At 50.0% G+C, this 57671-nt stretch carries 54 protein-coding genes, 1 pseudogene and 1 riboswitch (1 of these 56 running past the window's edge); of the genes and pseudogenes, 5 read left to right on the forward strand and 50 right to left on the reverse strand.

The genetic code is table 11. The features are described from left to right. Positions 1-114: 114 nt before the first annotated feature. The 24 genes and pseudogenes from B5D20_RS14085 to B5D20_RS06340 all read right to left on the reverse strand — a co-directional run. A pseudogene (locus B5D20_RS14085) lies at positions 115-306 on the reverse strand (group II intron reverse transcriptase/maturase); the annotation flags it as partial. A 475-nt stretch (positions 307-781) separates the two neighbouring features. Then, the gene (locus B5D20_RS13840) at positions 782-1021 is read right to left on the reverse strand and encodes a hypothetical protein (RefSeq protein ID WP_078665372.1); all 240 of its coding nucleotides are present in this window, start codon (positions 1019-1021) and stop codon (positions 782-784) included. Between the two features lie 178 nt (positions 1022-1199). Beyond that, positions 1200-2546: a sigma-54-dependent transcriptional regulator gene (locus tag B5D20_RS06235; RefSeq protein ID WP_078665373.1), complete on the reverse strand. Its 1347-nt coding sequence runs from the start codon at positions 2544-2546 to the stop codon at positions 1200-1202. A 547-nt stretch (positions 2547-3093) separates the two neighbouring features. Continuing rightward, the gene (locus B5D20_RS06240; RefSeq protein WP_078665374.1) at positions 3094-4968 is read right to left on the reverse strand and encodes an ATP-binding protein; all 1875 of its coding nucleotides are present in this window, start codon (positions 4966-4968) and stop codon (positions 3094-3096) included. Positions 4969-5321: 353 nt separating this feature from the next. Then, positions 5322-5969 carry a fructose-6-phosphate aldolase gene (gene fsa / locus B5D20_RS06245; protein ID WP_078665375.1) on the reverse strand — a complete coding sequence of 216 codons (648 nt, stop codon included), beginning with the start codon at positions 5967-5969 and terminating at the stop codon, positions 5322-5324. Next, on the reverse strand, positions 5966-6820 hold the full coding sequence (locus tag B5D20_RS06250; RefSeq protein WP_078665376.1) for a class II fructose-1,6-bisphosphate aldolase: 855 nt from the start codon (positions 6818-6820) through the stop codon (positions 5966-5968). Before B5D20_RS06250 ends, fsa begins: the two co-directional genes overlap by 4 nt. A 99-nt stretch (positions 6821-6919) precedes the next feature. Beyond that, positions 6920-7591: a hypothetical protein gene (locus B5D20_RS06255; RefSeq protein ID WP_078665377.1), complete on the reverse strand. Its 672-nt coding sequence runs from the start codon at positions 7589-7591 to the stop codon at positions 6920-6922. A gap of 94 nt (positions 7592-7685) precedes the next feature. Beyond that, on the reverse strand, positions 7686-8045 hold the full coding sequence (locus tag B5D20_RS06260) for a response regulator (RefSeq protein WP_078665378.1): 360 nt from the start codon (positions 8043-8045) through the stop codon (positions 7686-7688). 150 nt (positions 8046-8195) lie between these two features. Next, the gene (locus tag B5D20_RS06265) at positions 8196-8840 is read right to left on the reverse strand and encodes a YIP1 family protein (protein ID WP_159071783.1); all 645 of its coding nucleotides are present in this window, start codon (positions 8838-8840) and stop codon (positions 8196-8198) included. Position 8841: 1 nt separating this feature from the next. After that, complete coding sequence (sppA, locus tag B5D20_RS06270) at positions 8842-9792, reverse strand: signal peptide peptidase SppA (protein WP_078665380.1); 951 nt, start codon at positions 9790-9792, stop codon at positions 8842-8844. A 46-nt stretch (positions 9793-9838) separates the two neighbouring features. Next, a complete protein-coding gene (locus B5D20_RS06275) occupies positions 9839-11434 on the reverse strand; it encodes a CTP synthase (RefSeq protein ID WP_078665381.1) in 1596 nt (531 codons plus the stop codon). Between the two features lie 105 nt (positions 11435-11539). After that, positions 11540-11806, reverse strand: coding sequence for a DNA-directed RNA polymerase subunit delta (gene rpoE, locus B5D20_RS06280; protein ID WP_159071782.1), 267 nt, complete (start codon positions 11804-11806; stop codon positions 11540-11542). A gap of 110 nt (positions 11807-11916) precedes the next feature. Continuing rightward, positions 11917-12072 carry a XapX domain-containing protein gene (locus B5D20_RS06285; protein ID WP_078665383.1) on the reverse strand — a complete coding sequence of 52 codons (156 nt, stop codon included), beginning with the start codon at positions 12070-12072 and terminating at the stop codon, positions 11917-11919. Positions 12073-12177: 105 nt separating this feature from the next. Further along, positions 12178-13866 (reverse strand): arginine--tRNA ligase, encoded by a 1689-nt coding sequence (gene argS / locus B5D20_RS06290; RefSeq protein ID WP_078665384.1) that lies wholly within the window; start codon positions 13864-13866, stop codon positions 12178-12180. Between the two features lie 20 nt (positions 13867-13886). After that, on the reverse strand, positions 13887-14303 hold the full coding sequence (locus B5D20_RS06295) for a YwiB family protein (protein ID WP_159071781.1): 417 nt from the start codon (positions 14301-14303) through the stop codon (positions 13887-13889). Positions 14304-14445: 142 nt separating this feature from the next. Further along, positions 14446-15027, reverse strand: coding sequence for an indolepyruvate oxidoreductase subunit beta (locus B5D20_RS06300; protein WP_078665386.1), 582 nt, complete (start codon positions 15025-15027; stop codon positions 14446-14448). Continuing rightward, positions 15027-16787 carry an indolepyruvate ferredoxin oxidoreductase subunit alpha gene (gene iorA, locus B5D20_RS06305; RefSeq protein WP_078665387.1) on the reverse strand — a complete coding sequence of 587 codons (1761 nt, stop codon included), beginning with the start codon at positions 16785-16787 and terminating at the stop codon, positions 15027-15029. The genes B5D20_RS06300 and iorA overlap by 1 nt, the downstream gene beginning before the upstream one ends. Further along, positions 16762-18093: a phenylacetate--CoA ligase family protein gene (locus B5D20_RS06310; RefSeq protein ID WP_078665388.1), complete on the reverse strand. Its 1332-nt coding sequence runs from the start codon at positions 18091-18093 to the stop codon at positions 16762-16764. The genes iorA and B5D20_RS06310 overlap by 26 nt, the downstream gene beginning before the upstream one ends. After that, complete coding sequence (locus tag B5D20_RS06315) at positions 18083-19603, reverse strand: sodium:solute symporter family protein (protein WP_200803476.1); 1521 nt, start codon at positions 19601-19603, stop codon at positions 18083-18085. Before B5D20_RS06315 ends, B5D20_RS06310 begins: the two co-directional genes overlap by 11 nt. Positions 19604-19657: 54 nt before the next feature. Beyond that, positions 19658-20824: an aminotransferase class I/II-fold pyridoxal phosphate-dependent enzyme gene (locus B5D20_RS06320; protein WP_078665389.1), complete on the reverse strand. Its 1167-nt coding sequence runs from the start codon at positions 20822-20824 to the stop codon at positions 19658-19660. Next, positions 20821-21318 (reverse strand): Lrp/AsnC family transcriptional regulator, encoded by a 498-nt coding sequence (locus B5D20_RS06325; protein ID WP_078665390.1) that lies wholly within the window; start codon positions 21316-21318, stop codon positions 20821-20823. The genes B5D20_RS06320 and B5D20_RS06325 overlap by 4 nt, the downstream gene beginning before the upstream one ends. Positions 21319-21394: 76 nt before the next feature. Continuing rightward, on the reverse strand, positions 21395-22981 hold the full coding sequence (locus B5D20_RS06330; protein WP_078665391.1) for an ABC1 kinase family protein: 1587 nt from the start codon (positions 22979-22981) through the stop codon (positions 21395-21397). Positions 22982-23055: 74 nt separating this feature from the next. Then, positions 23056-23265, reverse strand: coding sequence for a cation transporter (locus B5D20_RS06335; protein ID WP_078665392.1), 210 nt, complete (start codon positions 23263-23265; stop codon positions 23056-23058). Continuing rightward, a complete protein-coding gene (locus B5D20_RS06340; RefSeq protein ID WP_159071780.1) occupies positions 23216-25612 on the reverse strand; it encodes a diguanylate cyclase in 2397 nt (798 codons plus the stop codon). The genes B5D20_RS06335 and B5D20_RS06340 overlap by 50 nt, the downstream gene beginning before the upstream one ends. A 166-nt stretch (positions 25613-25778) precedes the next feature. Here B5D20_RS06340 and B5D20_RS06345 point away from each other — a divergent pair, with 166 nt between their 5' ends. Next, on the forward strand, positions 25779-26222 hold the full coding sequence (locus B5D20_RS06345) for a DMT family transporter (RefSeq protein ID WP_078665394.1): 444 nt from the start codon (positions 25779-25781) through the stop codon (positions 26220-26222). Positions 26223-26231: 9 nt separating this feature from the next. Here the strand turns inward: B5D20_RS06345 and B5D20_RS06350 are convergent, their stop codons facing one another. The 5 genes from B5D20_RS06350 to B5D20_RS06370 all read right to left on the reverse strand — a co-directional run bounded on the left by B5D20_RS06350 (position 26232) and on the right by B5D20_RS06370 (position 30987). Continuing rightward, the gene (locus tag B5D20_RS06350) at positions 26232-27518 is read right to left on the reverse strand and encodes a homocysteine synthase (RefSeq protein WP_078665395.1); all 1287 of its coding nucleotides are present in this window, start codon (positions 27516-27518) and stop codon (positions 26232-26234) included. Between the two features lie 65 nt (positions 27519-27583). Continuing rightward, a riboswitch (SAM riboswitch) is annotated at positions 27584-27688 on the reverse strand. Positions 27689-27762: 74 nt separating this feature from the next. Next, positions 27763-28326, reverse strand: coding sequence for a SurA N-terminal domain-containing protein (locus B5D20_RS06355; RefSeq protein ID WP_078665396.1), 564 nt, complete (start codon positions 28324-28326; stop codon positions 27763-27765). Between the two features lie 55 nt (positions 28327-28381). Continuing rightward, complete coding sequence (gene rd, locus B5D20_RS06360; protein WP_078665397.1) at positions 28382-28540, reverse strand: rubredoxin; 159 nt, start codon at positions 28538-28540, stop codon at positions 28382-28384. A gap of 19 nt (positions 28541-28559) precedes the next feature. Beyond that, a complete protein-coding gene (locus B5D20_RS06365) occupies positions 28560-29747 on the reverse strand; it encodes an NAD(P)/FAD-dependent oxidoreductase (RefSeq protein ID WP_159071779.1) in 1188 nt (395 codons plus the stop codon). A gap of 25 nt (positions 29748-29772) precedes the next feature. Then, positions 29773-30987: an FprA family A-type flavoprotein gene (locus B5D20_RS06370; RefSeq protein ID WP_078665399.1), complete on the reverse strand. Its 1215-nt coding sequence runs from the start codon at positions 30985-30987 to the stop codon at positions 29773-29775. 140 nt (positions 30988-31127) lie between these two features. Here B5D20_RS06370 and B5D20_RS06375 point away from each other — a divergent pair, with 140 nt between their 5' ends. Further along, positions 31128-32285 carry an HD-GYP domain-containing protein gene (locus B5D20_RS06375; protein WP_159071778.1) on the forward strand — a complete coding sequence of 386 codons (1158 nt, stop codon included), beginning with the start codon at positions 31128-31130 and terminating at the stop codon, positions 32283-32285. Here the strand turns inward: B5D20_RS06375 and B5D20_RS06380 are convergent. The 5 genes from B5D20_RS06380 to B5D20_RS06400 form a co-directional block, all read right to left on the reverse strand. Further along, the gene (locus B5D20_RS06380; protein ID WP_078665401.1) at positions 32282-33415 is read right to left on the reverse strand and encodes an ABC transporter permease; all 1134 of its coding nucleotides are present in this window, start codon (positions 33413-33415) and stop codon (positions 32282-32284) included. The genes B5D20_RS06375 and B5D20_RS06380 overlap by 4 nt on opposite strands. Beyond that, positions 33412-34158 (reverse strand): ABC transporter ATP-binding protein, encoded by a 747-nt coding sequence (locus B5D20_RS06385; RefSeq protein ID WP_078665402.1) that lies wholly within the window; start codon positions 34156-34158, stop codon positions 33412-33414. The genes B5D20_RS06380 and B5D20_RS06385 overlap by 4 nt, the downstream gene beginning before the upstream one ends. Positions 34159-34170: 12 nt before the next feature. Further along, positions 34171-35184, reverse strand: a complete 1014-nt coding sequence (locus B5D20_RS06390; RefSeq protein ID WP_159071777.1) for an HlyD family secretion protein — start codon at positions 35182-35184, stop codon at positions 34171-34173. Beyond that, on the reverse strand, positions 35171-35779 hold the full coding sequence (locus tag B5D20_RS06395; protein WP_159071776.1) for a TetR/AcrR family transcriptional regulator: 609 nt from the start codon (positions 35777-35779) through the stop codon (positions 35171-35173). Before B5D20_RS06395 ends, B5D20_RS06390 begins: the two co-directional genes overlap by 14 nt. Positions 35780-35898: 119 nt before the next feature. After that, positions 35899-37299, reverse strand: a complete 1401-nt coding sequence (locus B5D20_RS06400) for an RsmB/NOP family class I SAM-dependent RNA methyltransferase (RefSeq protein ID WP_242952049.1) — start codon at positions 37297-37299, stop codon at positions 35899-35901. 65 nt (positions 37300-37364) lie between these two features. On the opposite strand from B5D20_RS06400, the gene B5D20_RS06405 reads away from it, so the two are divergent. Next, complete coding sequence (locus tag B5D20_RS06405) at positions 37365-37628, forward strand: aldo/keto reductase (protein ID WP_078665406.1); 264 nt, start codon at positions 37365-37367, stop codon at positions 37626-37628. On the opposite strand, the gene B5D20_RS06410 is transcribed toward B5D20_RS06405, so the two are convergent. Both B5D20_RS06410 and B5D20_RS06415 read right to left on the reverse strand, forming a co-directional pair. Further along, entirely contained in the window at positions 37559-38671 is a 1113-nt protein-coding gene (locus B5D20_RS06410) for an SGNH/GDSL hydrolase family protein (protein ID WP_078665407.1), read from the reverse strand. The two genes, B5D20_RS06405 and B5D20_RS06410, sit on opposite strands and share 70 nt — an antisense overlap. 122 nt (positions 38672-38793) lie before the next feature. Continuing rightward, the gene (locus B5D20_RS06415; protein WP_159071775.1) at positions 38794-39987 is read right to left on the reverse strand and encodes an MBOAT family O-acyltransferase; all 1194 of its coding nucleotides are present in this window, start codon (positions 39985-39987) and stop codon (positions 38794-38796) included. Positions 39988-40236: 249 nt separating this feature from the next. Here B5D20_RS06415 and B5D20_RS06420 point away from each other — a divergent pair, with 249 nt between their 5' ends. Beyond that, positions 40237-42129 (forward strand): AMP-dependent synthetase/ligase, encoded by a 1893-nt coding sequence (locus B5D20_RS06420; protein WP_159071774.1) that lies wholly within the window; start codon positions 40237-40239, stop codon positions 42127-42129. A 42-nt stretch (positions 42130-42171) separates the two neighbouring features. Here B5D20_RS06420 and B5D20_RS06425 read toward each other — a convergent pair whose 3' ends face one another. The 3 genes from B5D20_RS06425 to gltB all read right to left on the reverse strand — a co-directional run bounded on the left by B5D20_RS06425 (position 42172) and on the right by gltB (position 49158). Beyond that, on the reverse strand, positions 42172-42930 hold the full coding sequence (locus B5D20_RS06425; RefSeq protein ID WP_078665410.1) for a carbonic anhydrase: 759 nt from the start codon (positions 42928-42930) through the stop codon (positions 42172-42174). A gap of 141 nt (positions 42931-43071) precedes the next feature. Beyond that, positions 43072-44556, reverse strand: coding sequence for a glutamate synthase subunit beta (locus tag B5D20_RS06430; protein WP_078665411.1), 1485 nt, complete (start codon positions 44554-44556; stop codon positions 43072-43074). A 21-nt stretch (positions 44557-44577) separates the two neighbouring features. After that, positions 44578-49158: a glutamate synthase large subunit gene (gltB, locus tag B5D20_RS06435; RefSeq protein ID WP_078665412.1), complete on the reverse strand. Its 4581-nt coding sequence runs from the start codon at positions 49156-49158 to the stop codon at positions 44578-44580. A gap of 138 nt (positions 49159-49296) precedes the next feature. Between gltB and B5D20_RS06440 the strand changes: the two genes are divergently transcribed. Continuing rightward, positions 49297-49713, forward strand: coding sequence for a secondary thiamine-phosphate synthase enzyme YjbQ (locus B5D20_RS06440; protein WP_078665413.1), 417 nt, complete (start codon positions 49297-49299; stop codon positions 49711-49713). A gap of 116 nt (positions 49714-49829) precedes the next feature. Here B5D20_RS06440 and hepT read toward each other — a convergent pair whose 3' ends face one another. From hepT to B5D20_RS06495, 11 genes are all read right to left on the reverse strand, one after another. Beyond that, entirely contained in the window at positions 49830-50258 is a 429-nt protein-coding gene (gene hepT / locus B5D20_RS06445) for a type VII toxin-antitoxin system HepT family RNase toxin (RefSeq protein ID WP_078665414.1), read from the reverse strand. A 1-nt stretch (position 50259) separates the two neighbouring features. Then, complete coding sequence (gene mntA, locus B5D20_RS06450; RefSeq protein ID WP_078665415.1) at positions 50260-50706, reverse strand: type VII toxin-antitoxin system MntA family adenylyltransferase antitoxin; 447 nt, start codon at positions 50704-50706, stop codon at positions 50260-50262. 13 nt (positions 50707-50719) lie between these two features. Continuing rightward, complete coding sequence (gene rlmH, locus B5D20_RS06455; protein ID WP_078665416.1) at positions 50720-51199, reverse strand: 23S rRNA (pseudouridine(1915)-N(3))-methyltransferase RlmH; 480 nt, start codon at positions 51197-51199, stop codon at positions 50720-50722. A gap of 2 nt (positions 51200-51201) precedes the next feature. Further along, entirely contained in the window at positions 51202-51387 is a 186-nt protein-coding gene (locus B5D20_RS06460; protein ID WP_242947920.1) for a CxxH/CxxC protein, read from the reverse strand. Then, on the reverse strand, positions 51388-52548 hold the full coding sequence (locus B5D20_RS06465; RefSeq protein ID WP_078665418.1) for a S1C family serine protease: 1161 nt from the start codon (positions 52546-52548) through the stop codon (positions 51388-51390). It lies immediately after the preceding gene. A 38-nt stretch (positions 52549-52586) separates the two neighbouring features. Then, entirely contained in the window at positions 52587-53378 is a 792-nt protein-coding gene (locus B5D20_RS06470; RefSeq protein WP_078665419.1) for an MBL fold metallo-hydrolase, read from the reverse strand. Continuing rightward, positions 53353-53979, reverse strand: coding sequence for a class I SAM-dependent methyltransferase (locus B5D20_RS06475; protein ID WP_078665420.1), 627 nt, complete (start codon positions 53977-53979; stop codon positions 53353-53355). The genes B5D20_RS06470 and B5D20_RS06475 overlap by 26 nt, the downstream gene beginning before the upstream one ends. A 74-nt stretch (positions 53980-54053) precedes the next feature. Further along, positions 54054-55334, reverse strand: a complete 1281-nt coding sequence (locus tag B5D20_RS13845; RefSeq protein WP_078665421.1) for a methyl-accepting chemotaxis protein — start codon at positions 55332-55334, stop codon at positions 54054-54056. 42 nt (positions 55335-55376) lie between these two features. Continuing rightward, a complete protein-coding gene (gene murA, locus B5D20_RS06485; RefSeq protein ID WP_078665422.1) occupies positions 55377-56639 on the reverse strand; it encodes a UDP-N-acetylglucosamine 1-carboxyvinyltransferase in 1263 nt (420 codons plus the stop codon). A 118-nt stretch (positions 56640-56757) separates the two neighbouring features. After that, positions 56758-57621, reverse strand: coding sequence for a BON domain-containing protein (locus tag B5D20_RS06490; RefSeq protein ID WP_078665423.1), 864 nt, complete (start codon positions 57619-57621; stop codon positions 56758-56760). 26 nt (positions 57622-57647) lie between these two features. Beyond that, on the reverse strand, positions 57648-57671 hold the 3' portion of the coding sequence (locus B5D20_RS06495; RefSeq protein ID WP_078665424.1) for a peptidase MA family metallohydrolase. The gene runs 828 nt beyond the window's last position; 24 of the gene's 852 nt are visible here — the last part of the coding sequence; its start codon lies off the right edge, out of view; its stop codon occupies positions 57648-57650.

Genomic DNA, 57671 nt, shown 5'->3' on the forward strand with positions numbered 1-57671 from the left:
ATTGTTTGTCTTTCAACTTCAATTTTACCACAGGTGGATGCCTGTTGCTTATTTTTTACAACATTTGAGGCTGGGGTGAATTTTTCCCTCAGCCTCTTGTTTTGCGCTAAAAACCAGGTCATCCAGTAGAATATTGGCTAACAGAGGCCTTAAAGGTCCTCCTTGTGGCGTTCCTTCCTCCGTTTCCCGGACGACCCCGTTCACTATCACTCCGGCATTCAGATAAGCGCGTATCAGCCTTAGCACAAATTTATCTCTCACCTTGCGGACCACTCGAGCCATGAGTATATTATGGTTGACGCTGTCGTGCTCGTCGTACGAACGCATCGGTTCCTTTTCACCTTTCGGTTCGGCCCTTCCGCTTTCCGGCGTCCCATACTGGCGTACTATAGCCTCTGCTGACTCCTGCGGATTCAGTAGAATCTTTCGACTCTGGTTACCAAATCGCTTGGCGTATTCCACAGGCCTCCTCAGATAAGAACATCATCTTTCCTCCTGCGCTTGCCCAAGTTTACCGCTACAGCCTTTGGCGGCTTTGGATTTTGTTGTGCGTTGGCAACTCATCCGACTATAACGGCCTCAAATTGGGTTCGTGTACCTCAAGCCGTGCGTTTGCCTACGGCTTCCTTCAGATTCCGCCTCGCGAAGCACACCCTTGCCTTTGGCTAACGGTAGGCGCTCGCCAGCCCCAGTTCAAGACTTTTACTCTATAGATGACGCCCATGCTGGGCGTACAGCACAAAAGAAAGGAGTCTGGCAGTCAGACTCCTTTCTTTTATGTTTATTTTTTCTTATTCACTTGTTTTTTTGCTCCTTTTTTAGTTGCCTTTATTTTTTTTGCTTTTTTTACCGCTTTTTTAGTGGATTTTTTAACAGGTTTTTTAACAGTTAATTCAACTTTTTTAGTAGGAGTTGTAGGAGTTGCCGGAGTTGCCGGTGTTGCAGCTGCAAATGCCATACTAGAACCTATAAAGCTGGCTAAGGTGCCTACTAAGATAATTTTTTTGGTTGTTTTTAACATAAAAATACGCCTCCTTTAAATTTAAATTTATTTAGCATGCATATATTTTTTTAAGCAAATTCTATGCCAAAACAAATTGTCGCCGAATTATTCATTTAACAGGACTTGCTTGTAATACTTTTGAAAAAAATGGGTAATTTTCGCCCATACCTTTGGGCAAAAATTACCCACGATCTTTTTAATCCTGTAATTTATGCTCTTTCATCTTAGCATATAAAGAACGTCTATTAAGCCCAAGTTTTTTTGCCGCTAAAGTTCTATTCCAATTAGTTTCCTCTAAAACCTTTAATATTATCTTTTTTTCAATATCAGCAATTATCTCTTTAAGAGGCAAATGCTTAAAATCGTTTTCAATTTCAAAATCTGTTAAATTTATAGGTAAATGTTCTGGCAAAATTATATTTGATTGTGTCATAATTACCGCTCTTTCACAAATGTTTTCTAATTCCCTTATATTTCCAGGCCAATCATAATTTTGCAAAATCCTCAGCGCATCATTAGATATACCCTTAATTTTTTTGTTAAATTCAATGCTATATTTATTCAAAAAATATTGTACCAATTGTGGTATATCTTCCTTGCGTTCTCTTAACGGAGGTAAAAAGATAGGAATAACATTTAATCTAAAATATAAATCTTCTCGGAAACTACCCTCTTTTATCATTCTCTCCAAATTTTTATTTGTTGCAGCAATAATCCTTACATCTATTTTAATTGATTCAGTTCCACCCACTCGTTGAATTTCTTTTTCCTGTAAAACTCTCAATAATTTAGCCTGAATAGGTAAACTTATCTCCCCAATTTCATCCAAAAAAATACTTCCATTATTCGCCAGTTCAAATAATCCATATTTTTTACTAACTGCACCCGTAAATGCTCCACGTTCATGACCAAATAATTCACTTTCTAATAAATTTTCTGGTAGAGCTGCACAGTTTACTTTAATGAATGGTCCATTATGACGGTTACTATTGAAATGAATTGCTTTGGCTACTAATTCTTTACCTGTTCCGCTTTCTCCAGTTATTAAGACAGTAGCATTTGTGTTAGCAACCTTACCTATAATTTTATAAACCTCTTGCATAGATGAACTATTTCCTATAATTGTTTCTGGTTGATAAACCTGTTCTAGTTGCAAACGTAACTCTTTTATTTCACTAGCTAATTGTTGCATTTCTAATGCTTTTTTGATTATTAATAATAATTCCTCAATGTTAAAAGGTTTAACAATATAGTCAAATGCCCCCAGCTTCATAGCCTGAATTGCTAATTCTGTTGTAGAATAGGCAGTCATTAGAATTACATTAATGTTTTTGTTTTCATTTTGTATTTTCTTTAAAATATCAAAACCGCTTAAACCTGGCATTTTTATATCCATCAATACTACACTAATTTGATGCTTGTTTATTAATTCCAAAGCCAACTGCCCGTTTACAGCCTTGAAAACTTTATAACCTTCTTCCTCAAGTACTTCTTCTAAAAAATCAAGCACACTATCTTCATCATCAACTATTAATATATTCATGTACTGATCCCTCCTTCATAAGGTTTTAAATTTCTCCGTTTTTCTCGCTTAATCTCAGATTTCACTTTGACAATAACCAACCATTTGGCTGATTATAACGGCAGTGCATAATCTTGGATGAATATGGGTAACCACAACCAGACCGCTTATGCATTTTACAATATCTGGTCGGTAGAATTCCACATATTCTCCAGCGGCAACCCTCCCATGTCTCACAGGGTCTTTGCCCTAAATTCCCTCGTTCTGCCTGCACTGGAGGTGGAATGTCAGAAATGCTCCTTTACAGGGTCTTAGCCCGAATGGATGTTAGCCTGACTATCCCGACTCCTGGTTGTCAAAGTGCTAATCTTTATTGATTAAGCAAGAAAAACAGAATCATTCCTTTCCGCACACCGCCTGACTGCCCCTGACGCCGCGGTCTTGAGCCTGACAAGGGCCACACAGCAGCTCCGCTCGCCCTTGACAGGCGAAAAGGAGCGTGGTGTATAATGGCCTCTTGCGGTGGGCGTTTATACGCTGCCGCCATCATCGGCCGTTTATTTGTGATTTATTCCCAACACTCTTGGGGAACAGGGTGGTTTAAGGATAATATTACAACAAATTCACTGCCTTTATTTTCCATACTATGAACTTCTATTTCCCCACCATGATTTTTTACAATTTCATATGCGATAGCCAAACCTAATCCCATACCTTTAGGTTTTGTAGTAAAAAAAGGATCAAATAACCTAGAGTATAACTGAGTTGGTATGCCCACTCCAGTATCTTTAAAACTAATTTTTATGGCTTGCTGTTTTTCATCAAACCAGGTAGTAATATGTAATGTCCCACCATCTGGCATAGCTTGTATAGCATTGTAAATTATATTATTAAAAACAATTTCCAGTTGACTTTCATCACATCTAATCAAGGGTAAATTTTGCTGTAAATCAATTTTTATTTTTATAGAAGTTGGAATAATTTCTTGGACAAAAGCCAAAACTTTTTTAATTATATGATTTACATTTTGTTCTATCAGATTTATCTGTTGTGGTTTAGCAAAAAAAAGCAGTTTTTCAACCAGGTTATTTAAACGTTCAATCTCTCTAGTTATCGTTTTTAAAGCTTTTTGACTAGGAATTTGATTTCCTTTTTTTAGCCAAAATTGAATATAACCATGTATCGCAGTAAGAGGATTGCGAATTTCATGAGCAACCCCAGCCACTAGCGTCCCTAAAGATGTTAACCTTTCACTTCGTCTGATAATGCTAAGCATTTTTTCTCTTTCAGTTATATCTCTTATTGTTAAAGCTATACCCAAGAATTTTTCATTGAAATCTTTTAATATTGCTGTTCCTATCAATAAATCTATTTGTTGTTTTGCTCTATTTGTTAATGTTATTTTTTTATCTTTTATTCCTTGTTCATATTTATACGTTTCATCTATCACCTGTTTAATTTCATCTTCAATTATTATTTCAGTATACTTTTTATTGTTCATTTCAATAACCGGGTTTATCTGTAATATGTTTATAAAAGCTCTATTAATTAAAATTATTTTCTTGTCAAAATCCAATGCCAATATTCCTTCATCAATACTATTTAATATTATTTTGTTATAACCATAAACTCTTCTTAATTCTTCAGATAAACTATTAATTGCTTTGGCGATCTCACCTATCGGGCCTACACTAACAGGTATAAAAGTATTTAAATTTTGTTTTAACTGTGACAGGCCATATTTTATTTTTTTTACCTCTTTTTCAAAATTATTTATTAAAAAAACACTACCACTAATACCAACTAAAAAACCTAATATAATTATTTTATAAATTTTATTCCTGCTATTTTCAAGATTTTGTATTGATGGTTGTAAATTTTCTCGTACCCAAACTACACCAATAATTTTACCGTTTACATAAACAGGTGAATAACCCTCTATACTACCGTTCTGATTATTTACTCTTATTATTTTATTTCTACTTCTAATTACATTTATAAAAATATTTTGTTGATTTGGTGTAAAAGTTTCAATTAAAGAAATCTCGCCAGGCAGACTATTACTTATAATAATCTGATTTTCTAAAGAATAAAATCCAATCTCTGTTTTAGGAAAGTTATTACTAATAGAATCTATAACTTTTTTAATTTCTAATCCAAATGGTTTTGATATGCTAATCTTAGGTACAGTTATATTTATTTTTTTCTGTTTCTTTCCAATTATTTTAAAATTGGTCTTTTTAAATTCATATAATGGAATCGTTTTAGAGATAACTATTTCTAAAATCTTATTAAGATTACTTTTCTGTTGCTCTAATAAAACTTTTTGTGTTTGATTTATTTCCCAAAGTATAAAAAAAGACAGAACTGATGTTATCAACAATACCATTCCTATTAAAACTAAAATCTGAAAAATTAAGCCCTTAGAATATATTTTTTTCAAAGTTCTCCTCCCTCCTCTCCTAGAACTTTTTTAATTTTAACAATATTAATCTAGAAAAACAAAAAACTGCCTGCAGTCAAAAGCAAACAGGACTCATAATTTACTAACTCAACTTTCGCATGTCTGAAAACCAAGCAAACTCTCGAAATAAGCGGAAAAACTGGCTTTTTCTACTGCTTTAATGACACTTTCAATGGTTCTTGAGTATGTCTACTATCTTTATTGCTTGTCTCTTTTCTTTCATCACTTGTCCTCATATTTCTACCTTAACACTCTAAGTTATCCACATCAAGCCTTAAAGCATAATTTCCTAAAACAAAAAAGGCCTCTTCCCCGCGGGGAAGGGCCTTATTTTACTTGCCTGCTACCTTTTGCCAGTCGGCCAGGAACTTCTGAATCCCGATGTCAGTCAATGGATGCTTCAGCATTTGTTGCAATACCCCGTATGGGATGGTGGCAATATGGGCACCCGCTTTGGCTGCCTCAACTACATGCATGGGATGACGGATGGAAGCAGCGATGATTTCCGTTTCCAGTCCGTGCAAGTCGAAAATGGCAGCGATATCGGCAATCAGCTGGATACCATCATGGCTGATATCATCCAGGCGCCCGACAAAGGGGCTGACATAAGTGGCCCCCGCCAGGGCAGCCAGCAAGGCCTGGCTGGCGGAAAAAATCAGAGTGACATTGGTGCGAATCCCTTCTTTAGCCAGCACCTTAACCGCTTTCAAACCTTCGCCGGTCATGGGGATTTTGATCACGATATTGGGATGAATAGCTGCCAGCTGCCGGGCTTCAACCAGCATCCCTTCCGCTTCAGTGCTGATTACCTCGGCACTGATGGGCCCATCCACAATAGCGCAGATTTCCCGTACTACCTCTTCGAAATTTCGTCCTTCTCTGGCAATCAAGGACGGGTTAGTGGTAACTCCGGCAATGACTCCTAAATCGTTAGCTGCTTTAATTTCTTCGATATTGGCTGTATCAATAAACAATCTCATGCTTTACCACTGCTCCCGAATACCCGTATTTTTTCCCGGATTACTTCAATAGCCGCTTCCCTGGCCGGAGTCAGCACCTTGCGCGGATCAATTTCCTTTTCATCCCGAGCCAGCACTTCCCGCATGGCGGCGACGAAGGCTTCCCGGATATTGGTGTCAATATTTACCTTGCGCACCCCCAGACGGATGGCTTCCTGGATGGCTTCATCAGGTACACCGGAAGAACCATGCAAAACGATGGGAACATTTACCAGGGAGCGAATTTTCTTCAACCGCTCAAAATCCAGCCTGGGCACTCCCTTGTACTGACCATGGGCAGTACCGATAGCCACAGCCAGAGCATCTACGCCGGTGCGCTCTACAAAAATGCGGGCTTCTTCCGGGTCGGTGAACAAAGCCTCTTTTTCATCTACAGAGATATCATCCTCAGTACCACCGATTTTACCCAGTTCCGCTTCTACGGAAACACCTACTGCATGGGCCACGTCAATAACTTTTTTGGTAAGAGCAATATTTTCTTCCAGGGGTAATTTGGAACCATCGATCATGACGGACGAAAAGCCCGCCCGGATGCATTTCATCACCTGTTCGAAGCTGGTGCCATGGTCCAGATGCAGGGCCACCGGCACAGTAGCTTTTTCCGCTGCTGTTCTGGCCATTGCCACTATGTAATCCAATCCAGCATATTTGATGGCTCCCTGACTGGCCTGCATGATAACCGGAGCCTTTTCCGCTTCAGCTGCAGCGATGATCGCCTGGACAATTTCCATGTTGTTGCAGTTAAAGGCACCGACGGCATATCCGCCAGCTTCTGCCTCTTTCAGTAGTTCGGTAATCGGTACCAGTGCCATACGGATAACCTCCTTAATATTTTTAAATAGGCTGAAAAAGGAAAATACTAAACTTGTCCCTGCAAGTTTAGTATATGACCAGCCCAAACTCTTCTATGCTTATTTTTTGGTTTGTCCCTGGGGATAGGGAGAAAACAGCGGCGGTTCAATAATTGACAGGCTGCCGGCAGTCAATTCTACTTCCTTTAGGCTTTTGATAGCAGCTAATTCCTGTTCATTCTCCACATAAACTACCCCTACCGCATCACAATCCCGGCAATGCAGTTCTATTCGGTCAGGCAGAAGATCCATGCCGATATGGGGATTGCCACAACTGCAATAAACCGCCCCATCTACCGCCAGGTCCTGCAGATAACTGACCGCCTGTAACATCACTTCCGGGGCCCGAAAATAGTCGGCATCCTCTATCTCCTGCAGCAATTTCAGCAACTCGGCCTCGTGGTTTTTCACCAGGCGGGCTACCTGCTCTTTCGGGCCCAGGTGCCCCAGATCCAGTTTGCTGTCAGCACAGATCAGGTTCAGCACCTTCTTGCCCCATACCTGTTTGCGGTGGAACTGGTAGAGATGTTTGGCATCACAGAGGACACAATCCACCTGCAAATAAACTTCCTGTCCTTTTTTCATCTTAAAAGTTGCTACCCGTGCTCCGCAGGAACAGAAAATTTCCAGGCTCTGACCCTTATTCAGTTGAAAAAGCGACAAACTATGCAGTTCCAGCCGTCCACAGGCAGGACACCTGATCGCAACACTGGCCTGGGTTGTAATGACCATTGCTTTTACACCTCACTCGAAATTGAGTATTCGCCATCAACCCCCAAATTCCTGCTACGTTTTTGGTCCCACCCATAAAAATTTTGTCCCACTATCACAGGTATCTGGTTATGATCTGGCGCAACTCGTTGATATCAAAAGGTTTGGTCAAATACTCATCAATGCCTATTTTAGGCACCTGGGACATCACATCTAGCTCCCCGTATGCCGTCATTAAGATAATTCGACATTTTTCGCGTTTATCCTGCAATGCTTCTAAAACTTCCAAACCATTCATCCCCGGCATTTTCAAGTCAATCAACATGATGTCTGGCTGAAAACTAAGAAATTTTTCAATCGCTTCCTGGCCGCTAGCTGCCATTTCCAGCTGACTGGTTAAATCCTTGAGCGCTTCTCGCATTAACATGCGAATTCCTACCTGGTCATCCACAATTAAAATTTTCTTTTCTGCCAAATTTAGTCCCCCCAATCTCACTAGCTTAATTCCATATTCTGCACAAAAACAACTTTTCCTGCCAAAAAGGCAGGAATTTTATAAACAATCATATATTATGCTGGACAAACAAAAACCGCAGTTCGCACTGCGGTTGAGGTAAAGTCTTTTTCATAGAGAATTGAAAAAATCGCCAAAATGCTGAACAGCTATCCCAATACCTGCCCCGATTAAAATCAGGAACGCCAGGAAAATCAACAGAGGCGAAAATACAACCAACAAGGTGCGACCACTGCTGAGTTCGCTGATTTCCCGCATAGCCCAGTAGGGAAGGATCAGGGAACTGTAAATATATACAATCAGTGCTCCTAACCCCAGTAACAATTGATTGAGCACCCCTATTGCCACCAGCGCCTGCAGGGGGATCATTACTACTTGCACCGTTTGGGCCAATGCAAGTGCTGAAAACAGCGCCAGAGCAGAGCGGGGTATTCCCCCTAACATCTCCGCCAGTACCTGAAAATACCCCGCTTGCATTACTAACCAGACCAGGGAAAACAACGCCCCTGCAATGATCATCAAAATCTGCATGGAAGGCAGGCGAAAAAACTCCTGAACGAGGGCCAGCTCCTCTGCCCCTTGAGGAACATTATTCAATTCCCCCGGTAAAACCACATAAACCTGAGTAACCAGATTCAGGACCGCAACTATGATTACAGCCAGAAATGCCGCACCCGGCCGGGGCTGTTCCGCCAGAGAGCGAAAAAGACGCCGGGGCTGCACAAATACACCATAAATTAAATCCAGAAAACCCACGCTATTCTCCCCCTTTGATTCCACTCAACAGCTTCTTAAGAGCGACTTCTTCCGCAGGAGACAGGCGCAAAGGCCCGCTCAGTCCGACAGTTTCAGTGCTGCCGAAGATCTTGCGCCAGGGGGAAGGTTTACCCAGTTCTACCAGTTCTGCTTCTTCATCCAGATGGGCCAACTCCCTGGTTTTTTCCACTGCGGTATAGAAGTTGCCCAGTTCATCTACCAGCCCGGCCTCTTTGGCCTGGCGGCCGGTGAAAATCCGGCCATCAGCCAGGGCCTTGACCTTTTCCCGGGGCAATTTGCGCCCTTCAGCCACTACATCCACAAACTGTTCATAGATGTCATTGACCATGCCCTGCAGCAAAGCCTTTTCCTCCGGAGTCATAGGCCGGGCTTCACTGCCAATATCCTTCAACGGCCCGGATTTGATGGTATTATCGGTAATGCCCAGCTTGTCATACAGGCCTTTTAGTTCCTGAAACCGCATAATCACACCGATACTGCCGGTCATTGTAGCGGGATTAGCCACAATATAATCGGTTTTGGCAGCCAGCCAGTAACCGCCAGATGCCGCCACATCCCCCATGGAAGTGACTATCACCTTACCGGCTTCCCGCAGGCGGTCGATTTCTTCGCCTACCTCCTGGGAAGCAGCTGCACTGCCGCCCGGGCTGTTTATGCGCAGGATTACCGCCTTGATGCTATCATCTTCCCGGGCCTCCCTTAGTTGCTCCATCAAATCATCACCAGCAGCTACCGCCTGGCCAAAGATTCCATCCTCTGAGCGACCGCCTACAATGGGCCCTTCGACATATATAATTCCGATTTTATCCCCGCCTTTAGGGAGTGCAGCCTTTTTCTTTCCTTCTCCTCCCAAACCATTTTGTTTAATGGCCAGCAGTACCGGGATTACGATCACAGCGAGCAACACAAGGACTATGAGCCTTTTTTTCATGCTGTTCCCACCCTTCTCCTTACAGCTTATGGCGGGCTTTGCTGGCTTATGCCCTATTCAGAGCTGCACCGACAAAATCCCGGAACAGGGGATGGGGCCGGTTAGGCCGGGACTTGAATTCAGGGTGGAACTGGGTAGCCACAAACCAGGGGTGATCCGGCAATTCCACAATTTCTACCAGCCGCCCATCCGGACTGGTACCGGAAATCACCAGGCCCAGCTCAGTTAGCTGTTCCCTGAACTCGTTATTGAATTCAAAACGATGGCGATGGCGTTCATAAATCAGCTCTTCCCCGTAGGCCGTATAAGCCCTGCTGTCACTGGCGAGCTTGCAGGGATAGATGCCCAATCGCATGGTTCCTCCCATTTCCTCGATATCCTTCTGTTCCGGCAGCAGGTCGATAACAGGATAGGGAGTGTCACCAAACTCGGAACTGTTAGCTCCCTTCAATCCGGCTACATTACGGGCAAACTCGATCACAGCGCATTGCATACCCAGACAAATACCAAGGAAAGGAATCCCTTTCTCCCGGGCATAATTGATGGCCCGGATTTTGCCTTCAATTCCCCGATCCCCAAAGCCACCGGGTACCAGGATACCATCAGCTTCAGCCAGCAACTCGGCCGGATCCCGGCGTTCCATTTCCTCGGCACTGACCCAGAGGATATTAACAGCAGCTTCGTGATAAATACCGCCATGGCGCAGGGCCTCAGCCACACTCATGTAGGCATCCGGCAGCTCCACATATTTACCGACGACAGCGATATTGACAAAGGCGCGGGGATTCTTGACCTTTTCCACGATTTCTTCCCATTCCCGCAAATCCGCTTCCCCGCAGGTTAAGCCCAGTTTTTCGATCACGATATCATCCAGGCCCTCTTTTTTCAGCATCAGCGGCACTTCATATATGGACGAAGCATCTACTGCCTGAATCACTGCTTCAGGATCGATGTCACAGAACAGGGCCAGTTTTTCTTCCATCTCCCGGGACAAAGGCCGTTCGGTCCGGCAAACGATAACATCCGGCTTTATCCCGATACTGCGCAGCTCCTTGACACTGTGCTGGGTGGGCTTGGTTTTCAGCTCACCAGCAGCTTTAATATAAGGTACAAGGGTAACATGAATGTAAAGGACATTTTCCTTACCGATATCCCCTTTAATCTGCCGGATGGCCTCTAGAAAAGGCAGGGACTCGATGTCACCGACAGTACCACCGATTTCTGTAATCACTACATCAGGATTGGACTCCCTGGCTACCCGGTAAATCCGGTCCTTGATTTCATTGGTGATATGGGGAATAACCTGTACTGTTCCGCCCAGATAGTCCCCTTTCCGTTCCTTGCTGATTACCGACCAGTAGATTTTGCCGGTGGTCACATTGGAGTTTTTGGTAACACTGATGTCGACAAAGCGCTCATAATGCCCCAGGTCCAGGTCTGTCTCCGCTCCGTCATCGGTAACAAAGACTTCACCGTGCTGGTAGGGGCTCATGGTGCCGGGATCCACGTTGATGTAGGGATCAAACTTCTGGATAGCCACCTTCAGGCCTCTGCTTTTCAGGAGCCGACCTAAAGAGGCCGCAGTGATCCCTTTTCCCAGTGATGAAACTACTCCGCCCGTCACAAAGATGTACTTGGTCATTATAATTTTGCCCCCTCACAAAAAGAACAAATCAGCCGTGTACCAGCTGATTTGTTTTTTTTCCATACTGTACTATTTTAGCTTGTGGCGTCGATAATTGTCAAGTTAGATATCCCAGCTGTCATCAGGGGTGGTCCTGGTACCTACCAGTTCCCGTATGCTCCACAGCCCTTCACCCAGGTGAACAAATCTCTGGTCCAGGTTGATTTCCGTATAGGCACTGGCCATCAGCTGGGGCAAACTGCCCTTGAGCTGGCCTTCATTTTTTTGCTGTTCAGCCACTACCTGTTCCAGCAATTGCCGTACCGGTAAGGGTCTTTGTGCCTCCCTGAGGATGCGATAAGCCAATTCGGCATAGGAGTATTTTGCCACTGCTCCCAACTCCTCTCCCGCTTTCGGGGATATTGTTTGATACAATATTCGCCGTTTGTCAACGATTTCCTGCTGCTCTCACCAAAAAAACAAAAGCGCCAACCAGCAGGTCAGCGCAAGTTTTGCGAAACAATATAGCCCAGAAAGATGCCGACTATGCCCATAATCCCCGTCAAACTAGCGGGAGCTGGAATGGGCAGTTTCATGAAACCAAAAACCAGGCCTACGATGGCGCCGGACAAAGTGGCCATCAGCAGTTCTTTCATCGGTCATCCTCCTTTCCGCCGTTTCAGCCCCTCACACCCAACCGCCTCCTTTAACAGAAGGCAATTCTTATTATACGGAAAGGTCAGACCTTTGACAAGTGCTTTTTACATCCGTTCCGGAGCAGTTACTCCCAGCAGCCGCAAAGTATTGGCCAGAGCGATCTGAGTAGCCTTCACCAGTAAGACCCGGGCCTGATAGATTTTCTCTTCCTCCCCGATCACCCGGCAATGATTGTAGAAACTGTGGAAAGCCGCTGCCAGCTCGTGGGCATAACGGGCAATCAGGTGGGGTTCCAGGTTAATAGCCGCATAAGCAATCTCATCCGGCAGTTCCGCCAGTTTTTTGAGCAGATCCTGCTCTTCCGGTTGTTGCAGGCAGGCAAAATCCGCTTTTTCCACTGCCGGCAAGCTCAGCCCCTTCTCCTCGACCTGGCGCAGAATACTGCAGATACGGGCATGGGCATACTGGACATAATAGACCGGGTTTTCACTGGATTGAGTCCTGGCCAGGTCCAGGTCGAAATCCAGGTGGCTATCCGCACTGCGCATGATGAAGAAGTAACGGGCGGCATCTACCCCTACCTCTTCAATCAAATCCTCCAGGGTTACAAACTCCCCGGAACGCTTGGACATGCGGACAATTTCGCCGCCTTTGAAAAGGCGCACCAGCTGCATGATCACCACATCCAGCTTGTCCGGATCATAACCTAAAGCCGCCATAGCCCCTTTCATCCGGGCTACATGGCCGTGGTGATCAGCCCCCCAGATATTGATTACCCGTTCAAACCCGCGGTCAAACTTGTTCTTATGGTAAGCGATATCGGCCGCGAAGTAGGTAGGTACTCCATTTTTGCGAACCACTACTTCGTCCTTGTCATCTCCGAAAGCGGTTGCTTTAAACCAGAGAGCCCCGTCTTCTTCGTAAATATAGCCTTTCTGCCGCAGTTCCTCGATGACATTGGTCACCGCCCCGGAGTCATGAAGGGATTGCTCACTGAACCAGACATCATAGTGAACGCCAAAGCGCTCCAGGACAGTTTTGATCGCCCCCAGTTTTTCCTTGAGGCCAAACTGGATAAAATAAGCCCGGCGCTCAGCAGGAGCAACTGTCAGCCATTTGTCCCCTTCCTGATCGATCAGTTTCTGCATAGTCTCGATAATATCCCGACCATGGTAGCCCTCTTCCGGAAATTCTACATCCTGGCCCAGTAATTGCAAATAACGGGCTTCCAGGGATTTGCCGAAGTTTTCGATCTGGTTACCGGCATCATTGATATAAAACTCCCGGGTCACAGTATGACCGGAAAAATCCAGTAAAGCCGCAATGGTATCTCCTAAAGCCGCCCCCCGGGCATTGCCCATATGCAACAAACCGGTAGGGTTAGCGGAAACAAACTCCACCTGAACCTTTTTGCCACCACCGACCTGAGTGCGCCCGTAATCTGCCCCTTTGTTCAGCACTAGAGGTACCACCTGTTGCAGCCAGCGAGGATTTAAGCGGAAATTGATAAAACCCGGTCCCGCTACTTCAATAGCAGTAACTGTCTCCCCCAGTTTTGCTTGCAGGTAAGGCAGCAAGGTTTCGGCAATCTGCCGGGGCGCTTTTCTGGCCTGACGGGTTAGTAACATAGCGATATTAGTAGCAAAATCACCGTGAGCTTTTTCCCGCGGTATCTCCAGCACAAATTCGGGTATACTTTCAAGGGTCAGCTCTCCCCGCTCACGGCTCTCTTCCACCGCATAAAGGATGGCTTCATTCAACTGTTGGCGCAAGCTGGCAATCAAATTATCCATACACTGTTCCTCCTACCCACTCATTCTGCCTGGAAATTTATTTCCAACCAGTGGATGCCTATGTATTCTCCTGCCAAAAAAAGTTCATACTTTAGCTTAATATTTCCACCGGTCTCTGTCAAGTTTACCTCTGTCTGAATCGTTCTGGTTTCCAGGGCCAACTGTCCGTAGGGAGTGCGATAATTCCCCCGGCAATGTCTCCCCCGGCAAAAGCTCTGTTCCATTTCCACAGCTCCCCGGCGGCGAACTGTCAATTCCTCCCCATCCACCGTGATTTCCGTCCGGGTATCCAGCCCTGTTTCCGCCGGTTCCTGATAGAACAGGCGATACTGGTTGTTTTCCCTCAGATAATAGCCAGTGGTTTCCCACTCTCCCCCGCTATATTCTCCCCCTTTTTCCTGCTGATAACTGCGCAGCTGAATTTTCACCGTTAACACCCTGATCACCTCACCCGAGCTAAAAAAAATACCAGGTATCATTGTTTATGATACCCGGTTTCAAGGGGGACTGAAAAGATGTTATGCATAACCACTAACATAATAGCAAAACTTTTTGAATTTGCCAAGTCCTTTTTCGACATTAATCGACATTTTTCGCGAAACCCAGTTGAAAGGCTGTTAAATTGCTTTCCAGGAAACGGGCTGGAACTCTCGCTTGAATGGCTGCTTCCCAGTCAGCCAGAGCCCAGGGCAACCGGGCTGCCAGGGCCCCCAGCAAAACCAGGTTGGCACCCCGGGGGTTACCCGCCTGGCCGGCCAGTTCCTCGGCCGCTATTACCTGCACCTGCCCATAGGCTGCCAGTTTCCCGGTAACTTCTTGCGGATACGGGGCCGCCCCGATTACCACCGGTAGCGGGGGAATTTGCCGTTGATTGACAATGATTATTCCACCGGGCCGCAAATAATGAGCATAGCGCAGGGCTTCCAGTTCCTCAAAGGCTACAATGATATCGGCTTCCCCGCTTTCCACCAGGGGTGAAAAAACTTTTTCCCCTACCCGAACATGAGTGATCACACTTCCCCCCCGCTGAGCCATGCCGTGGATTTCCGACATCTTTACATCCAGCCCCTGGGCCAGGGCCGCCGCTGCCAGAACTTTGGCTGCTAGAATGGTTCCCTGACCACCTACTCCTACCAGCAATATATTCAGTATATCTGCCATTATGCCTCGCCCCCCTTGCTGCTGATGGCCTCCACCGGACATACCCGGGCACAGAGGTCACAGCCATTACATAAAGCCTGATCGATCACCGGCTTGTCCTCTCCCTTGCTAATGGCGGGACAACCCAGGGAGATACAGCGCCCACAGTTAAGGCATTTTTCCGGGTCAATAACCAGAGGCGGGTTTTTCTCCTTGACGATCAGGGCACAGGGGCGCCGTACGATTATTACTGAAGGCTCAGCAGCAGCCAGTTCTTCCTTCAGGATTTGCCGGAATGCTTTCAGTTCAAAGGGATCCACTTCAGCTATTCTTTTAACCCCACAGGCCCGGGCAATCGCCGCCAGGTCCACCTGGGGAGCCGCTTCCCCGCTCAGCCGCTGGCCAGTGCCAGGGTGAGGCTGGTGTCCCGTCATGGCTGTCGTCCGGTTATCCAGAATCAGCACCGTGCCGGTTCCGCCATTATAAACCAGGTCCAGCAAACCGGTAATACCGGAATGCAGGAAGGTGGAATCCCCGATCACCGCTACCGTCCGCCCTTTAAATTCTTCCGGATTGGCCTTTTCCATCCCCAGGGCCGCGCCGATACTGGCACCCATACAGATACAGGTATCTATGGCATTGAGAGGCGGCAATACTCCCAGGGTGTAGCAGCCGATATCCCCGGCCACCCGCAGCTTCAATTCCCGCAGCATGAAAAAGGTAGCACGGTGCGGGCAACCAGGACACAATACCGGTGGCCGATTGGGCACTTCCTGGTCTTGCGGTTGCCGGGGCAAATATTCTGCCTCCTCCTGCCGCCCACAAGCCAGCAGGATTTGCCGCCGCACCAGGGTTGCGCTCAATTCCCCCACCGGCGGGAAGAGCTTTTTGCCCTGCACCATAATCCCCATGGCCTTGACCTGTTCTTCAATCAAACCATCCAGTTCCTCCACAACGAAGACCTGTTCCACCCCAGCGGCCAGTTCCTTTATTTTTTCTACCGGCAGGGGATTGGTCAGTCCCAGTTTCAACACTGTTGCCCGCGGAAAAGCTTCCCGAACATACTGATAACAAATACCGGAAGTGATAATACCCATATCCCGGTCTCCCCACTCCAGGCGGTTAATCTCCGCCGTTTCCGCCCAGGCAGCCAGCTGGCGCATTCTTTCTTCCACTACCAGATGGCGCTGCCGTCCGTAAGCAGGAATCATCACATATTTCTGCGGGTTTTTCTGGTAGGGTTTTACTTCCATAACCAGGGGTTCTCCCAGCTCTACCAGCGTCTGGCTATGGGCAATACGGGTATGAGTTCTGAGCATAACCGGGGTATCAAATTGTTCGGAGAGAGCCAGTCCCAGCAGGACAAAATCCTTGCATTCCTGGCTGTCTGCCGGTTCTAATACCGGAATTTTAGCCAGACGCCCGTAATAGCGGGAATCCTGCTCATTCTGGGAGCTGTGCATCCCCGGGTCGTCAGCAGCTACCAGCAAAAAGCCACCATTAACACCGGTATAAGCCAGAGTCAGCAAGGGGTCAGCAGCCACATTAACCCCAACGTGTTTCATGGTCACAATCGTGCGGGCCCCGGCAATAGCCGCCCCTGCCCCCACTTCCAGGGCCACCTTCTCATTGGGAGACCACTGGGCCTTGATGTTCGGGTATTTGGTCATGTTTTCCAGAATCTCTGTACTGGGTGTGCCCGGATAACCGGCAGCTACCACAACCCCGGCTTCATAAGCTCCCCGGGCAATGGCCTCATTGCCTGTCAGCAGTTCCTTCATTCTTTCTCCCCTTCCCCTCTTGCCGTAAATCCAGCACCCTTCTGGCTTTGCCGGTGAAACGCTCAATACTTCCCGGTGCTGCCAGACTGACTTTGGTGCCAATAGATAAAACATTTTGCAACTTGTGGCGAATTTCCTCTTCGATTTCCACCAGTTTCTTATAATCATCAGTAAAGTATTCTTCTTTTATTTCCACCCGAACCTCCAGATCATCCAGAAATCCCTTTTTCCGTACCACCAGCTGGTAATGGGGGGCTACGGCCGGCACAGTCAACAAAACGCTTTCCACCTGGGTGGGGAAAACATTGACACCTCGAATCACCAGCATGTCATCAGAACGGCCACAAACCCGGCTCATGCGCACAAGAGTACGTCCACAGGCACAGGGAGCATAGTCAAGGGTAGCCAGGTCCCGGGTCCGATAGCGCAAAATAGGCAAGGCCTCTTTGGTCAGCGGAGTAAACACCAGTTCCCCCTGTTCACCCGGACCAACCGGTTCACCGGTCTCGGGATTGATCAGTTCCACCAGAAAGTGGTCTTCATTAATATGCAATCCCTGGCGCGCCTGGCATTCCCCCGCTACACCCGGTCCCATCACTTCACTTAATCCGTAATTGTCAGTAGCAAACAGGCCCCATTCCGCCTCAATTTGCTGCCTGATTTCCTCCGACCAGGGCTCGGAGCCAAACAGGCCGATTCTTAAGCCCAGGGAACGGGGTTCAACCCCCATCCCCCGGGCTACTTCCGCCAGGTAAAGGGCGTAGGAAGGCGTACTGACCAGCACTGTAGTGCCAAAATCCTGCATCAACATTATCTGTTTCTCGGAATTGCCGGTAGAAGCCGGCACTATGGTAACCCCCACCTCTTCCAGACCATAATGCAATCCAAAAGCACCGGTAAACAAGCCGTAGCCAAAACAGATCTGGGCGATATCCTGCCGCTCAACTCCGGCCATGGTTACAATCCGGGCAATCAGATTGGCCCAGGTTTTCAGATCCTGTTTGGTATAACCGACAACAGTAGGCTTGCCGGTAGTACCGGAGGAGGCGTGCAAACGCACGATTTCCTCCAGCGGTACGGCAAACAGACCATAGGGATACTGCTCCCGCAAAACATCCTTGGTAGTAAAAGGCAACAAACGCACATCTTCCAGGCTCCGAATATCCGCCGGGGTTACTCCCTGCTCATCCAGCAGTTCCCGGTAATAGGGTACCCGTTCATAGGCTCTTTTCACTGTTGCCTGTAAACGTTCCAGCTGTATTGCCTGCAGCTCTTCCCGGTTCAAGCTCTCTTCCTTATCCCACATCCACCATTGCTCCTTCCTCTCCCTGGCTGATTCCACCTTCCTCACCGAATACCAGGGCCAGGTGATCCGCCGGTAATTGTTGACCCACCAGACTGAACACCGGTACCGTCAGGATAGAGGTCAACATGGCCAGACACCCGCCTAGAGGTATATATTTGGCATCCATCTGAAAATACCAGGCCCAGATAATGGAGAATGCCGCTCCTGCCACCATCCCGGCCAGAGCCCCCGTTTGATTGACCCGGCGGCTGTACAGCCCCCAGAGATAGGGTCCCAGAAAAGCCCCGGCCACCGTCCCCCAGGATAAAGCCATCAGGGTCAGGATAATTGCGGGTTTTTGCAGAGCAATATAGAGGGAAAAGCCGACAAAAACCAGGCTGAACAAACGCAACAGCTGCAAAACCCGACGGGGGGTTAAACCAGGGGCCAGCCAGCTATGGATCACATCCATGGTCAGGGCTGAACTGGCCACCAGTACCAGAGAAGATAGAGTTGACATGGAAGCGGATAAGACCAGCAGCAAGATGACCGCTGCTGCCCATTCCGGCAGGGCCTGTTTTAAAATCAGGGGCATGATCAGGTCGGCAGAAGGTTTCCCTGTGACCGGATCCAGGGGAATCTGGTCAAAAAAGAGGCGGCTGAAGGCACCGATGCCATAAGCTGCTCCGGAAATCAACAGGGCAAATAAGGTAGTGATACGAGTAGCGGTGTAGACCACTTTCTCATCGCGAATTGCACAGAATTTTTGCACCATCTGGGGCATCCCCCAGGTACCAAAGCTGGTAAGCAAGACCAGGGCCAGCAATTGCTCCAGACCCGGGCCCTGGGGAAAAAAACTGACCAGCTGGCTCCCCTTCTCTGCCAGCCGGCTGATACCGGTAGCCAGACCGCCTACCTGGGGAGCATGGAGGATATACCAGGTCATCACTCCGACTCCCCCCAGCATGACAATCCCCTGAATAAAATCTGTAACCGCTACTGCCAGATAACCGCCCAGAATAAGAAATACTGCCGTCACGGCAGCCATCAGCCAGGCCACCAGGGCGTAGGGAAGACCAAAGATTTGTTCAAAAAGGTAGCTTAAGCCCATGTAAACGGAAGCAGAATAAGGCACTAGGAAAACAAATATCAAACTGGATGCCAGTACCTTCATCAGCGGACTCTGATAGCGGGCCCGGAAAAATTCCGGCATAGTCATCACTCCCAGGCGCTCTGTCATTTGCCTGGTGGGACGGGCCAGCACCTTCCAGGCCAGCCAGCTGCCCAGCAGGGCATTGCCGAGAGCGACCCAGAGAGCGCTTAAACCAAACCCCCATCCTACTTTACCGGCATAACCAACAAAAAGAACGGCAGAAAAGTAAGTGGTACCATAAGCAAAAGCAGTCATCCAGGGCCCGACCTTCCTGCCTCCCAGAAAGAAGTCTCCCGGTGTCCTGTTTTTGCTGCGCGCCCACCAACCACTGCCGATCAGGATTGAAACAAAAAGAACCAGCAACACCCATTTAATCATTCTACCATACCTCCGTTCTGCTCTTTCCTGGCTTCCTGCTCATGCTCAGCTCTACTATCCTGCCATCCTGGACTGCACAAACATCCTGATACGCTTTAAAGCCTCCTGTAACTGGGCCAGGGAATAGGCATAGGAAATACGGATACAGCCTTCGCCGGCTGCCCCAAAAGCCGACCCCGGCACTACCGCCACCTTTTGCTCCCGCAGCAACTCGGTGGCAAACTGCTCGGAAGTTAGTCCTGTACTGCGAATGGAAGGAAAGACATAAAAGGCCCCTTCCGGTTCATGGCACTCCAGGCCTGCTTCCCTCAATCCAGCCACTACCAGTCGCCGCCGTCGATCATATTCCCGTACCATTGCCTCCATTTCCCCCCGGCAGCTCTTCAGCACTTCCAGTGCGGCCAGCTGCGCTGTAATCGGGGCACAGAGCATGGTATACTGGTGAATTTTCACCATGGCATTGATCAAATCAGGATGACCGCAGGCATAGCCCAGACGCCAGCCTGTCATGGCATAGGCTTTGGAGAAACCATTTAGCAAAATGGTACGCTCTTTCATGCCCGGTAAAGCCGCGATACTGAAATGCTGCCGCCCATAGGTCAGATGATGATAAATTTCATCGGCAATAACGATAAGATCACGGGCCCGGGCGATTTCGGCGATCCCTTCCAGGTCCTGACGGCTCAGGGTAGTACCAGTCGGATTATTGGGATAACAGAGCAAAACCGCCTTGGTGCTAGGGGTCAAAGCCTGTTCCAGAGCCGCCGGCGTCAAGCGGAATCCATCTTCCCAGCGGGTCGCTACTGGCACCGGCCGTCCTCCGGCCAGCAAAGTACAGGGCTGATAGGAAACATAAGAAGGCTCAGGGATAATCACTTCTTCCCCTGGATTGAGCAGAGCCCTCAAAGCAATATCCAGGGCTTCCGATACGCCAACGGTCACCATAATTTCTCGTCTGGGGTCATAGCTCACCCCCAGGTTAGCCTCCACATCCCTGCTAATGGCTTCCCGCAATTCCAGCAAGCCATGATTGCTGGTATAGTGGGTTTTCCCCTTCTCCAGCCCCCAGATACAGGCCTCCCGGCCCGCCCAGGGTGTGACGAAATCCGGTTCCCCTACCCCCAGGGAAATCACCCCTGGAGTTTCTGCTACCAGGTCAAAAAAGCGCCTGATCCCGGAAGGCGGAAGCTCCCGGACCAGAGTGGCCACCTTCTCAATCACGGTGACACCACCAGCCGCTCATCATCACCGGCATCCTCATCCAGAATTACACCGGCCTGTTTGTACTTTTTTAACACAAAATGGGTGGTGGTACTCTGCACATCTTCAAGAGTAGCCAGTTTTTCCGCCACAAACAGGGCTACTTCCTTCAGAGTGCGTCCCTCGATCAGTACCGCCAGGTCATAAGCACCTGACATCAGAAAAACCGACTTGACCTCCGGATAGCGGTAGATGCGCCGGGCTACGGCATCATAGCCCTTATCCCGCTGGGGAGTGATCTTGACATCGATCATGGCGGAAACAGCATCATCACCGAATTTCTCCCAGTTAATGATGGTATGGTATTTGACAATTACCCTGTCCGCCACCAGTCGGGCGATAGCCTGGGCCACCTCCACCTCCGGTTCTCCCAGCAAGCTTGCTATTTCCGCCGTTGTGTAGCGGCTATCCTGTTCCAGTAGCTCAAGAATTTCCCTTTCCTTGTTTTTATCCAAGCCACTCCCTCCCCTGTATAACAGCTGATTTTTATTTTTGTATATTATAACAGCTGGGTCAGTACCTCTACAACCCCTATTTTACCTTTTTCAGTAAAATCATGGCCATCCAGGCGCCAAATAAAGTGGAAACCAGAAAACCGGATACCCCCAGAACAGGATAGCCAAATACCTTGGGGCCAAAACCGGCATGCAAAATCAGGGCCGAACCAACAGTAATGGCCGCTACAATCATACTCAAAGCCAACCGACTGGATATAACTTCCAGCATATCATATAACCACTGTAAATTACGGTGATGAAAAATAAAGCGCATTTCCCCCCTGGCCAATTGCTCCAGAATTACATGCATCTGTCGGGGCAGGTCCCGATTCAGTTTCTGCCATTCTCCCCACCAGCGGGGCAAATCCTGCCACCACCCCTGCCATTCCCGTACCAGAGCCTGACGGCCCAGGGGTTCCGCTACCTCCAGGATATTGATTTCCGGATCCAGCTGAACCGCCAGCCCCTCAGCCAGCAATAGAGCCTTGCCCAGCAGAAAAAAAGGAGGCGGCATGCGAATCTGATGATTAACCGCAATTCCCACCATGCCCTGAATGATCTGGCCAAAGGAGATTTTCCCTCTCCCCATGCCCCTGGTTCGCTCCAGCAGGCAGGCCAGATCCTCGAATAACCGGTAAAAATCCACCCGGCCCCGGGGTTGACCCATCTTGAGGGTTAATTCCACTACCTCATCAGTCCGTTGCCGCCATAAAGCTACCATCAGCTGTGCTACCTGTTCCCGAAACTGTTGATCAAACCGGCCTACAGCCCCAAAATCCAGCAGAACTATTTTGCCCTCTCCATCCACCAGGATATTGCCGGGATGAGGATCGGCATGAAAAACCCCGGCATTAAACAGGGGATAAAGAAAAACCCCCAGCCAGTGCCGTGCCAGCTGCCGTCTTTGTTCCCATTCCTCCCGCTCAGCCAGGGCAGATAGTTTTTCTCCCGCGATATATTCCATAGTTAGTACATCCTTACTGCTATATTCCCAGAAAACCCGGGGCAAGCGCACAGGCCAGGGACATTCCCGATAGAGAAAGGCAAAATGTTCTACCGCCAGTCCTTCTGCCGAGAAATCCAGTTCCCGTCGGATAATGCGCCGGAATTGCTGATAAAGCTGCTCACTATCCAGCGTCTCCTGGATTACTCTCACTTTTTGCAGATAAGGCAGCAGCCGCTCCAGGGCAACCAGGTCCCCGTTGATCTGTCGTTCAATCCCGGCCCGCTTGATTTTAACAGCTACCTTTTCCCCGCTGGGCAAAATAGCAAAATGCACCTGGGCGATGGAAGCAGAGGCCAGGGGTTGCCAGTCAAAATAAGCAAAAAGCTCTTCTACCGAGCGGCCTAAGCCGCGCTGGACCTGAACCTTTACTTCTTCAGGGCTCATCAAGCCGGCCTGATCCTGTAACTCCCGCAACTGCTGACACAATTCTTCCGGCAGAAGATCCGGCCGGGTACTGGCTACCTGTCCCAGTTTGATAAAAGTCGGACCCAGTTCCTGCAGCAAAGCCCTGACCACCTCGCCAATGGCCTTCAATTCCCGCAAATGCCGGTAACGCCAGAGGTAATTGGCTATTTTCCAGGCTATTTCCCCGGTACGATCCACTCTGCTGTACAAATCTTACCACCTCAGGTTATATTCTGCCAAAAAAGTAAAAGGGCAATACCCGTATTCAGGTATTGCCCTTTTACTTACTTGACTACATCATAGCCGGCCTCTTCAATGGCAGCATGCAAAGCAGCTAAACCAGTTTGATTTTCATCATAGGTAACTGTCACTTGTTTGGCTGCCAGATCCACTACAGCCTCAGTGACCCCACCAACCTGCTTCAGCGCCTTTTCCACTGCCATTTTACAATGGCCGCAGCTCATGCCCTCGACATTGATGACTACCTGGGCCATTTAGCTCACCTCCTTCAACCAGGGCAGTAAAGATTTCTACAATTCGGGGATCAAACTGTTTCCCGCTCTGTTCCCTGATTTCCAACAGAGCCTGTTCCGGACCTTTGGCTTCCCGGAACACCCGGGTACTGGTCATGGCATCCCAGGCATCCACCACCGCCAGGATCCGGGCCTCCAGAGGTATATTATCTCCCGCCAATCCGTCAGGATATCCGGAACCATCATAGCGTTCATGGTGATGGCGGATAATCAGGGCTGCTTCTGCCAGAACCGGTATGGTCTTGACCACTGCCCCACCGGCAACAGCGTGTTGTTTTAACTGTTCCCATTCTGCTTCTGTTAAATCGCCTTCTTTGCACAAAATCTCCTTGGTTACTTCCATTTTACCAATATCATGGAAATAGGCTGCCAGTTGTAACAGATTAAGGCGTTCTGCCGTCAGACCCATTCGTTCTCCTACTTTACAGGCCAGCATCATCACCCGTTCGCTGTGCCCGAAAGTATAGCGGTCCCGGGCATTGATGACTGTAATCATAGTCTTTAGCCGTTCCAGCTTGTTTTTCTCTTCCGCCGGCAGAGACTCCAGCAGCGCATCCATAAAGGTCAGGTGGTAAGCCACCCGGTTACGGCCATTGTACTTGGCCCGGTACAGAGCTTCATCTGCCCGTTTGACCAGGTCTTCCAGGGTTTTGGCATGAACGGGATACTGGGCAATCCCGATGGAACAGGTTATCCGTCCACTGGGTTGCTGGAGCCGGCCTTCAAACCTGGAATCAGCCACTTTCTGGCGTATGCGTTCCGCAATGTCCAGAGCCTGTTCCAGGGAAGTCTCCCGCAGGATAATGGCAAATTCCTCACCCCCGTAACGGGCGACAATATCATCAGGTCGCACATTCTCCACCAGAATACGGGCAAATTCCTTTAACAGACGGTCCCCGGCCGGATGGCCAAAGGTATCATTGTACTGCTTGAAAAAGTCGACATCCAGCATCAACAAGGAAAGAGGCTTTTTATATAACTGCGCAGCCGCAATCTCTGATTGCAGTAGTTCATAAAATTGCTTCTGGTTATATAAACCAGTTAAACGGTCGGTAATTGCTCTGGTTTGCATTTCCTCAAAGAGCATGGCATTTTCCACCGATAACCCGATCTGGTGGGCCAGAGATGAAAGCAGACTGATCTCACTGGGGGTAAAAGTGTGTTTATGTTTGGTATAGACCTCAATGGTTCCCAGCAGCCCCCCCTTGCCCCTTAAAGGTACCACCAGCAGGGAAACGATCCCTTCAAAGCGTACCATCTGCACCCAGACAGTGCGTTCATCCCTGCGCAAATCATCGGTTGCAGATGGCAAATCGGTCAACATGACCCTGCCGCTATAACCTTCCCCTTTTTTCATCCTTACGGTTTTGACATATTCCCGGCTTAAGCCAATGGATGCTTTAATGCTCAGCTCATCAGCCTTTTCATCATACAGGAAAATAGCGGCATATTTGGCCCCGAATACTCTTTCTATCATTTCCAGGCCTCGTTGCAGGGTTTCGTCCAGATAGCGGGAAGCCACCAGCCCCTTGCTGGCTTCCTGCAAGTTCAGGAGGGAAACCGACAGGGTTTCAATAGCAGCCGCAATCTCCTCCAGCTCACTTCCTACTTTGGGCAGAGGAGAATGCAAATCAAATTTCAACCTCTGAATCCCTTCCTTGATTTTGTCTACATCTGTCAGCAGGGCCCGGGATAACCAGAAAACCCCGGCCAGGCCCATAACAAAGGTTAAAATAAAAACCAGTAAAATTTCGGTTTTCAGTTTATCGATCAGATTTTCAATTGGTTCAATAGTTCGCCAGACAAAGACATGACCAATTATCTGGTCATTACGGATCAGGGGACGCACAATCATCTGTACACCATTTTCAGTAAAAAGGTGTTCTTCCCAGATGTTTTTGTTTTCCAGCTGATGTACCCTGCGCAATAACTGGCGCAAAAACAGTTCTCCGCCCGGCGGTTCCTTTACCGCCACCAGCCAGTCCCGACCTTCCACATGGTAGGCTGCTCCCATCTCATCTGCGCTGCCTACCAGCTCAGCAGTGACCAGCCGTTGCAATTCCGCCTTGAGTTCCTGCCACTTGGTCCCTTCGGCAGCATTAATTACTCCCAGGCGGGCCATGATCATTTCAAAATCCCCTTCTATTTTTTTGTCCAAATGCAAGGATATCCGTTTAACCTGGTCCAGCATTTCGTCTTCAATCACTGATTTAGCCCGATAGACCGCCAGCCAGCCCGTCAGACCACAGGAAAAGAAGACAAGCACCGCTAGAATCAGCGTTAACCTGGTCCTCAGATTCAGTTTCATCTCCCCAAGCCCCTTTCTCCGCCATGAGCCCGAGTTATTCTGCCTGCTATCTAATAATTTATTTGTATTCTCCCTGCTGCAAAAAAATCCTCTTTTTACATAAAACATTACATTAATAGCCAGAATAATAAATGTAATTATCTTTTTCGACACGGGAGGGGAGATAATGAGCAATTGGACTGCACTGTTGATTCCGGTGGCAGCCGGGTCCCTGATGGCTGTACAAGGGGTACTTAACACCCTGCTCAACAAAAACCTCGGCCTCTGGCCTGCCACCCTGCTGGTACATTTGCTGGGACTGGCGGGAGTGGGGGCGGTGCTGATTTTTACCGGTACCGGTTTTCCAACCTGGGGGAAAATCAGTACAGTCCCCTGGTATGCCTATCTGGGGGGTTTTATCAATGTAGCCATTATTGCTACCGTCGTGCTGGGCATTAGCCGCCTGGGGGCCATTTCCGCAACTACAGCAATTATCGTCGGCCAGGTCAGCACCGCCGCCTTGCTGGATTATCTGGGCCTGGCCGGTCTTACGCCCAAACAGCCCCACTGGACCCACCTGGCCGGTCTATTGCTCCTGGTTATCGGTGCCCGTCTATTACTGCAAAAATAAGTCCAGGCCTTAGGCCTGGGCTTTTTGCAGGGCCTGATCCAGGTCAGCGATCAGGTCATTGACATCTTCCAAACCAATGGAGAGGCGGATCATTTCTTCCGTTACCCCGGTTGTCAATTGCTGTTCCGGAGTTAATTGCTGGTGGGTGGTAGAGGCCGGATGAATGACCAGGGATTTGGCATCCCCTACATTGGCCAGATGGGAGAATAATTCAAGGCTATCGATAAATTTCCGGCCTGCCTCCAGACCGCCCTTAATGCCAAAGGTCAGGATAGCTCCCTGGCCTCGGGGCAGGTATTTTTGTGCCCTGGCGTATTCCGGGCTGCTTGCCAAACCAGGATAGTTAACCCATTCTACCAGGGGATGCTGTTCCAACCAGCGGGCTACTTGCAGGGCATTGCTGCTATGCCGCTCCATGCGCAGGGACAGGGTTTCCAGACCCTGCAGGAAAAGGAAGCTGTTGAAGGGACTCAAGCAGGAACCCAGATCCCGCAACAACTGCACTCTGGCCTTAACGATATAAGCCAGCGGCCCCAGGGCTTCATGGTATTTCATCCCGTGGTAGCTGGGATCGGGTTCAGTCAGACCGGGGAATTTACCACTGGCCGACCAGTCAAATTTGCCCCCGTCAATAATGACCCCGCCAATAGAAGTCCCATGGCCTCCGATAAACTTGGTGGCCGAATGGACCACTATATCCGCTCCATGTTCTATGGGCCGGCAGAGGTAAGGCGTCCCCAGGGTGTTGTCCACAATCAGGGGAATCCCGTTTTCATGGGCGATTTCCGCCACCCTTTCTATATCCAGCACATCCAGGCGCGGGTTCCCGATCAGTTCTCCATAAAGGGCTTTGGTCTTAGGGGTAATAGCCTGTCGGTAATTTTCCGGATCCCGGGAGTCGACGAAAATCACCTTGATCCCCAGTTTAGGGAGGGTGTGGGCAAACAGGTTATAGGTCCCGCCATAAAGACTGCTGGAAGCTACGATTTCATCACCGGCCTGGGCCAGGTTAAGGATGGAGAAAGTGATAGCCGCCTGACCGGAGGAAACAGCCAGTGCCCCTACTCCTCCTTCCAGCTGGGCCATCCGCTGTTCAAACACATCAGTAGTGGGATTCATAATCCGGGTATAAATATTGCCCGCTTCCTTCAGGGCAAACAGGTCGGCCGCATGCTGGGAATCACGGAAGCAATAGGATGTAGTCTGATAAATGGGCACAGCCCTGGCTCCAGTAGCAGGATCAGGTTGTTGCCCGCCATGAAGTGCAATCGTGTCAAAGCCTGGTTTTTTGTTCATTATCCTTTCCCCTTTCTTGAAAAAATTAAAAGCGCCCGAGAGGCGCCTGGCATAACCATGCTTCCCTCTCATCTCTCAGGCTTTTGCCTGCAGGATTTGGCACATTTCCGCCTTCAGGCGGCTGTTGCCGGGCTTCATCGGGCCAGTCCCTCCACCACTCGCGATAAGAGTCGCCTATTTATTTGTGTAGTATAACAATAGCATGTATATCTGAGTATGTCAATATAGTTAGTGGGAATTATATTTAAATTTCTTGCAATATCCGTTCCACTACCTGATCATTAATACGGATCTTCGCCTTTTTTTCCACCTCTGCCAACCTTTCCTGCAGTTTATCCTCCCCGCCCCAGTATTGCACCAGCTTCTGTCGTGTCAGCTGGAGCCGGTTATATTTGTGCATCGCCTCCACTGTCAGCCCCCGGGCCTGAATTGTAGCCTGGAAGGTGGCCTCATCGGGAAAATTGGCCCGGATTTCCTTGATAACCGCCTCTACTTCCGCATCAGTAGCTATCAGCTTTAGTCTGGTCGCCTCCTGCATTAATAAAGTTTCCCTGACCAGGTCAGCGATTACCTCTTCCCGGAGCATGGTCAGGGCATGCTCCCGGCTGGGCCCGTTAAAATCCGTGCCCTGAGCCGTGAGGACAAACTTTTTCTTTTCTACCCGGCGTTCAAAGTCAACGGTGCTGATCTTTTCGCCGTTCACTATGGCCGCCGTTTTATTATCCAGCTGCGGAGGAGGGGTAGTCTGTCTGGCACAGCCAGTAATGATGACCAGCAATACGATTACAAGCAACAATAGCTTGCGCATGCTAATCTAATCCTCCTTGCCAGAAAGGCCCCGGGCTTTCCCGGGGCCAAAAGCCTTACTCTTTTTCGAAATCTTCCTTGCCAGCGCCACACATGGGGCAAACCCAGTCTGCCGGCAGAGCTTCAAAAGGAGTGCCAGGAGCAATCCCATTATCCGTATCCCCAACTGCCGGGTCATAGACATAGCCGCAAATAACACAGACGTATTTTTCCATAAGAACATCTCCTTTCTTTTTATCCCTGTCCCAGATCCGCCAGAATCCGGGAAAAATCTGCTTCCGGGTCCGTTTCCATGCCTTTTTCCACCGCCCGTTTTAACTGCCGGGCCAGGCCCTCATCTCCAATGACTATGGCACCAGTGAGCTGACGGCCCTGGAAACACAATTTGCAATAAAAACCCTCTTCGTCTGCCTTGACTTTCTGGCTACCACTCTCAGCCCAGTTGCCTATGGAGAAGACGGATGTGCCCATGACTTTAAGAATCGATGGCGGCGGCACCTCTACATATTTTTCCTCAGCGCCAGCAGCATTCATCCCGGCTACCCGCCCCTGAGCCTGAGCCACTGGCCACAGCCCCCAGACCTGGCCATTGTATTCCGCCACGTCCCCGCAAGCCCAGATTTGGTCCTGGGAAGTGCGAAGATACCGGTCGACCACAATCCCCCGCTGACAGGCAAGTCCGGCAGCCTGGGCTATTTCCAGATTGGGCCGTACTCCGGTGGAAAAGAGAATAAAATCCGCCGGCAGCTGTCGGCCATCGGCCAGTTGCAAAGCTTCTACTTTTTCCGTGCCGGTAATGGCCTGGGCCTGGGCAGCCAGCACCAGTTCAATCCCCGCTCTCTGGGCAGCCCGGTGGAGGTAGGCTGAAGCTTTTTCATCCACCTGGCGAGGCAACAAACGCTGATTGTGTTCTAATACCGCCACCTGAATACCGCGCTGACTGAGAGTCCAGGCCGCTTCCAGCCCCAGCGGTCCCCCTCCGATGATGATCCCTTTTTGGCCTGGCCGGGCGAATTCATTGATTCGTTGGGCATCCTCAGCGGTGCGCAGGGTAAAAACTCCTGCCAGCTGATTGCCCGGTACCGGCGGCAAAAAGGCCCGGCTTCCGGTGGCTATAATCAGGGATGAATAGGAAAGGACACTTCCGTCTTCTAACCGCACCTGACGGGAAGCGGGATCAATCCTTTCCGCCTTTATTCCCAGCCTTAGCTCCACACCCATTTCCTGATACCAGGCCGGAGGTTTTAACAAAAACTTTTCCACCTCAAACTCCTGGCCCAGCAGAAAGGAAAGGCGCAAGCGGTAATAAGGTGGGTACTTCTCCGCTGCTACCAGCGTAACCGGTTGCTCCTTATCCTGCTGGCGAATGCCTTCTATGGCACTGACAGCAGCTACCCCGCCGCCCAAAATTACTATTGCCATAGGCCATACCCCTTTCCTGTCTCCTCTAACGACCGGTTTCATCTTTGCCCAGGCTTTGAGCAAAGGCCACCCCGAACTCAAAACAATCCCTGAGCTCCTTCTCACTGGGTTTAAAGTTGACCCGCAATGCCGGTTGCACTACCTTAAGGCCCAGGGCACTCATCCGTTCCTCCAGCATTCTGGTTGCCTCCCCGCTCCAGCCATAGGAACCGAAGGCGGCAACAGGTTTGTTTTTATTCTTGATGGGACATACCACCGAGAGCAAATCCCAGGCGGGTTTGACAGCATCCCTGTTAATGGTAGGGGAGCCGACCAGAAAAGCCCGGGCTCGTTCTATTTTTGTCTTCAACTCGCTCAGCGGTATTTCGGTAATATCCACCACTTCTACTTCACAGCTATTGACACTGGCAATCCCCCGGGCGATCTCTGCAGCCATCGCCTTGGTGTAGCCATAAGCTGAAATATAGGCGATCAACACCGGACCCTGGTGCTGCTCTGCCAGCAATTGCTTGCTCCACTGTTCATAGAGGTCAACAATTTCCCAGCCCTTGCTGCGCAGAACAGGACCATGTCCCGGGCAGAATACATCTATGGGCAAATTGCGGATTTTATTGATGGCCTCCAGCACGTAACTGGCGAAAGGACTCATGATTACATCATAGTAATAACGCAGGTCAGAACTGAAATCCCCGACCAGGTCATCGAAAATCATAGGGCTGCTGTAATGGCTGCCAAAACTATCACAGGTGATCAGCACTTTATCCTCGGGAATGTAGGTATACATAGAATCCGGCCAGTGCAGGAAGGGGGCCATAATAAACTGCAAGGTTTTCCCTCCCAGGTCTATAGTCATGCCCTCTTTGGCCTCAATCGACGGAAATTCCCGGTTGGTAATGGCTTTCAGAAAGCGCAAAGCAGATTTGGACCCCACCACTTTGGCATTAGGAGCCAGGTCCAGCAGAGCAAAGACGCTGCCAGCATGATCCGGTTCAGTATGGTCAACGATAATATAATCAATATCAGCAGGGTTCACTACCTCTTTCAGCCGGGCCAGGTATTCGGAGAAAAAGCGCTCCTTGACAGTTTCAAATACCGCTATCTTTTCCCCTTTGACAACATAAGAGTTATATGTAGTGCCATGGGCTGTTTCCATCACAATATCAAATACCCTTAAATCCGGGTTCAGGGCCCCTGCCCAGTAAATCCCTTCTTTTATTTTGATCGCTCCAACTCTGTCCATTTAAAATACCCCCTTGTTTTTAGTCTTATTAGGAATTATTATTAATTATATCATATAGCAAAAATCATAGATTGTCAAAAGTTTTTATGTTAAGATATTCTTCATCAGGCAGCAAATACCTGCAAAGGAGTGGCAAAAAAATGGATAGCTGGAAAGTATCTTTGTTCACTTTAATCAGTACCTTCTCCCTGGCCCTGGACCTGGCGGAAAACAAAAAACTGGAGCACGCCCAGCGGGTAGCCTATCTGGCCTTACGCACCGGCGAAAAACTGGGACTTGCTCCTGACCGCCTGCGCCTGGTTTTTTATGGCGGTCTGCTCCATGATATCGGCAAAGTCAATGCTCAGCTCCCGGTAGAATCTCACCCTCTGGCCGGGGCCCGCTGGTCCACCCAGCTCCCTTTGTTAACTGAAATCGCTCCTATTATCGCTGCTCATCACGAAGCCTGGGATGGCAGCGGTTTCCCACTGGGCTTGAGCGGTGAGGAGATTCCCATAGAAGCCCAGCTCCTTTTCCTGGCCGATCAGATTGAAAACCAGTTTGGCCAGGATTATGACCTGCTACCGGTGCAGGAACGGATTGTCGCCTTTGTGGAAAAGGAAAAAGGCAAACGCCTGGCTCCTGTAGTAGCCGATGCCTATCTGGAACTTTTGCAGGAACCTCGTGTTTATTATGACCTGGCCCATCGCAATTTAGCCCAGGCCATCCGCCGCCGCAGCCAGGTTTTTGATCAGGAAATCCAGCAGGCATCTCTGAAACATTTAGCCCTCCTTTTTGCTGACCTGGTGGATGCCAAAAGTCCCTATACCGCCGCCCACAGCCGCCGGGTTGCCAATACCGCCTTCTACCTGGGCCAGACCCTGGGCCTGCCAGCCGCTCAGTGCCGTCAGCTCTATCTGGCTGGTCTCTTACATGACCTGGGCAAGCTGGCTGTCCCCTCGGCTATCCTGGATAAGCCAGACCAGCTCACCCCCCAGGAATACAGCCGCATCATTGCCCACGCCTATTATACCGAACGGCTGTTGATGGAAATCCCCGGTCTGGAGGAGCTGGCCTTCTGGGCCGCCGCTCATCACGAAAAACTGGATGGCAGTGGCTATCCTTCCCGTCTGCGGGCAGACCAACTGCCCTTGCCCGCTCGTATCCTGGCAGTAGCTGATTATTATCAGGCCCTGGCTGATGACCGTCCCTATCGGGCTGCCCTGCCCAGGGAAAAAATTTACCACCTCTTGCGCCAGGAAGCGGTTGCCGGCCGCTTTGACGCCAGGGTGGTAGAGGCTTTGCTCAATCTCTTTTAATCCAGCCGTTTACGGAAGCGCAAAACGGAAAGAGTACAGATGATTGCCGTCAGCACAGCCAGCCAGAATGATACCTGCCAGAGATGGGAAAAATCCGCTCCCCGCAGCACGATGCCGCGGACAATCTGCAAAAAGTAGGTTAATGGTAGAACCTGCCCAATCCAATAGATGATTTTAGGCATGGATTCCCGGGGAAACAAAAACCCGGACAAAAGAATACTGGGCAACAGAATTAAAAAGGCCATCTGCATAGCCTGCAGCTGGTTTCGGGCAACGGTAGAAACAAACATACCCATCCCCAGCGCACAGGCCAGAAAGATAGTAGCTAACGCCAGCAGCAACGCCACGCTGCCAGAAATTTTCACCCCGAACCAGAAAACCGCCACCGCCAGTACCAGCAAGAGATCAAAAAAGCCGATAAATACATAAGGAACCAGTTTGCCGATAATCAGTTCCACCGGCTTGATGGGAGTAATAATGATTTGCTCCAGAGTCCCCCGTTCCCGCTCCCGCACCAGGGCAAAAGCGGTGAGAATCACTGTTATGTTCTGCAAAACCAGACCCATTAGCCCCGGGATATTAAACCGCAGACTTTCCAGATTAGGGTTATACCAAACTCTCGTCCTCATATCCAGAGCCAAATTCAACCCCGGCCCCGCTCCCTGCCGTTCCAGACGCTGGGTAACCAGATTGAGATTTAGAGACTGGGCCAGCATCTGGGCTGCCGAAAGGGCAGTGCGGGCCACCAGCGGATCAGATCCATCCAGCAAAACCTGAACCTGGGCCATTTCTCCCCGGGCTAAACGCTTACTGTAATCTGGAGGAATAATCAGAGCCACCCTGGCTATCCCGCCATCCAGATAACGGCGGACTTCCCCGGGATTTTCGGTCCAGTAGCGTAAATCAAAGGTACCGGTATTGGCCATGGCACTCACCAGCTCCCGGCTGGCTCTGGTTTTACTTTGATCACAGACCAGGGTCGCGATGTTTTCCACATCAGTACTGATGGCATAACCAAAAAGCAGCATCATCATAACCGGTACCCCAAAAATCATGGCCAAACTGGGTCGGTCCCGGCTGATTTGAATAAATTCTTTCCATATTATCGCTTTCAGTCGCACCCAGCTCATCGGCTTTCACCCGCCTTAGCCTCTTGCCCAGCCACAAAATTGATGAATATATCCTCCACTGATTGTCCTCCGTGCCGGGCCTTGATTTCCGCCGGGGCACCGAAATCCAGCAAACGCCCTTGAAAGATAAAGCCCAGTACATCACATTGTTCTGCCTCATCCATATAGTGGGTAGTGACCAGGATTGTTACTCCCTCTTCTGCCAGGCGGTGAATCAACTGCCAGAAAATGCGTCGGGACAAGGGGTCAACCCCGGCAGTAGGTTCATCTAAAAACAGCAGCTGGGGCTCATGTAAAAGGGCACAGGCCAGGGCCAGTCGTTGTTTCCAGCCCCCTGATAGTGTACCCGCCAGCTGTTCCTCCCGGTCCCCCAAACCGGTCAAGTCCAGGAGATAACGGTAACGCTCCTCCAGTTTCTTGCCCTTTAACCCATATACCCCGCCATAAAAGCGCATGTTTTCCCTGACAGTTAAATCCTCATAAAGGCTAAACTTCTGCGACATATAGCCTATATGCTGTTTAATCTTTTCCCCATCCTTCAGGTCTATGCCCAGCACTGTCCCCTTGCCTGAGGTCGGAGTGAGAATTCCGCACAACATGCGGATGGTGGTGGATTTGCCGGAACCATTGGGGCCAAGAAAGCCAAAAATTTGTCCCGGCTTGATGGCAAAGGAAAGGTTATCTACTGCCTTGCGGTCACCAAAAATCTTGGTCAGGTTTTCTACCTTGATGGCATATTCCACTGGCCACTCCCCCTATTTCAGCCTGACTTCCACCGCCTGGCCCGGTTTAAAGCCACTGGACCCGCCGGAAGTGATTTCAACTTTTACTTTGAAGACTTGAGTGGCTCTTTCTTCCCTGGTTTGAATATTTTTAGGTGTAAATTCCCCCTGGGGAGAAATATAGACGATTTTGCCTTCCCCTTTGAGCTTGCCATTTTCCGCCTCCACTATCGCCTTCCTTCCCAGTTGCACCCGGTCCAGCTGGCTCTGGGGTACAAAGATATTTACATAAAGGCGGTCCTGATCTACCAGATTTAACAGGGTAGAACCGGGATTGGCCAGCTCCCCCACCTTGAGAAGGATATTCTGAACCACTCCCCTTACCGGAGCTACTACCCGGGCCTTATTCACCTGCAATTGGGCCAGGGCCTCCTGCTGACGAGCTGCCTCCACCTGGGCGTCCTGGGCAGAGAGGGAATAGGAGGTAGCTCCCGCCTGGAGTAAGCGGACTTGCTCCCTGGCAGCATCAATCTGAGCCTTGAGGCTATTTACAGCGGCCTGGGCACTGGCTTCTGCCGCTTTTGCGGCTTCCAGCTGGTCAGCGGTAGCTCCCCCGGTTTGGACCAGCTCCTCTACATCCTGGCGCTGACTTTGCAAACGCTTCAAATTCTCCAGAGCTCCCTGCAAAGAAGCCTGCAGAGCCCGTACCTGGGCCTGGGCCTGGGCGATTTGTTGCGGACGGCTACCTGCTTTCACATCACCAGCCCTGGCTTCGGCCGCTGCCCGGTTAGCCTGCGCCAGCGCCAGCTGCAGGCGGGCCGCTTCATCATCCAGTTTAGCCACTACCTGGCCAGCCTTGACCAGCTCCCCTTCCTTTACCAGTACCTCCTTGACCTTGCCGGCCGTTTCCGCCACTACCCGGTATTCCTCGCCTTCAACCCAGCCGTTATAAACATCTTCTGCTGGTTTTCCCTGCTGTTTCAGCCAGCCATACCAGCCCAGTCCTGCCAGCACCAGCAGGACCACCACAATTCTAACTCCCTTCATCATTAGTCACCCCTTCCATGATAATTTTTATCATTTCAGCTATCATCTTATCCATCTCCGGTTCTTCAGGCAAAGCAGGCTTGAGCAAGCCCTTATACATTAAAGACGAAACCATCGCCCCCAGTAATATTTGAACCAGGGCCGTTCGATTTACAGGCCTCAGCTTTTCTCTGTCCAATTTCTTCTCCAGAAATTCCAGTACTGCTGCCCGTAGAGGCAAGATTATTTCCTTGAGCAAATACTCCCTCAATTCTGGCTGCAGAGCTGCTTCCAGCAAAATCAGCTTGAACAGCTCCTGATTCTTCTCGATGATAGTCAGCCGCTGCCGCAGAATCTTCTCCAGCGCCTGGGCCAGGGGCAATTGTTCGGTCTCCGCCCAGGTTCGCATCAGACTGCTGATCATAATCGGTTCCAGTACACCCTGCAGGAGAGCTTTTTTGGTAGGAAAATAATGAAAAATAGTACCCTCTGCCACCCCTGCCTCCCGGGCAATCTCTCTTGTAGAAGTACCGGCATAACCTCTGGCACTGAATAGCTTCAGGGCTGCTGCCAGGATCCGCTGCCTGGTTTCTTCTCCTTTACGGGTTCTGGCCACTTCCCCTCCCTCCCTCCTTTTCGAGTAAGTACTCAATTTATTATATTCGATAGTATTGTTTCTTTTCCTGCCTGGAGGTAAAGAATATAAAAAAAACTCCGGGAATTTTCCCGGACAAACTAACTCTGAAGTCGCCAGCCTTTAGGATAATAATTTTTTAAATAGCCATCTACTGCCAGGGCCCAGCCCAGTGGCCACCGGTCCAGACAGAGCAAATGCCAGCCTTTTGCCTCTCCAGCCGGCAAGGTCTCGCCTTTCAGGTATTTCCTCAGCTCCGGAGCATCCAGGGTGAAATAGACCGGCTGGGCAAACTGTTCCGGTTTTAAAGCCATCGCCAGGGCATAATCAGGATAAAATTTGCCTTTATAGAGATTACCCAGGGTCAATCCGGGACGAATCAGTTTTAATCCCTGCAATACCGGCAATTCCGGGGGTACAAGATAGAGGGTCCCGCCATTCAACCAGTAACGCCCATTCAATTCTGTTTTTAAATAGTTCTGGCGGAAGCGGTGCCAGGAGGCCAGTTCCTTGGCTCCTTCGGCCAGGTAGGGATCAGTACCACCGGGTCTGCCTGCTCCAGCCAATCTGCTTCCATTGTTATTTTTGCGCAATCTGGCCAGAAAATGTCCTTCTCCTCTGTTTTTATGCGGCCAGATCCGGCAAGCCAGGGCCAGTTCCGGCCTGCCCCCTACCACCCAGTCGGGGCGGCCCGGGCTATAGAGATGGGCCTGAGGCACCGGCTCCAGCTGAAATTCGGAATGTTCCTGCAAAAACTCCTGGATTGTCCCTTCGTTTTCATATGGATTAAAGGTACAGGTAGAATAAACCATTACTCCCCCGGGTTTCAGCATCCGGGCAGCTGCCCGCAAGATCTCCCTCTGCATCTGCCGGCAGCGTTCCGGACCAAACTTCTGATATGCCCCCATGCTCTCCGGCTCCCGCCGGAACATCCCTTCTCCTGAACAGGGTGCATCCACCAGAATTTTATCAAAATAGCCGGGAAAATGGCGGGCCAGCCGCTCTGGTCGTTCGTTGAAAATCAGGCAATTGGTTAAACCAAAAGTCTCAACATATTTAACCATGGGCCGGATGCGCTGGGGATTATTATCATTGGCTACCAGAATCCCTTTTCCTTGCAATTTGGCTCCAATCTGGGTGGTTTTGCCCCCCGGAGCTGCACAGAGATCCAGTACCTTCTCCCCTGGCTGAACCTCCAGAGCTTCCACTGGCGCCATGGCACTGGGTTCCTGGATATAATAAAGTCCGGCATGGTAGTAAGGGTGTTTCCCCGGTCGCTCTTCTTCCTGTAAATAATAACCTTCCCGACACCAGGGCACCCTCTCCAGAGGAAAAGGAGCGATTTTTTCCCACTCAGCCTGCTGAATTTTCAAGGGATTTTGGCGCAGGCCGTGCTGACTCTCTCCCGCCAGGGCGGCCAGGAACTCCGGCCATTCCTCTCCCAGCAAGGGTTCAAGCCTCTGTACAAACTCCCGGGGTAGTCGTTCTGCTGTGATTGCCAAGCCGCTTACCTCCTCAGACAGGATTTTTAGCATCGATGTGGAATTAAGTCCTTTGAGGTGATAATATGGAATATCGTCAACTTTCAGGAACAGATATCGCTGTCTCCCGCCTGGGCTTAGGCGGCATTCCCCTGCAAAAGGCAGAACCTGAACAGGTAGCCAATCTAGTGGCTGCCGCCGCTGACCACGGCATAAACTTTATCGATACCGCCCGTGGTTATGGTGCCAGTGAAACCTTGCTGGGCCAGGCCCTGAAAGGCTATCGTTCCCGTTTTCTGCTGGCCAGCAAGTCCATGGCCCGGGCGGCAGGTAAACTGGCTAGCTCCTGAGCCAGTTGCTCCGCTACCTTCCGGTTACCTTCTGCCATGAGGTGAATCTCATCAGTAAACCACTTACTCTCTATCAGCTGGCTGTAGTCCAGGGAACGGCAGTTGTGCCGCCGGGCTGCAGCCAGTATTTGCTGCTTTTCCTTTTCCCAGCGCTGTACATCAATTTTATACTTTTGTTTCAATAACTCCATATTGGCAGGAGTAGCATAAACCAGGGCCGGTCGACCTGCGTTTTCCCATTCCCGCAACAATTCCAGGTAAAGCCGCCACTCCAGATTGGCAGTGGTTAAATTCAGGGATGCCAGTTGCCCTCCGGCCCCTTTTAACAAAACCTCCTTTTTTTCCTGCCAGGGTCTTCCCTGTCCTGCCTGCTGTTGCTGTTTCTGCTGCCACTGCTGAGGCGCCTGGCTGCGTTCGGCTGTACCCTGAACCAGATCAGATAAATGCAAAAAGTCCCGCGCTACCACCTGTCGATAGCGATAAAAACTCCAAACCGCCGCTACTTTCTCCCCCAGTTGCTCTTCCCTGCTGGTCTCAGCTACTTTTATGCCCAGGTTACGAGCTGCCTCAGCATTGCCGGGCAGGCGTAGTACGTCCTGAAAGCGCACTCCCCCTTTTTCGGCAAACCAGCCCCGGCTGATATTATACACCAGAATATCCACCGGCATTTTTTTCAGCTGACGTACCAGAAAATAGGCTTCTGCCGGTTTCAAACCCTTTATACCCAGGTTAATTACAGTTATCTTTTGACCGGGAAACTTCTCCCGCAGGGAGCGGGCCAAATAAGCCGGAATAGTACGGTCAGCAGGAGTACTGGAACCATACATTTCTGAATCCCCCAGACAGACTACCACCAGTCCGGGAGCGCGTGGTAACCGGTCCAGCACTACCCGGATTGAACCCAGATCAGGATTATTCACCCGCCAGTCCTGTTTTTCCAGGAGCCGCCAGTCCAGATAGCGGTTCAGGCCCCAGTCCACCAGGAAGAGGCCAATTATAATCAATATCAGTACTTTGCCATTGAAAGGCAAAATTTTGTTCATACCTCTTTCTCCTTAAAATTGATTATAGATAAACTGGGTTTGTCCAAGAGTAGAGCCCAGTACAGCCAGTAAGATCAAACCAAGCCAGAAAATAGCCGCTATTAGCTCCCGCCAGCTCAGCATCAGCCACCGCCTCCCATAATCTGCAGAACCCGAAGGGCCTGTTGCAGGTTTGTAGTAAAAGGTATCCAGGCCAGTACAACAAAATTATATGTAATGAATATGGCCAAACCGCGATACCAGTACTGGTCAGGCCAGCTCTCGGGTAAACGGGGCAGAAGATAGCGGCGATAAAGCCGCCAGAGAATGAGCGCCCCAGCATGGAGCATCCCCCAGAAAATAAAGTTCCAGCCCGCTCCATGCCAGATACCGGTTACAAACATGACCACCAGGGTATTGAATAAAATCCGGCGGAAAGCCACCCGGCTTCCCCCCAGGGGGATAAAAAGATAGTCCCGGAACCAGCGGGTCAAAGACATATGCCAGTGTTTCCAGAACAGAGATATATTCCCTCGCAAATAAGGCCAGTCGAAGTTTTCCTGGATTCTCAGACCAAAGAAACGGCTGCTGCCCACTGCTATATCAGTATAGCCGGAAAAATCCACATAGAGTTGCCAGGCATAGGCGTGAGCTGCCAGCCAGTAGGCTCCTGCAGACAGTCCGGGCTTGCTCAAGCCACTGGCCAGTGGAGCCAGCGCCGCTGCCACCAGCAATTTCTTGAACAACCCCAGCAAAATGCGTTCCAGCCCCTCCCAGAGGTAATTCCACTGCCAGCGCTGTTTTTCTCCCAATTGGCGAGAAAAATCCTGCCAGCGTTCAATAGGCCCGGAAGTAAGAATGGGCCAGAAAAAGGAATAGCCCAGGAAGGTTATTAACTCTCTTTGCTCAACCTTGCCCCAGTAGCTATCGATTACATAATGCAGCCAGCGAAAGGTGACAAAAGATATCCCCACCGGAACCGCCACCTGTTCCCAGTGCCAGCGGCCCGGCTGTCCCAGGGCCTGTAAAGCCTGATTGAGTATTTGTAAAAGAAAAGCAAAATACTTGGTATAAAGCAAATAAAAACTCACCACTATTATAGCCAGTGCCAGCAGCCAGGCTCGCCTCTGGCCCCACCGACTCAGAATTTCTCCCAGCAGAAAAGTTAGCATGGCCAATCCCAGCATTAATAAGCCCTGCCCAGGATACCAGTATAGCAGGAGTGCGATATTGCTCAGAGCCAACCATAAGCTGCGGCTGCTGCTTCCCGGCAAGAGCCAGAAAACTCCCACCATGACCAGCAAAATCAACCCACTGGTCCAGGATAATAAAACCATGGCCGTCCATCCATTCCCTTCTGTTTTAGATATTGCTATTTGGACATAAGCTAATTGTAGCATATTTCCCTTTCTGATAACAGTAACCGGTTAGGCTGACCGATGAAAAAGACCTACCATCCAACCTATATATTTTACCATTTACCATGACTTAATTGCATTTAGGGGGAGAGAAGTTGTATTTGCCTGAAAATAGAATTATTTTTAAATTGAATGAATATTCATTCTGCCAGGCCGGAGGGAGATGCTATGTATCACCAAACTACTATTGGGCTGTTTCACCAACAACTGCCCAAATATATCAATAAACCCCTGTTTCTAACCAAAAAAGAGGGCAAATATCAGCCTGTAACCTGGAAAGAGGCCGCCGAAGAAGTCCAGCTCTTTACCCTGGGTCTTCTGGCCCTGGATACCAATCCCGGAGACCGGATAGGTCTGATGATGACAACCCAGTATTTCTGGCCCCTCTGGGACCTGGCCATTATCGCTGCTCGTGCCATCAATGTTCCCATCTATCCTACAAATAAAGGCCCTCAGGTTGCTCATATTATCAATGATAGTGGCAGCAAAATCCTGATTGTTGGCTCCTCAGAACTAGCAGAAGAAGTAATAAATCATCAGCAGCTGATGCCAGATTTAAAACATTTGATTCTGCCTGACCCCATCCCCACTTCTTTGAAAGAAAAAGCAGAAAACATAAAACTGTGGTCTTTTGCCGATTTGCGTCAGCTTGGCAAGGAACTCTGGCAACAACAACCCGGTCTTTATGATCGAACCTGGCCCCAGGTAAAACCCACTGATATCTGTTCCATCATTTATACATCCGGCACTACTGGTAACCCCAAAGGAGTTATCCTGACCCATATCAATTTTCTCAGCAATGCCTGGGGCTGTTACCAGGTTGTCCCCAGCCCGGATACCCATGTCAGCCTTTCCTTCCTGCCATTAAGTCATGTGCTGGAAAGAACCCTGGGCTGGTACTACATGCTTTATGCCGGGGTAACCATCGCCTATGCCGAAAGCATCAATGACGTCCCCAAAAACCTGGAAGAAGTTCGTCCTCATCTCATGTGCAGTGTACCCCGCCTTTATGAAAAAATCCATCACCGCATTATGGAAAACGTCGCCACTTCTTCCTTCCTGAAAAAACGCATTTTCCACTGGGCAATTAAAGCAGGAAAAAAACGCGCTAACCTGCTGGCTGCCAAACAACCTGTTCCCCTGTGGCTACGCTGGCAGGACACTCTGGCTGACCGTCTGGTTTTTCGTAAAATCAGGGAACGCTTTGGCGGCCGTCTGGATTTCTGCGTCTCCGGTGGCGCTCCCCTGGGCCGAGATCTGGCTGAATTCTTTTATGCTGTAGGCATCAGGGTCATTGAAGGCTATGGTCTGACCGAAACTTCCCCGGTTCTAACCTGTAACCGCCGGGAAAACTATCGGTTTGGTTCAGTTGGCCTGGCCATTCCGGAAGTGCAATTAAAAATTGCCCCTGATGGCGAAATTCTGGCCAAAGGCCCCAATCTCACACTGGGCTATTATAACAATCCGGAAGCTACTGCCGAATTATTTACTGAAGATGGCTGGTTAAAAACAGGAGATATCGGCATCATTGATAATGACGGCTTTCTTTTCATCACCGACCGTAAAAAGGATTTAATCATCACTGCCGGAGGCAAAAATGTAGCCCCCCAGCCCATTGAACAACTCCTTACAGCTGACCGTTTTATCGCCCAGGCCGTTGTTTATGGAGATAAACAGCCTTTTATGACTGCAATGATTGTTCCTGATTTTACCGACCTGGAACACTATGCGCGCGAGAAAGGGGTGAATTTCACTACCCGCCAGGAATTGATTACCTTGCCCAAAATCCAGAAACTTCTGGCCAAGCGGGTAGCCAAAGCCCTCAAGCATCTCCCCAGGTATGAACAGGTTAAACGCATTACCATCCGCGCCCAGGAATTTACTATGGATGCCGGAGAAGTCACTCCCACTCTGAAAATCCGACGCAGGATCATATACAAGAAATATGAACAGGATTTCCTGGCCATGTATCAGGACCAGGGCCCCTATGTGGAAGTCATCTACAAACATGATGAAGAGGAAGATATTCCAATTAGCCCCGGTACTCCTCTCTCCCGGTAAGATAAAAAGGCACTTTGCTCTCCCGCAAAGTGCCTTTTATCCTTATTTGGTTTCCAGCCATTCAACCTGGCCACTGCCCAGATGATATTTGGCTCCCACGATTTTCAGCTTACCCTGTTCTACCAGTTCCTTAATGATAGGGCTTTTTTCCAGTTCGACCATGGAAGCTTCCACATTCAGTTCCGTAGACTTTTCTACCAGCTGATCGCCGGCCAGACCGGTAGCCTTCGCTTTTTCCACCGAAGGCTTGATTTTTTCTATAATTGAGCCGATGCTGCCCGGTACTTCTCCGCCCTTAACCGCAGCGGTAACGGCACCGCATTTTTCATGACCCATGACGACAATCAGGGGAGTACCCAGGTGTTCAGCCGCATATTCAACACTGCCAGTAGCCACCGGATCAATCACATTTCCGGCTACCCGTATAACAAATAAATCCCCTAAAGCCTGATCGAAGATGATTTCCGGCGGTACCCTGGAATCAGAACAGCTGACAATGATGGCAAAAGGATGCTGGCCATTCTTTTTCAGCTCTTCCCGCCGTTCATCCCCCAGATTGTCGGGCAAAACCTTTTCGCCGGCAAAGCGGGCATTTCCATCTTTCAGCAGATTCAATGCTTCATCCGGATTTTTGATGATTTCCGGTCGCTGATAGACCTGAACCGCCGATGCGCTAGCAGCCTTTTCACCGCTATTTTCGCCGGTCTTCTGGGCTTCACTGCCACAGCCAGCCAGAGTAAAACTCCCCAGCAATAAGGCCCCAGCCAGCACTCCCCCCAGCACTTTCTTTCTCTCTACCATTTTGACACCTCCAGTAATTGTTTGTAATTTTTCGCTCAAATTATATTCGCTGCTTTTTCTTTTTTTCCTGCTAAATCCCTGAATTTTTTGTGAAAAGTAGCACAGTCCACAGAAAACAAAAAGGGGCGATAAGGCCCCTCTTTATGGCAAATTGGTGTTTCCCATCAAGAAGCGGTCACACTCCCGGGCCGCTCCCCGGCCTTCGCGAATGGCCCAGACCACCAAACTCTGGCCCCGGCGCATGTCACCAGCTACAAATACCTTCGGTATATTGGTACGGAATTTGCCAAAATCCGCTTTCACATTACCGAATTGGTCCAGTTCAACTCCCAGCTGATCCAGGAGCTGTCTTTCCGGTCCCACAAAACCCATGGCCAGCAGCACCAGCTGCGCGGGCCAGACTTTTTCCGTACCGGGAATTTCCTGTGGTACCAGGCGGTCCTGTGGCCCTTTCACCCATTCCACCTGGACTGTATGCACTTCCTTGACCCGCCCCTGTTCATCACCAACAAACCGTTTGGTCATCACGCAATATTGACGGGGATCTGCACCATAAAGGGCGGCAGCTTCCTCCTGGCCATAATCCACCTTCAATACCCGGGGAAACTGCGGCCAGGGATTGTCTGCCGCTCTCGTTTTCGGTGGCTGGGGCATGATCTCCAGCTGTACCACGCTACGGCAACCGTGCCTGATGGCAGTAGCAACACAGTCAGTACCGGTGTCACCGCCCCCGATCACCACTACATCCTTGCCCGCGGCGGAAATATAGTTACCATCTTCCAGATTGGAGTCCAGCAGACTCTTGGTATTGGCCTTGAGAAACTCCATGGCGAAATGGATACCTTGCAGGTTACGGCCTTCTACCGGCAGATCCCGGGGCTTAGTTGAACCTCCGCAAAGGATAACGGCATCAAATTCTCCCAGCAAGCGGCCTACGGGAAAGTCCTTACCCACTTCGGTATTGGTGACGAATGTAATGCCTTCTGCTGCCAGAATATCGATGCGGCGCTGGACAATCTTCTTATCCAGCTTCATATTGGGGATGCCATACATCAACAGTCCCCCCACCCGGTCAGCCCGCTCAAATACGGTAACCCAGTGTCCTGCTTTATTGAGCTGAGCTGCGGCTGCCAACCCCGAGGGACCTGACCCTACCACCGCTATTTTTTTGCCAGTGCGGATGGCCGGAGGCCGGGGCACAACCCAGCCTTCTTCATAAGCCCGGTCGATTATAGCACATTCGTTATTCTTGATAGTTACCGGCTGACCGTGCAAACCGCAAGTACAAGCCCCTTCACAGGGAGCAGGACAGACCCGGCCTGTAAATTCGGGGAAGTTATTGGTCTTGTGCAACCGTTCCAGTGCCTCCCGCCACAGACCCCGGTAAATGAGGTCATTCCACTCAGGGATCAAATTGTTGAGGGGACAGCCGGAAACAGCTCCATTGATGATCACTCCGGTGTGGCAGTAGGGGGTGCCGCACTCCATGCAGCGGGCCCCCTGGATCTTCAGTTGTTCTTCCTCAAATTGGTAGTGGAATTCATTCCAGTCCTTGATTCTTTCCAATGGCTCCCGGTCACCCGGCAGTTGCCGCTGGTATTCCATAAAACCGGTCGGTTTACCCATAGCCGTACCTCCTATACACCCTTAATTCCAGTTTTTCTTAAAGGCCGCCAGCAGGGCTTCGTCCCCGGTCAGACCGGATGCATAGGCTTCCTCGATGGCCTCAATCATCCGTTTATAATCCCTGGGTATGACCTTGACGAATTGGGTTATCTTGTTATCCCAATCAGCCAGTACGGCTTCGGCCAGAGCACTGCCGGTGTAACGGGCGTGTTTAGTGATCATAGTCTTGACTTCCTCGATTTCCCGTTCATTTTCCAGCCGTTCCAGCAATACCATTTCTTTATTGCAGCGCTGCGGGAAAGTGCCGTCTTCGTCCAGCACATAGGCGATACCGCCTGACATCCCGGCAGCGAAGTTGCGCCCGGTTTTACCCAGCACTACTACCCGGCCACCGGTCATATATTCACAACCATGGTCACCTACCCCTTCTACCACGGCATAGGCGCCACTGTTCCGCACACAGAATCTTTCCCCGGCTACACCCCGGAAATACGCTTCCCCCGAAGTAGCCCCATAAAGGGCGACGTTACCGATAATGATATTCTCCTCCGGCTTGAATTTGGCTTCCAGAGGCGGATAGACGATAATCTTGCCACCTGATAGACCCTTGCCAATATAGTCATTGGCATCTCCTTCAAGCTCCAGTGTCATACCTCTGGGTATAAAGGCACCAAAACTCTGGCCTGCTGAGCCTTTAAACTTGAGCCAGATGGTATCTTCCGGCAGGCCTTCCGAACCATAGCGACGGGTGATTTCACTGCCCACAATGGTTCCCACCACCCGGTTAATATTGCGGATAGGCAGAGTGGCAGTAACCTTTTCACCCCGCTCGATGGCCGGTCGGCAAATATCCAGCAGCTCCCGACGGTCCAGGGACTTATCCAGCCCATGGTCCTGCTGTGTGCGGCAATATCTGCCTACTGTTTCCGGCACATCCGGCTGGTACAACAGGGGTGATAAATCCAGATGCCTGGCCTTCCAGTGTTCAATGGCTTCATTTACTTCCAGCACATCGGTACGTCCCACCATTTCATCAATGGTGCGGAAACCGAGCTCAGCCATGATTTCCCTGATTTCCTGGGCCACAAAACGCATGAAGTTAACCACATGTTCCGGTTTACCCTGGAAGTTTTTCCGCAGTTCCGGGTTCTGGGTGGCAATCCCCACCGGACAGGTGTCCATATGACAGACCCGCATCATCACACAGCCCATAACTACTAGCGGCGCGGTGGCAAAGCCATATTCCTCTGCCCCAAGCAGAGTAGCAATCACTACATCCCGGCCGGTCATCAGCTTGCCATCCACTTCCACCACAATCCGGTCCCGCAGGTTATTTAACACCAGGGTCTGGTGGGTTTCTGCCAGTCCCAGCTCCCAGGGCAACCCTGCGTGCTTGATACTGGTCCGCGGGGAAGCTCCAGTACCACCATCATAACCGCTGATCAGCACCACATCAGCCCGGCCTTTGGCCACCCCGGCAGCAATGGTCCCTACGCCCACTTCCGATACCAGCTTCACATTAATACGGGCATTGGAGTTAGCGTTTTTCAGGTCATGGATCAACTGAGCCAGATCCTCAATGGAATAGATATCATGGTGAGGCGGAGGGGAAATCAGCTCCACTCCAGGAGTAGAATGCCGCACCGCTGCTACCCAGGGATAAACCTTACGCCCTGGCAGCTGGCCCCCTTCCCCGGGCTTGGCCCCTTGAGCCATTTTGATCTGAATTTCATCGGCATTGACCAGATATTCGCTGGTAACCCCGAAACGTCCGGAAGCCACCTGTTTAATGGCACTGCGTCTGAGATCCCCATTGGGGTCGGGTTTAAAACGGGCAGGATCCTCCCCGCCTTCCCCGGTATTGCTCTTCCCGCCAATGCGGTTCATGGCGATGGCCAGACATTCATGGGCCTCCTTGCTAATGGAGCCAAAGGACATCGCCCCCGTCTTGAAACGACGGCAAATGGATTCCACCGATTCGACCTCATTCAGTGGAATAGGTTTGCGCTTGGGTTTAAACTTGAATAATCCCCGTAAAGTAAAGTGTTTCTGAGTTTGGTCATTAATTAAAGCAGCATACTTTTTGTAGAGCTGGTAGTCTCCCCGGCGGCAAGCTTCCTGCAACAGATGAATGGTCTCAGGATTGAAGAGATGGTCCTCTCCATTTCGCCGCCACTGGTAATCGGAGCCAGGATCCAGGGTTTGGTCTAGCCCCTCCTGAGCAGAAAATGCTCGTTGATGGCGCATTAAAGCCTCCTGGGCTACTATATCCAGCCCAATACCTCCCACCCGCGAAGGAGTCCAGGTGAAATACTTGTCTATAAACTCCTGGGAAAGGCCAATGGCTTCAAAGATCTGAGCTCCCCGGTAGCTCTGGATAGTGGAGATACCCATTTTGGACAGGACTTTTACTACCCCTTTGGTAACAGCCTTGATATAGTTTTTGATGGCCTTTTCCCGGCTGATGCCAGGCAACATGCCCTGATTGATCATGTCATCTAAGGTCTCAAAAGCCAGGTAAGGGTTAATGGCGCCGGCCCCATAGCCCAGTAGAACAGCAAAATGGTGAACTTCCCGCGGCTCCCCTGATTCGAGAATCAGGCTGGCTTTAGTCCTTCTGCCATTGCGGACCAGATGATGGTTGACACAGGACAGGGCCAGCAAAGCGGGAATGGGTGCATTATAGGCGTCTACTCCCCGGTCGGAAAGAATCAGATAATTGCACCCTGCATCAATAGCTGCATCCGCCGCCCGGCACAGGTCTTCCAGTGCCTGTTCCATGCCTCTGGCGCCGTCTGCTGCCCGGAAGAGAATGGGTAGAGTTACTGATTTGGCCCCCTCACGCCGGAGATAGCGGATTTTGGCCAGCTCTTCGTTGCTCAGAATCGGGGTCTGGATTTTAATCTGCCGGCAACTGGTGGGCTCTGGTTTGAGAAGGTTTCCTTCCGGGCCCAGATTGGTCACCGTCGCAGTGATGATTTCCTCCCGAATAGCATCAATAGGCGGGTTAGTCACCTGAGCAAACAGCTGTTTAAAGTAATCATACAGAAGCCGCGGCCGGTCGGAAAGCACCGCCAGCGGTGCATCCATCCCCATGGATCCAACCGGTTCCATCCCCTTTTCCGCCATGGGCGCCAGGGTATCTTTCAGTTCCTCAAAAGTATAACCAAAGGCCAGCTGTTTTTTCAGCACTGTCTGGTGATCCAGCTCCGGTGCCACCGGACCTTCGGGCAGGTCTTCCAGTGCTACCAGATGTTCTTTCAGCCATTCTTCATAGGGATGTTCGGTTGCAATTTGATGCTTTAGTTCATCATCGGAGATAATACGGCCTGCTTCCGTATCCACCAGCAACATGCGGCCCGGACGCAGTCTTTCCTTGATAATCACTTTTTCCTGGGGAACTTCCAGCACCCCTACTTCAGAAGCCATGATAATCAGGTCATCTTCTGTAACATAATAGCGGGAAGGTCTGAGCCCATTCCGGTCCAGCACAGCCCCGATGATGCGGCCATCGGTAAAGGCCATAGCCGCCGGACCATCCCATGGTTCCATCAAGCAGCTATGATACTCATAAAAGGCTTTTTTCTCCGGGCTCATGCTCTCATGGTTCTGCCAGGGTTCCGGAATCATCATCATCATGGCATGAGGCAAGGACCGTCCAGTTAAGTAGAGGAATTCCAGGCAGTTATCGAACATTGCCGAGTCACTGCCATCTGGATCGATAACTGGCAGGATTTTGGCCATATCTTCACCAAAAAGCTCGCTTTCACAAACCGCCTGGCGTGCATGCATCCAGTTGACATTGCCGCGCAAAGTATTGATTTCTCCATTGTGAATCAGATAGCGGTAGGGATGAGCCCTCTCCCAGCTGGGAAAGGTATTGGTACTGAAGCGGGAATGAACCAGGGCCAATGCTGTTTCAACTGCGGGGTCCTGTAGGTCGATGTAGAAGCGGTCTACTTGTTCTGGAGTCAGCATGCCCTTGTAGACAATAGTGCTAGCCGAGAGACTAGCGAAATAGAAATATTTACCACCAGGGTGGTCCCCATGGCGAATTTCCTTTTCAGCCCGTTTACGGATAACATAGAGCTTACGCTCAAAGGCCATCCGATCTGACTGCGGCCGGGGAGGAGCAATAAAGACCTGGCGAATAAAAGGCTGCGCTTTGCGAGCCATTTCCCCCAGGCTGGAATTATCGGTAGGCACAGTCCGCCAGCCCAGCAAGACCTGGCCTTCTTCTGCGATTATTTCCTCCAGTTTCTGTTCACAGGCTGCCCTTTCCTCCGGATCAACCGGTAAAAAGAGCATACCAACCCCGTATTGTCCGGGTTCAGGTAAATCAATGCCCAGCCGGGCACATTCCTTTACCAGGAAGGCATGAGGAATTTGCATAAGTATACCGGCACCGTCACCGGTGTTGGTCTCCGAACCCTGGCCTCCCCGGTGATCCAGGTTCAGGAGAATAGTCAGAGCCTGACGTACAATCTCATTGGACTTCTTGCCCTTGATATTGGCCACAAATCCAATACCGCAGGCATCATGCTCAAACTGGGGATCATACAGTCCTTGCTTGGGTGGTAAGCCATTCATGTACTCTCTCATAGCATGCACCTTTCTTCGTTTAAGTTTTCCTATTGCTGTATATTCTAACATTGCTTGTGCTTAAATACAATCATTCTGCTGCATGCATATTGCATACTTGCATTAAGGTTCGTAAAATGGAAGCAGGAGGGGATTAAATTGAAAAGCTATCGCAAGGAACTGTGGTTTGAAACCAAAACCCGGCGGGCTTTTATTAATATTACACCTCAGGTAGAAGCCGCCCTGCGGGAAAGCGGAATCAAGGAAGGTCTTTTATTATGTAATGCCATGCATATAACCGCCAGTGTTTTTATCAATGATGATGAAAGTGGCTTGCATCACGATTTTGAAACCTGGCTGGAAAAGCTGGCTCCCGAGAAGCCCTATGAACAATACCGGCATAATGGCTTTGAGGACAATGCCGATGCTCACCTCAAGCGCACCATCATGGGTCGGGAAGTAGTGGTAGCTGTTACCAATGGCCAGTTAGACCTGGGACCATGGGAACAGATTTTTTACGGGGAATTTGATGGCAAACGCCGAAAAAGGGTACTGATTAAGATTATTGGGGAGTAAATTCTTCATTTTTTGTGTGTTATTTTTGCAATTTATCCCCACCTATAGAGGTGGGGGTCTTCTTGCTTAATTTTTTTATAAAAAATCCTTTCCCGCTGAATAGGCGGGGAAGGATTTTAGTTTTTTTGTAGGTAGCTGACCACAATATTTAAAAACTCTTTTAAATCACTTAGGTTGTTTGTGATTATCTCATATACCGTTTCATGGTCAATTTCCCAATATACATGCACAAGCTTGTTTCTAAATCTGGCCATTTTTCTATAATTATTCAGTTGTTGCTCATTGATTAATCCTATCTTAAACATTGTTTCAAAAATTTCCACGTAAGTTTCCGGGGGAGGCAAGTTTCTATCTATCTGCTCTAAAGCTATTATTCGATTTCCTATATTGATGCAGGTTTCAATAGCTAACTGTAAATAACGTTCAGCGGCAGCTGTTAAAATTTCATCTTTTAAAAAAACGTTTTTTTCAGTATGAGCAACTTTTTCTAACAGATTGATATATTTTTTTAGCAATCTTGTTTGAGTAAGTAACTTTTCATCCAATTTACCTTCCCCCCAGTGCCCTAACAAACTCCCGGTTAAATTCCTCCCGGTAGGGCTTAAAATCAAGATAACTAAGGATTACCCCTGTTTCAAAATCTATTCTTTTTTTATGATCAGAACAATATAGGATCTGTTTATTCTTAAGGACCGCAAATTGTCTGCTTATTGGCTGGTAGTTGAGAACAATCCCGTCTATTTCTTCTGTTTCTAGAAATCTTATAAGCTCGATAAATATCCGGTTTTCTAAATCGACCATTACTGTCTGAGTCAATTTAAAATTAAATAAAATGGCCAGATCAATATCACTTAAAGGCTTGATATTATCCTTTACTAATGACCCAAAAAGATATACTGCAATTATTTCTTCACTGTATCTTGAAAAAATTTGACTGGTTAATGGCAATCGTTGTTTTATTTTTTGGAAATTAATTTTGTTAAATTTTATCATTTTATCACCAGCTTTATTTATGATACGGCTCCCCGCGCCGGATTTTCTGCCAGCGATAGATTTGTTCCAGCAAAATCACGCGCATCAGCTGATGTGGATAGGTAAACGCCCCAAAACTGAGCTTAAACTGACAGGCAGCCAGCACCTTATCCGCCAGTCCCAGGGAACCGCCAATGACAAAAACCAGATGGCTCCAGCCTGCCAGTAACCATTCCTCGACCCTGGCCGCCATCTCCTCCGAAGAACAGGTCTTTCCCCGCAGGTCAAGAGCTACCCGCCAGGAATGAGGGGGGAGAGCCGCCAGCAAACGCTCCCCCTCTTTTTGTCGTACCTGTTCCCGAACACTCTCCCCGGCCTCTTCCGGGCAGGACTCATCCGCGACTTCAATGATTTTCACCCTGGCATAGGGTGCCAGCCGCTTCAGGTATTCCTGTTCCGCCTCTCGCCAGTATTTTTCCTTGAGCTTACCCACACAAACTATAGTTATCTGCATAGTCATACCACCAGATATTTGGGCGGCTGATCGCAGAAATCGCAGTGCTGAGGAGCCAGCCAGTCCGTAAAGGATACCTTCTCTAGCAGATAGAGGTCGGGAGGTTGTTCATAGACATCGACGAATTCGTCCATTGCTTTCTCCAGATGGCGTTCACAAACACAATACACATTAGCCACTCCCATCATTTAGGGCTGTAAAGTCCCCGGCATTTCACCCAGTTTTACACTAAATTCCTTGAATTGACGGTTACGCACCACTTTTACCTTGATGATATCGCCCACCTTGTGTTTTCCGATCAGATCCTGCAGATCCTGGAAGGTCTTTACCTTTTCCCCCTCAACTCCCACGATGATATCCTGGGCCTGGATCCCGGCCAGACCAGCAGGGCCATTGGCCACTACATCATCGACCACGATTCCGTAATCTACTGGCAAGTCATATTGTTGCTGCAGATCTTTGTCAATTTCCACACCACGGTAGAGAATACCCAGCCAGGGCCGGATTACCTTCCCGTTTTTGATGAGCTGTTCAATTATGGGTTTAGCGGTATTGATGGGAATGGCGAAATTCATGCCTTCCACTTTTTCGCTGATGATTTTTACACTGTTGATCCCAATAACTTCTCCCCTGGAATTGACCAGGGCCCCACCGGAATTACCCGGGTTGATGGCAGCATCAGTCTGAATCAGGGTAAATTTCTGTTCCCCCACGGTCAGAGTCCGGTTGAGAGCGGAAATAATTCCGGCCGTAACCGTGCGGGCAAATTCTTCCCCCAGCGGGTTACCGATAGCTACTACCAGTTCCCCAACCTGCAGCTGGGAGGAGTCTCCCAGTTTGGCCACCGTCAGTTCTCCCGCTTCCGCCGGATTGATTTTGATTACGGCCAGGTCAGTTCGGGGATCCCGGCCGATGAGTTTGGCGGGGATATGTTTGCCATTAGCCAGACTGACAACCAGTTCCTGGGCCCCTTCCACTACATGGTTATTGGTAACTATATAACCCTGGGGATCGATGATTACCCCGGAGCCAGAACCCTGTTCCACACTGCCATGAGTTTCACCCCAGAAATCAATGCGGGTAGCCCGGTTAGATATTCCCACTACCGCCGGTCCTACCTGTTTGGCAATATCCACAACTGGCGCCGAGCCTGCGGGCAGGGGGACAGTCTGTCCGGGCGTAATTTGCGCTGGCTGATTAATCTTCACTTCTGCCTGTTTCTTTTCCAGATCGCGAAGTGGCCCCCATAAAGCAGCTCCTACTACCAGACCGCCCACTATGGCGCTAAGCAGACTGACAACTATGTAGCTTAAAAATCCAGGTCTCCGTTCATAATAAAACTGATCCATAAGTATCCTCCTTCCCTTTGTTTATTAGGATTACCTTATTATTTTTTTTCTAACCAGGCAGAAGGACTGCTGGCCGGTGCCACTTCCAGCCATGCTTCCTCTCCCGGTTTGATTCCCAGAGCCTGAAAGTGTTCCTCCACTGTTTTCAGCGCCTTCTGGGGCGTATTGTTTTCCTGGCTCAGGTGGGCCAGCAACACCCCCTGCTGGCGGCCACCCCAGAGCCGGGCCAGTACATCACCGGCCGTATCATTGGCCAGGTGCCCCCGGTCACTGAGTATACGCTTTTTTAAAGACCAGGGATAAGGGCCCTGAATCAGCATCTCCCGGTCATGGTTAGCCTCAAAAACCAGTAGCTCACACTCCATCAATTTGCGAGCCATGCCCCGGCTGACATAGCCGGTATCAGTCATAACCCCTGCCGTGGCTTCCCGGGTATGAAAAACATAGCCAACCGGATCACCGGCATCATGGGAAGTGGAAAAAGCCTCGAAAGCCAGCTCCCCGATTTCTATTTTTTCCTCCGGTGCCAGCATACAGCGATTATGCTCGGCAATAGGGCCCAGCTGAGCCTCCATGGCCGCCCAGGTGGATTCCGTCGCATACACAGGCAAGTTATATTTCCTGCTTAAAGCTCCCAGTCCGCAGGTATGATCCCTGTGTTCATGGGTAACCACTACTGCGGCTAGCTGTTCCAGACAGCGTTCCAGCTGGGCAGCTGCCTCTTTTAGCTTGCGTACACTCAGTCCGGCATCAATCAGTACAGCCGTTTCCTCTCCCTCCACCCAGATGGCATTGCCTGAACTGCTACTCGCCAGGGTAGCTATTCTCATGGTCTCCTCTCCTTGCCTGGATAATATCGATCTTTTCCACTTTGGTTTTCTCAATCTGCCAGCTCCGTTGCTCCAGAAGGCGGACAAAGGCCTGGGCCCCTTCACGCCCAGGGTCACTGAAAAGACAGTGTCCAGACGGAGCCAGGTTAAGTTCCAGGGTGGCCAGTAAATCTTCATGCAACCCGGGTTCATAAAACAAATCCGAACCCAGGATGAGCTGAAACTCTCCCAGCTTTCGATGCTGCCGCCAGTCCAGCAACTGCCAGGTCAGTTGTTCCAGGCCATTAGCCCGGGCATTTCGACCGGCCAGTTCCAGGGCCGCTGGGACAAAATCGGTTTGCACTACCTCTGCTCCGTTGGCAGCTGCTACCAGACCCACCAGTCCCAGACCACAGCCCAGCTCCAGGGCCCGCTTGCCCTGTACCAGTTCCGGTCTCGCTTCCAGCCACAGGGCCAGCCCTTCTGCCGCCGGCCACAGTTCGGCCCAGAAGGGAATATCTTCATCCGTTTCCACCTGAGCCAGCAGAGTATCAAGGTCGCGCACCCGGTACAGTTGAAAACTCCTCTTCTTGCCCTGCCAGCTCACCAGCTCCAGTTCCATGATTACCAGTTCCTCCCGTACTTCTTCATTATAGCAAGAAAAAAACCACGGCGACAACCGTGGTCGGCTAAAGTTCACTGAACTTTAAAATTATCAATATACCTTTTCAATTCCTCTGCCAGTTTCACCAGGTTATAGGAAAGAACATTGATTTGCTCATTAGCCGACATTTGCTGTTCCAGGGAAGCGGCCACCTGCTGGGTAGCAGTGGAGAACTGCTGGGCAATGCCACTGATTTTTTCCACTGCTCCAGCCAGCTGGGATAGTCCCTGAGACTGCTCCTGGGAAGCCTTGCTTATACCCTGTACCATTTCCTCGGTTAAAAGAACAGCATGGTGAATTTCATCCAGGGCCTGTTTTGCTTTCAGCGCAACCTTGACCCCGTCTTCAACCTCCCGGTTGCCATTGGTCATGGCCAGAGCAGCACTGGCGGTTTCAGCCTGAATTTCCTCAATCAGTTCACCAATTTTCTGGGCAGCTTCTCCTGAGCCTTCTGCCAGTTTGCGCACCTCATCGGCTACAACAGCAAAGCCGCGTCCGTGTTCACCGGCCCGGGCCGCTTCAATCGCCGCATTCAAGGCCAGCAAATTGGTCTGATCGGCAATACCGGTAATGACATTGACAATCTCGCCAATGTAAGTGGACCGTTGATAGAGTTTTTCCACTGCTGCCGAGGAGGTTTGTACCGCCTCTGAAATGGCATGCATTTTAGCTACCGCCTCTTCCACCTGCTTTAGTCCTTTACTGGCCAGCTGGGCTGCCTGCTGAGAGGAAGCAAAGGCCTGCTGGGAATGGGCCGCAACCTGGGATACAGCAGCCGATATTTCCTGCATGGTCTGCACGGTTTCCAGAATCTCATCAGCCTGTCGCTGCGAACCGCCGGCAATTTGCTCCATGGCTGCGGAAATCTGCTGAATAGAGGCAGTGGCACTCTCCGTAGCCTTTGAAACCTCAACAGCTTCTTTTGTTACCCCTTCTGCTGTAACAGCGCTTTGCTGGACAGTAGCTCTCACATCGACAATCATTTTATTAAAAGCTTCGGCGGTCTTGCCAAAAATATCACTGGTAGGAAAATAGATGGTGGTGGTAAGGTCTTTTTCTGCTACCCGCTTCGCTGCATCTGCAAATATCGTTAAGACCTCCACCAGCAACCTATTCACGTAGGCCAGAATCGCAGCTGCCGCTACGACACCGATAGGAATTACTGGTCCGAAAATGGCCAGCAGCTTATCATCCGGTACCTCCAGATACCAGGCCAGAAAAGCGGTCCAGATCAGTGTTCCGCCTCCGGTCACCGTTAGAAAAACTACGCCCAGACGCCAGAACGGCCTGTATTTCCACCTGGTAAATATCACACCTCTCACACTCCTCTACTTCCATAATCTAACCTACGCGACTTATTTCGCTATTTCCCGCCAAATTCCTGCCCCGAGACCATTAAATTTTTCTTCCAGATTTTCATAACCCCGGTCAATATAGTGAACATTATCGATTTCAGTAATTCCCTCTGCTACCAGACCGGCGATGATCAAGGCAGCGCCTGCCCGCAGATCCGTGGCCCGCACCTGGGCTCCTTCCAGCCGCTCAATTCCTTCCACCACTGCGGTTCTGCCCTGAATCTTAATCCGGGCTCCCATGCGTTTCAACTCATCAGCCAGTTGCATCCGGTTTTCGAAGACATTTTCGGTAACCATGGAGACACCAGGGGTTACAGCTAACAGGGCCATCATTTGAGACTGCATATCGGTCGGAAAACCAGGATAAGGCATCGTTTTTATATCTACCGGTCGGCGTGTTCCTGTGCTGATAACCCGAATAACATCATCTTCCTCAATTACTCTTACACCCATTTCTTTTAGTTTAGCTGTCACCGGTTCCACGTGGGTGGGAATGACATTTTCGATAGTAACATCCCCATCAGTGGCTGCCGCTGCCACCATGTAGGTCCCGGCTTCAATACGGTCAGGAATGATGGCATAACGGGTCCCCTGCAAAGCCTTGACTCCCTCGATTTTGATCACATCAGTGCCGGCCCCGCGGATTTTGGCACCCATTGCATTGAGAAAATTGGCTAGATCCACAATTTCCGGTTCCTTGGCCGCATTTTCGATGATTGTTTGGCCTTTGGCAGTAGCAGCTGCCATCATCAGATTTTCCGTTGCGCCAACACTGGGAAAATCCAGATAGATCTTGGCCCCCTGCAAACCATTGCTAACCCGGGCCTTAATATACCCCTGGCTCAGTTCCACCTCGGCTCCCAGCGCCCCCAGCCCTTTGATATGCAAGTCCATGGGCCGGCTCCCGATATTGCAGCCTCCCGGCAGGGCGATGTGGGCCCGGCCGGTCCGTGGTAGCAGCGAACCCAGTAAGAGATTGGAGGCCCGCAGTTTTTTCACCAGTTCATAAGGGGTATCATAACCGGGGTGCTCCGGGGGAACAATCCGCACTACCGTCGGCTCATCCCAGCTTACTTCCGCTCCCAGCAGACGAATAATATCCAGCATCACCAGCACATCGCTGATTTGCGGCATATTTTCCAGATAAACAGGGCTGGTAGCCAGCATGGCTGCACTGATAGCAGTCAGAGCAGCATTTTTGGCACCACTAACCCGTACTTTTCCTTCCAGTCTCACACCACCGCGTATTTTCAATACTGTCACTCTCGTGTCTCCTCCATTCTCTGCAAGCAAAGAAGGAGCGGGACCGTTCAGGGCCCGCCTCCGTTTCATTTGTATCGTTTTCCCTATAATATTTTTCGCCATTGAGCAGCAAAATCCTTCAATGCAGAGAAACAATTATAGAATTATTGATACCTTTTATCCCCTCAATCCCGGTCACCAGGGCTTCGGCCTTTTTCTTCTGGTCAATGCTGGCTACCCGACCAGCCAGAAAAGCGATCCCCTCTACCACATAAACCCTGACCATGGCCAAACCACTGGCTCCCAGCAAACTGCGAGCCTGATTGGTCAGGGCAATATCCCCGTTCCGGGCTCCTTCCCTGACCCGCAGATGATTGCGCACCTTTTTTACCCCTGGTACCTGTCCAGCCAGCTTTTCAGCAGTAGTTCTGTCCTCGGGGCGGTCTACCCAGCCCAACAGGGTAACCACTCCAGCCCGGGTTTGGGTCACAATGTCATGGTTGGCCAGGGTTTCGGCATGGGCAAAAACATCCTCTATACTGTTGGTAATGGTAGCGTCATCCCAGTCTGCCAGTGCCCCCGCTTCTACCTGAGAAATTACTTCCTTCACCCCGTAGACCTGGGAGGCAGCCTGGCGAGCCGCCTCTTCTTCCGCCCAGCTGGCGGTCTTGCCGACCAGTACCACCACACCGTTACTAACTTTAACTCCTATATGGCCCAGGTCAATCCCATGGCGCTGCAATCTTTCCCGTACTGCCGCCTCTACATCCTTATCGGCAGGCACATTTTCCGTTACCACCGTCAGGCTATTATCCAGGGGTTCAGCCCCGGCCACTTCCCGTACCAGTTCCTCTGCCCTTTCCTTTTCTGCCAGTAAATCCACACAACCGGAAAGCTGGATCTTGCCCTTGACCACCCGGACATTGATATCTTCAGCACTCAAGTTCATCTTTTCCTGCAAATGCCGGGTAATTTTTTCCTGCAAGCGGTTATCCTGATTCATCAGCAGCACCCCTTTTTGGCAGTAGTTTACCCAGCTTGATCGGTGCTTAT

This window comes from Carboxydocella sporoproducens DSM 16521, assembly GCF_900167165.1.
GTDB lineage: Bacteria > Bacillota.

Bases quoted from the DNA above. Each gene is read 5' to 3' on its own strand.
- B5D20_RS06490 (WP_078665423.1), bottom strand. From the start codon at position 57,621: ATGAATCAGGATAACCGCTTGCAGGAAAAAATTACCCGGCATTTGCAG.
- B5D20_RS06380 (WP_078665401.1), bottom strand. From the start codon at position 33,415: ATGAGCTGGGTGCGACTGAAAGCGATAATATGGAAAGAATTTATTCAA.
- B5D20_RS06410 (WP_078665407.1), bottom strand. From the start codon at position 38,671: ATGAACAAAATTTTGCCTTTCAATGGCAAAGTACTGATATTGATTATA.
- B5D20_RS06285 (WP_078665383.1), bottom strand. From the start codon at position 12,072: ATGAAAGAACTGCTGATGGCCACTTTGTCCGGCGCCATCGTAGGCCTG.
- mntA (WP_078665415.1), bottom strand. From the start codon at position 50,706: ATGATAAAATTTAACAAAATTAATTTCCAAAAAATAAAACAACGATTG.
- B5D20_RS06415 (WP_159071775.1), bottom strand. From the start codon at position 39,987: ATGGTTTTATTATCCTGGACCAGTGGGTTGATTTTGCTGGTCATGGTG.
- argS (WP_078665384.1), bottom strand. From the start codon at position 13,866: ATGGATAATTTGATTGCCAGCTTGCGCCAACAGTTGAATGAAGCCATC.
- B5D20_RS06310 (WP_078665388.1), bottom strand. From the start codon at position 18,093: ATGTGGGATAAGGAAGAGAGCTTGAACCGGGAAGAGCTGCAGGCAATA.
- B5D20_RS06235 (WP_078665373.1), bottom strand. From the start codon at position 2,546: ATGAATATATTAATAGTTGATGATGAAGATAGTGTGCTTGATTTTTTA.
- B5D20_RS06405 (WP_078665406.1), top strand. From the start codon at position 37,365: ATGGAATATCGTCAACTTTCAGGAACAGATATCGCTGTCTCCCGCCTG.
- rd (WP_078665397.1), bottom strand. From the start codon at position 28,540: ATGGAAAAATACGTCTGTGTTATTTGCGGCTATGTCTATGACCCGGCA.
- B5D20_RS06425 (WP_078665410.1), bottom strand. From the start codon at position 42,930: ATGGTAGAGAGAAAGAAAGTGCTGGGGGGAGTGCTGGCTGGGGCCTTA.
- B5D20_RS06370 (WP_078665399.1), bottom strand. From the start codon at position 30,987: ATGGACAGAGTTGGAGCGATCAAAATAAAAGAAGGGATTTACTGGGCA.
- B5D20_RS06420 (WP_159071774.1), top strand. From the start codon at position 40,237: ATGTATCACCAAACTACTATTGGGCTGTTTCACCAACAACTGCCCAAA.
- B5D20_RS06375 (WP_159071778.1), top strand. From the start codon at position 31,128: ATGGATAGCTGGAAAGTATCTTTGTTCACTTTAATCAGTACCTTCTCC.
- B5D20_RS06315 (WP_200803476.1), bottom strand. From the start codon at position 19,603: ATGATTAAATGGGTGTTGCTGGTTCTTTTTGTTTCAATCCTGATCGGC.
- B5D20_RS06470 (WP_078665419.1), bottom strand. From the start codon at position 53,378: ATGAGAATAGCTACCCTGGCGAGTAGCAGTTCAGGCAATGCCATCTGG.
- B5D20_RS06390 (WP_159071777.1), bottom strand. From the start codon at position 35,184: ATGAAGGGAGTTAGAATTGTGGTGGTCCTGCTGGTGCTGGCAGGACTG.
- B5D20_RS06460 (WP_242947920.1), bottom strand. From the start codon at position 51,387: ATGATGGGAGTGGCTAATGTGTATTGTGTTTGTGAACGCCATCTGGAG.
- gltB (WP_078665412.1), bottom strand. From the start codon at position 49,158: ATGAGAGAGTACATGAATGGCTTACCACCCAAGCAAGGACTGTATGAT.
- B5D20_RS06335 (WP_078665392.1), bottom strand. From the start codon at position 23,265: ATGGCCCAGGTAGTCATCAATGTCGAGGGCATGAGCTGCGGCCATTGT.
- sppA (WP_078665380.1), bottom strand. From the start codon at position 9,792: ATGAAAAAAAGGCTCATAGTCCTTGTGTTGCTCGCTGTGATCGTAATC.
- iorA (WP_078665387.1), bottom strand. From the start codon at position 16,787: ATGAAGGAACTGCTGACAGGCAATGAGGCCATTGCCCGGGGAGCTTAT.
- B5D20_RS06340 (WP_159071780.1), bottom strand. From the start codon at position 25,612: ATGAAACTGAATCTGAGGACCAGGTTAACGCTGATTCTAGCGGTGCTT.
- B5D20_RS06355 (WP_078665396.1), bottom strand. From the start codon at position 28,326: ATGCGCAAGCTATTGTTGCTTGTAATCGTATTGCTGGTCATCATTACT.
- B5D20_RS06275 (WP_078665381.1), bottom strand. From the start codon at position 11,434: ATGACCAAGTACATCTTTGTGACGGGCGGAGTAGTTTCATCACTGGGA.
- rlmH (WP_078665416.1), bottom strand. From the start codon at position 51,199: ATGCAGATAACTATAGTTTGTGTGGGTAAGCTCAAGGAAAAATACTGG.
- B5D20_RS06475 (WP_078665420.1), bottom strand. From the start codon at position 53,979: ATGGAACTGGAGCTGGTGAGCTGGCAGGGCAAGAAGAGGAGTTTTCAA.
- fsa (WP_078665375.1), bottom strand. From the start codon at position 5,969: ATGAGATTGTTTATTGATACAGCCAATATCGAAGAAATTAAAGCAGCT.
- B5D20_RS13840 (WP_078665372.1), bottom strand. From the start codon at position 1,021: ATGTTAAAAACAACCAAAAAAATTATCTTAGTAGGCACCTTAGCCAGC.
- B5D20_RS06255 (WP_078665377.1), bottom strand. From the start codon at position 7,591: ATGGTCATTACAACCCAGGCCAGTGTTGCGATCAGGTGTCCTGCCTGT.
- B5D20_RS06365 (WP_159071779.1), bottom strand. From the start codon at position 29,747: ATGGCAATAGTAATTTTGGGCGGCGGGGTAGCTGCTGTCAGTGCCATA.
- B5D20_RS06465 (WP_078665418.1), bottom strand. From the start codon at position 52,548: ATGGATCAGTTTTATTATGAACGGAGACCTGGATTTTTAAGCTACATA.
- B5D20_RS06250 (WP_078665376.1), bottom strand. From the start codon at position 6,820: ATGGCACTGGTACCGATTACCGAACTACTGAAAGAGGCAGAAGCTGGC.
- B5D20_RS06345 (WP_078665394.1), top strand. From the start codon at position 25,779: ATGAGCAATTGGACTGCACTGTTGATTCCGGTGGCAGCCGGGTCCCTG.
- B5D20_RS06350 (WP_078665395.1), bottom strand. From the start codon at position 27,518: ATGAACAAAAAACCAGGCTTTGACACGATTGCACTTCATGGCGGGCAA.
- B5D20_RS06430 (WP_078665411.1), bottom strand. From the start codon at position 44,556: ATGGGTAAACCGACCGGTTTTATGGAATACCAGCGGCAACTGCCGGGT.
- B5D20_RS06300 (WP_078665386.1), bottom strand. From the start codon at position 15,027: ATGGCAGATATACTGAATATATTGCTGGTAGGAGTAGGTGGTCAGGGA.